General features: G+C 60.6%; 46 protein-coding genes and 4 pseudogenes (2 of these 50 running past the window's edge). 32 read left to right on the top strand and 18 right to left on the bottom strand.

Features of this window, described 5'->3' with window-relative positions:
- A pseudogene (locus AACY36_RS20575) lies at positions 1 to 740 on the bottom strand (type VI secretion system Vgr family protein) (it extends 1,236 nt beyond the left edge of the window).
- A gap of 204 nt (positions 741 to 944) precedes the next feature.
- Positions 945 to 2,429: a sodium/proline symporter PutP gene (gene putP / locus AACY36_RS20580; protein WP_339415593.1), complete on the bottom strand. Its 1,485-nt coding sequence runs from the start codon at positions 2,427 to 2,429 to the stop codon at positions 945 to 947.
- 461 nt (positions 2,430 to 2,890) lie between these two features.
- Between putP and putA the strand changes: the two genes are divergently transcribed.
- Complete coding sequence (gene putA / locus AACY36_RS20585) at positions 2,891 to 6,844, top strand: trifunctional transcriptional regulator/proline dehydrogenase/L-glutamate gamma-semialdehyde dehydrogenase (protein ID WP_339415592.1); 3,954 nt, start codon at positions 2,891 to 2,893, stop codon at positions 6,842 to 6,844.
- Positions 6,845 to 7,002: 158 nt separating this feature from the next.
- Entirely contained in the window at positions 7,003 to 8,805 is a 1,803-nt protein-coding gene (locus AACY36_RS20590) for an acyl-CoA dehydrogenase (RefSeq protein ID WP_339415591.1), read from the top strand.
- Here the strand turns inward: AACY36_RS20590 and AACY36_RS20595 are convergent.
- Positions 8,802 to 9,095, bottom strand: a complete 294-nt coding sequence (locus AACY36_RS20595; RefSeq protein ID WP_339415590.1) for a cell division protein ZapA — start codon at positions 9,093 to 9,095, stop codon at positions 8,802 to 8,804. The two genes, AACY36_RS20590 and AACY36_RS20595, sit on opposite strands and share 4 nt — an antisense overlap.
- Positions 9,092 to 9,322 (bottom strand): hypothetical protein, encoded by a 231-nt coding sequence (locus AACY36_RS20600; RefSeq protein ID WP_339415589.1) that lies wholly within the window; start codon positions 9,320 to 9,322, stop codon positions 9,092 to 9,094. Before AACY36_RS20600 ends, AACY36_RS20595 begins: the two co-directional genes overlap by 4 nt.
- Before the next feature lie 293 nt (positions 9,323 to 9,615).
- On the opposite strand from AACY36_RS20600, the pseudogene AACY36_RS28375 reads away from it, so the two are divergent.
- From AACY36_RS28375 to selO, 5 genes and pseudogenes are all read left to right on the top strand, one after another.
- Positions 9,616 to 10,371 (top strand): annotated as a pseudogene (locus AACY36_RS28375) (MCP four helix bundle domain-containing protein); the annotation flags it as partial.
- A complete protein-coding gene (locus AACY36_RS28380) occupies positions 10,363 to 11,226 on the top strand; it encodes a methyl-accepting chemotaxis protein (protein WP_370468024.1) in 864 nt (287 codons plus the stop codon). The pseudogene AACY36_RS28375 and the gene AACY36_RS28380, both read left to right, overlap by 9 nt.
- A gap of 232 nt (positions 11,227 to 11,458) precedes the next feature.
- Positions 11,459 to 13,201 (top strand): potassium/proton antiporter, encoded by a 1,743-nt coding sequence (locus AACY36_RS20610; protein WP_339427267.1) that lies wholly within the window; start codon positions 11,459 to 11,461, stop codon positions 13,199 to 13,201.
- Positions 13,202 to 13,253: 52 nt separating this feature from the next.
- The gene (gene mscK, locus AACY36_RS20615) at positions 13,254 to 16,637 is read left to right on the top strand and encodes a mechanosensitive channel MscK (RefSeq protein ID WP_339415586.1); all 3,384 of its coding nucleotides are present in this window, start codon (positions 13,254 to 13,256) and stop codon (positions 16,635 to 16,637) included.
- A 48-nt stretch (positions 16,638 to 16,685) separates the two neighbouring features.
- Positions 16,686 to 18,149, top strand: coding sequence for a protein adenylyltransferase SelO (gene selO, locus AACY36_RS20620; protein ID WP_339497525.1), 1,464 nt, complete (start codon positions 16,686 to 16,688; stop codon positions 18,147 to 18,149).
- A 5-nt stretch (positions 18,150 to 18,154) separates the two neighbouring features.
- Here the strand turns inward: selO and AACY36_RS20625 are convergent, their stop codons facing one another.
- Both AACY36_RS20625 and AACY36_RS20630 read right to left on the bottom strand, forming a co-directional pair.
- On the bottom strand, positions 18,155 to 18,556 hold the full coding sequence (locus AACY36_RS20625) for a helix-turn-helix domain-containing protein (protein WP_339427381.1): 402 nt from the start codon (positions 18,554 to 18,556) through the stop codon (positions 18,155 to 18,157).
- A pseudogene (locus tag AACY36_RS20630) lies at positions 18,553 to 18,848 on the bottom strand (type II toxin-antitoxin system HigB family toxin). The gene AACY36_RS20625 and the pseudogene AACY36_RS20630 overlap by 4 nt, the downstream one beginning before the upstream one ends.
- 235 nt (positions 18,849 to 19,083) lie before the next feature.
- On the opposite strand from AACY36_RS20630, the gene trxC reads away from it, so the two are divergent.
- Complete coding sequence (trxC, locus tag AACY36_RS20635) at positions 19,084 to 19,518, top strand: thioredoxin TrxC (RefSeq protein WP_339415583.1); 435 nt, start codon at positions 19,084 to 19,086, stop codon at positions 19,516 to 19,518.
- A 124-nt stretch (positions 19,519 to 19,642) separates the two neighbouring features.
- Here trxC and AACY36_RS20640 read toward each other — a convergent pair whose 3' ends face one another.
- Complete coding sequence (locus AACY36_RS20640; protein ID WP_049710378.1) at positions 19,643 to 20,413, bottom strand: ParA family protein; 771 nt, start codon at positions 20,411 to 20,413, stop codon at positions 19,643 to 19,645.
- 304 nt (positions 20,414 to 20,717) lie between these two features.
- Between AACY36_RS20640 and AACY36_RS20645 the strand changes: the two genes are divergently transcribed.
- Genes AACY36_RS20645 through AACY36_RS20740 form a run of 20 tightly spaced genes read left to right on the top strand, consistent with a single transcriptional unit; the run spans position 20,718 to position 38,062 of the window.
- Complete coding sequence (locus tag AACY36_RS20645) at positions 20,718 to 21,437, top strand: beta-ketoacyl synthase chain length factor (protein WP_339427270.1); 720 nt, start codon at positions 20,718 to 20,720, stop codon at positions 21,435 to 21,437.
- A complete protein-coding gene (locus AACY36_RS20650) occupies positions 21,413 to 22,225 on the top strand; it encodes a lysophospholipid acyltransferase family protein (protein WP_339427271.1) in 813 nt (270 codons plus the stop codon). The genes AACY36_RS20645 and AACY36_RS20650 overlap by 25 nt, the downstream gene beginning before the upstream one ends.
- A complete protein-coding gene (locus AACY36_RS20655) occupies positions 22,203 to 22,472 on the top strand; it encodes a phosphopantetheine-binding protein (protein WP_339427272.1) in 270 nt (89 codons plus the stop codon). The genes AACY36_RS20650 and AACY36_RS20655 overlap by 23 nt, the downstream gene beginning before the upstream one ends.
- 9 nt (positions 22,473 to 22,481) lie before the next feature.
- On the top strand, positions 22,482 to 22,736 hold the full coding sequence (locus AACY36_RS20660) for an acyl carrier protein (protein ID WP_003187949.1): 255 nt from the start codon (positions 22,482 to 22,484) through the stop codon (positions 22,734 to 22,736).
- On the top strand, positions 22,733 to 23,278 hold the full coding sequence (locus AACY36_RS20665) for a hypothetical protein (protein ID WP_339415578.1): 546 nt from the start codon (positions 22,733 to 22,735) through the stop codon (positions 23,276 to 23,278). The genes AACY36_RS20660 and AACY36_RS20665 overlap by 4 nt, the downstream gene beginning before the upstream one ends.
- Positions 23,275 to 24,945 carry an AMP-binding protein gene (locus AACY36_RS20670; protein ID WP_339415577.1) on the top strand — a complete coding sequence of 557 codons (1,671 nt, stop codon included), beginning with the start codon at positions 23,275 to 23,277 and terminating at the stop codon, positions 24,943 to 24,945. The genes AACY36_RS20665 and AACY36_RS20670 overlap by 4 nt, the downstream gene beginning before the upstream one ends.
- Positions 24,938 to 25,672 (top strand): glycosyltransferase family 2 protein, encoded by a 735-nt coding sequence (locus tag AACY36_RS20675; RefSeq protein WP_339497527.1) that lies wholly within the window; start codon positions 24,938 to 24,940, stop codon positions 25,670 to 25,672. Before AACY36_RS20670 ends, AACY36_RS20675 begins: the two co-directional genes overlap by 8 nt.
- Entirely contained in the window at positions 25,669 to 26,604 is a 936-nt protein-coding gene (locus AACY36_RS20680; protein ID WP_339415575.1) for an LpxL/LpxP family acyltransferase, read from the top strand. Before AACY36_RS20675 ends, AACY36_RS20680 begins: the two co-directional genes overlap by 4 nt.
- Complete coding sequence (locus AACY36_RS20685) at positions 26,588 to 28,129, top strand: HAL/PAL/TAL family ammonia-lyase (RefSeq protein WP_339427273.1); 1,542 nt, start codon at positions 26,588 to 26,590, stop codon at positions 28,127 to 28,129. Before AACY36_RS20680 ends, AACY36_RS20685 begins: the two co-directional genes overlap by 17 nt.
- Positions 28,122 to 28,550, top strand: a complete 429-nt coding sequence (locus AACY36_RS20690; RefSeq protein WP_339427274.1) for an acyl-CoA thioesterase — start codon at positions 28,122 to 28,124, stop codon at positions 28,548 to 28,550. The genes AACY36_RS20685 and AACY36_RS20690 overlap by 8 nt, the downstream gene beginning before the upstream one ends.
- Positions 28,544 to 29,227: an outer membrane lipoprotein carrier protein LolA gene (locus AACY36_RS20695; RefSeq protein ID WP_339415572.1), complete on the top strand. Its 684-nt coding sequence runs from the start codon at positions 28,544 to 28,546 to the stop codon at positions 29,225 to 29,227. Before AACY36_RS20690 ends, AACY36_RS20695 begins: the two co-directional genes overlap by 7 nt.
- A complete protein-coding gene (locus AACY36_RS20700; RefSeq protein ID WP_339497529.1) occupies positions 29,217 to 31,529 on the top strand; it encodes an MMPL family transporter in 2,313 nt (770 codons plus the stop codon). The genes AACY36_RS20695 and AACY36_RS20700 overlap by 11 nt, the downstream gene beginning before the upstream one ends.
- 33 nt (positions 31,530 to 31,562) lie before the next feature.
- Positions 31,563 to 32,810 (top strand): NAD(P)/FAD-dependent oxidoreductase, encoded by a 1,248-nt coding sequence (locus tag AACY36_RS20705; protein WP_339427276.1) that lies wholly within the window; start codon positions 31,563 to 31,565, stop codon positions 32,808 to 32,810.
- Positions 32,807 to 33,541, top strand: coding sequence for a class I SAM-dependent methyltransferase (locus tag AACY36_RS20710; RefSeq protein ID WP_339415569.1), 735 nt, complete (start codon positions 32,807 to 32,809; stop codon positions 33,539 to 33,541). The genes AACY36_RS20705 and AACY36_RS20710 overlap by 4 nt, the downstream gene beginning before the upstream one ends.
- Positions 33,538 to 34,020 (top strand): hypothetical protein, encoded by a 483-nt coding sequence (locus AACY36_RS20715; RefSeq protein WP_339497530.1) that lies wholly within the window; start codon positions 33,538 to 33,540, stop codon positions 34,018 to 34,020. The genes AACY36_RS20710 and AACY36_RS20715 overlap by 4 nt, the downstream gene beginning before the upstream one ends.
- Entirely contained in the window at positions 34,017 to 35,183 is a 1,167-nt protein-coding gene (locus tag AACY36_RS20720) for a beta-ketoacyl-[acyl-carrier-protein] synthase family protein (RefSeq protein ID WP_339497531.1), read from the top strand. Before AACY36_RS20715 ends, AACY36_RS20720 begins: the two co-directional genes overlap by 4 nt.
- Entirely contained in the window at positions 35,180 to 35,641 is a 462-nt protein-coding gene (locus AACY36_RS20725; protein ID WP_339415566.1) for a hotdog family protein, read from the top strand. The genes AACY36_RS20720 and AACY36_RS20725 overlap by 4 nt, the downstream gene beginning before the upstream one ends.
- On the top strand, positions 35,638 to 36,366 hold the full coding sequence (gene fabG, locus AACY36_RS20730; protein WP_339415565.1) for a 3-oxoacyl-ACP reductase FabG: 729 nt from the start codon (positions 35,638 to 35,640) through the stop codon (positions 36,364 to 36,366). The genes AACY36_RS20725 and fabG overlap by 4 nt, the downstream gene beginning before the upstream one ends.
- Positions 36,366 to 37,592: a beta-ketoacyl-ACP synthase gene (locus AACY36_RS20735; protein WP_339415564.1), complete on the top strand. Its 1,227-nt coding sequence runs from the start codon at positions 36,366 to 36,368 to the stop codon at positions 37,590 to 37,592. The genes fabG and AACY36_RS20735 overlap by 1 nt, the downstream gene beginning before the upstream one ends.
- A gap of 26 nt (positions 37,593 to 37,618) precedes the next feature.
- On the top strand, positions 37,619 to 38,062 hold the full coding sequence (locus AACY36_RS20740; protein ID WP_339415563.1) for a hypothetical protein: 444 nt from the start codon (positions 37,619 to 37,621) through the stop codon (positions 38,060 to 38,062).
- A gap of 157 nt (positions 38,063 to 38,219) precedes the next feature.
- Here AACY36_RS20740 and AACY36_RS20745 read toward each other — a convergent pair whose 3' ends face one another.
- On the bottom strand, positions 38,220 to 39,113 hold the full coding sequence (locus tag AACY36_RS20745) for a LysR family transcriptional regulator (RefSeq protein ID WP_339415562.1): 894 nt from the start codon (positions 39,111 to 39,113) through the stop codon (positions 38,220 to 38,222).
- Positions 39,114 to 39,237: 124 nt separating this feature from the next.
- Here AACY36_RS20745 and AACY36_RS20750 point away from each other — a divergent pair, with 124 nt between their 5' ends.
- The 3 genes from AACY36_RS20750 to AACY36_RS20760 all read left to right on the top strand — a co-directional run bounded on the left by AACY36_RS20750 (position 39,238) and on the right by AACY36_RS20760 (position 42,497).
- Entirely contained in the window at positions 39,238 to 40,515 is a 1,278-nt protein-coding gene (locus AACY36_RS20750; RefSeq protein ID WP_339427277.1) for an MFS transporter, read from the top strand.
- A gap of 75 nt (positions 40,516 to 40,590) precedes the next feature.
- Positions 40,591 to 41,859 carry an AAA family ATPase gene (locus tag AACY36_RS20755; protein ID WP_339427278.1) on the top strand — a complete coding sequence of 423 codons (1,269 nt, stop codon included), beginning with the start codon at positions 40,591 to 40,593 and terminating at the stop codon, positions 41,857 to 41,859.
- Entirely contained in the window at positions 41,856 to 42,497 is a 642-nt protein-coding gene (locus tag AACY36_RS20760) for a retron system putative HNH endonuclease (RefSeq protein WP_339427279.1), read from the top strand. Before AACY36_RS20755 ends, AACY36_RS20760 begins: the two co-directional genes overlap by 4 nt.
- A 48-nt stretch (positions 42,498 to 42,545) precedes the next feature.
- On the opposite strand, the gene hemE is transcribed toward AACY36_RS20760, so the two are convergent.
- The 10 genes and pseudogenes from hemE to pilM form a co-directional block, all read right to left on the bottom strand.
- Entirely contained in the window at positions 42,546 to 43,613 is a 1,068-nt protein-coding gene (gene hemE, locus AACY36_RS20765) for a uroporphyrinogen decarboxylase (RefSeq protein WP_339415560.1), read from the bottom strand.
- 143 nt (positions 43,614 to 43,756) lie between these two features.
- The gene (locus tag AACY36_RS20770; RefSeq protein WP_339415559.1) at positions 43,757 to 45,175 is read right to left on the bottom strand and encodes an FAD-dependent oxidoreductase; all 1,419 of its coding nucleotides are present in this window, start codon (positions 45,173 to 45,175) and stop codon (positions 43,757 to 43,759) included.
- Positions 45,176 to 45,207: 32 nt separating this feature from the next.
- Positions 45,208 to 49,653 (bottom strand): glutamate synthase large subunit, encoded by a 4,446-nt coding sequence (gene gltB / locus AACY36_RS20775; protein ID WP_339497532.1) that lies wholly within the window; start codon positions 49,651 to 49,653, stop codon positions 45,208 to 45,210.
- 348 nt (positions 49,654 to 50,001) lie between these two features.
- A complete protein-coding gene (locus AACY36_RS20780; RefSeq protein ID WP_339427280.1) occupies positions 50,002 to 51,555 on the bottom strand; it encodes an SPOR domain-containing protein in 1,554 nt (517 codons plus the stop codon).
- A gap of 9 nt (positions 51,556 to 51,564) precedes the next feature.
- A complete protein-coding gene (gene aroB / locus AACY36_RS20785) occupies positions 51,565 to 52,665 on the bottom strand; it encodes a 3-dehydroquinate synthase (protein ID WP_065875726.1) in 1,101 nt (366 codons plus the stop codon).
- 125 nt (positions 52,666 to 52,790) lie between these two features.
- A complete protein-coding gene (aroK, locus tag AACY36_RS20790) occupies positions 52,791 to 53,309 on the bottom strand; it encodes a shikimate kinase AroK (RefSeq protein ID WP_339497534.1) in 519 nt (172 codons plus the stop codon).
- Between the two features lie 4 nt (positions 53,310 to 53,313).
- A pseudogene (locus tag AACY36_RS20795) lies at positions 53,314 to 54,570 on the bottom strand (type IV pilus secretin PilQ); the annotation flags it as partial.
- Between the two features lie 138 nt (positions 54,571 to 54,708).
- Complete coding sequence (locus AACY36_RS20800; RefSeq protein ID WP_339415554.1) at positions 54,709 to 55,668, bottom strand: pilus assembly protein PilP; 960 nt, start codon at positions 55,666 to 55,668, stop codon at positions 54,709 to 54,711.
- Complete coding sequence (locus tag AACY36_RS20805; protein ID WP_339415553.1) at positions 55,665 to 56,219, bottom strand: PilN domain-containing protein; 555 nt, start codon at positions 56,217 to 56,219, stop codon at positions 55,665 to 55,667. Before AACY36_RS20805 ends, AACY36_RS20800 begins: the two co-directional genes overlap by 4 nt.
- On the bottom strand, positions 56,216 to 56,869 hold the full coding sequence (gene pilM / locus AACY36_RS20810; protein WP_339497535.1) for a type IV pilus biogenesis protein PilM: 654 nt from the start codon (positions 56,867 to 56,869) through the stop codon (positions 56,216 to 56,218). Before pilM ends, AACY36_RS20805 begins: the two co-directional genes overlap by 4 nt.
- Before the next feature lie 221 nt (positions 56,870 to 57,090).
- Here pilM and AACY36_RS20815 point away from each other — a divergent pair, with 221 nt between their 5' ends.
- On the top strand, positions 57,091 to 57,671 hold the beginning of the coding sequence (locus tag AACY36_RS20815) for a penicillin-binding protein 1A (protein ID WP_370467828.1). 1,879 nt of this gene lie beyond the right edge of the window; only the first 581 of its 2,460 coding nucleotides appear in the window; it begins with the start codon at positions 57,091 to 57,093; the stop codon falls past the right edge of the window.

Below are 57,671 nucleotides of genomic sequence, written 5' to 3' on the forward strand. Positions count from 1 at the left end.
TAACTGCTCGCCAGACACCGCGCTTTCCAGCGCCAGGCTGGGTTTGCGAAAGTCATAGTCGCGCAGGTTGATTGCCGTGGCGCGCGTCTGCACCTGCACCGTAAACCGCTTGATCGCCGGGGTGTCCGCGACCATCCCGGAACCGGGAGTGTAAGGAGTAGGCTGATCCGCCTGGACAAAAACCGTCTGGTCATCGCCAAATACCAGCACATGCGCCTCGGCCGAATGCTGGAAGTGATAGTGAATGCCCAACTCGGCACACAGCCGCTGAATGAAGGCCAGATCAGTTTCGCCAAACTGCACGCAATACTCGCGCTCGGGGTAGGTGCCGCTGAGCCGGCACTCGAAGCGGTCGCTCTGGATCCCCTGCCCCTCCAGCACCTGCGCAACAATCTGCGGTACTGTCTTGTGCTGGAAAATACGCTGGTGACTGCTGTGCGCCAGATAGGCGAGCTGCGGTACAAGCGTCATTTGATAACGCGTCAGTCGGCGCCCTGAATCACCTTGCGCCACTCGGTGAACCAGACCATGAACGCCATGGCCACGATCATCAAATCCGAGATACACCGGGTGATGCAGCAGACTTTCCAGGTCTAGATCGGGCTGCTCGGCGACCAGTTCGAGTTCAAAACGGTAGGGTTGGCTGATGGACTCACACCCATGAACTCGAACACCTTGAGTTCACTGGGCTCCCCATCGAGGGTCAGGGTGAAGGCACTTTGATTGGCAGGAGCGAACATCCGGTGTTTCTCTGCGAGGGATAGGTGGCAGATTCTGCACCACCGTTTCACCTTGCTGAACACACCCCAAACAAATCAGTAAAACCCTACATGCACGCGCCAGAGCTTTCTTCAGTCCGACGTAAAGCACTCACAAAAAAAGGCCCGCCATCCGTAGGACGCGGGCCTTTTTTTCATTTCGTAGGGCGCTTCACGCCCGTCGAATTACTTATTGAGGTTGTAGTCTTTTTCCGCCGCATCAAAGCGCTCAACCATGCCCGCAGTCGGTGCGCCCATCTTGCTCACGAAGTAAATCGCGAGGCTGGCGAAGATGAAGCCAGGGATGATTTCGTACAAACCCAGCAATTCGAATTGTTTCCACACGATCACGGTGATCGCGCCGACCAGGATACCGGCCAGTGCGCCGTCGCGGGTCATGCCTTTCCAGATTACCGAGATCAGCACCACAGGACCGAACGCAGCGCCGAAGCCAGCCCAGGCGTAGCTCACCAAGCCCAATACACGGTTTTCCGGGTTGGCAGCCATGCCGATGGCGATCAGGGCAACCAGCAGCACCATCAGGCGACCGACCCATACCAGCTCAATCTGGGAGGCGTTTTTGCGCAAGAAGGTTTTGTAGAAGTCTTCGGTCAGGGCGCTGGAACACACCAGCAATTGGCAGCTCAAGGTGCTCATCACGGCAGCCAGGATGGCCGACAGCAGCACACCGGCAACCCATGGGTTGAACATCAGCTTGGCCAGCTCAATGAACACACGTTCGTGGTTCTCGGTCACAGGACCTGCCACTTCCGGATGCGCCGAGAAGTAAGCGATGCCGAAGAAACCCACCGCCACGGTGCCGGCCAGGCACAGGATCATCCAGGTCATGGAGATGCGACGTGCCTTGGCAATTGACTTCACCGAATCCGCCGCCATGAAACGCGCAAGGATGTGCGGCTGGCCGAAGTAACCCAGGCCCCAGCCCATCAGCGAGACGATGCCGATGAAGGAGGTGTTTTTCAGCATGTTGAAGTTGTCAGGGTTCTTGGCTTCGATCGCCAGGAAGGCGGTGTCAACGCCCCCGGTGGCGAGCAGCACGATGATCGGCGTAAGAATAAGCGCGAAGATCATCAGCGTGGCTTGTATGGTATCGGTCCAGCTCACTGCCAGGAAACCACCGACGAAGGTGTAGGCAATGGTCGCTGCAGCACCGGCCCACAGCGCGGTCTCGTAGGACATGCCGAAGGTGCTTTCGAACAGGCGTGCACCGGCCACGATGCCGGAGGCGCAGTAAATGGTGAAGAACACCAGGATCACCACGGCGGAGATGATCCGCAGCAGGCCGCTTTTATCTTCGAAACGGCTGGAGAAGTAATCCGGCAGGGTCAGGGCGTCACCGTTGTGCTCGGTCTGGACCCGCAGGCGACCGGCGACGAACAGCCAGTTGAGGTAGGCACCGACGATCAAGCCGATGGCGATCCAGCTTTCCGACAGGCCGGACATGTAGATTGCGCCCGGCAGGCCCATCAACAACCAGCCGCTCATATCGGAAGCGCCGGCCGACAAGGCAGTCACCACGCTACCGAGGCTACGGCCGCCCAGGATGTAATCGGAAAGGTTGTTGGTGGAGCGATAGGCTATGAAGCCGATCAGTACCATTGCTGCGATATAGATCACGAATGTGATCAGGGTTGGATTACTAACGCTCATAAGAGTGACGCCCTGGCTTTGTTTTTATGTAGCGACGGTCTGTCAGACGACCACCCACTAAGAGTAGGTTAGACGTAGCTGCGTGCCGCGCATTTATGACTGACGTTTCCCCAGGAAAGCCGTCAGCCGATGAACCGACTCGCGGGAGTGGTTGCACCTTGGCCCCGAATGCTATTCAACAAACCAAATAAGGTGCAACCAGTTTCGCGAGAATAAGTTGCACCTTGATGCAAAAAGTGCAAAACACTCTGTTTTTGCTACTTTTCGGAGCAAGAACAGCCAATCTCAGAAGCAAACGCACCAAGACAGAGCCGATTCCGCCGGGGGCCATTTTATTTCATGTACCCGTGCGAAAATTTCATGCATAAAAAGGGTTGCACCCGGTTGCACCTCTGCATGCGCAAAGCTAATCTTGCCGCCAGCTGATGCCACTCGGTAGTGGCACCCATGAGGATAAAAAAATGGCTACGACCACCCTTGGGGTCAAACTTGACGACCCAACCCGCGAGCGCCTCAAGGCTGCCGCGACCTCCATTGATCGCACGCCGCACTGGCTGATCAAGCAGGCGATTTTCAATTACCTGGAGAAACTGGAGGGTGGTGCAACCCTGCCTGAGCTCAATGGCTTGAGCAGCAAGGACACAGACGACGCAGGCGAGGTCCAGAACGACCACGCCCACCAATGCTTCCTTGAGTTCGCCGAGAGCATTCTGCCGCAGTCCGTACTGCGCGCCTCGATCACCGCCGCTTACCGCCGCCCAGAGCCGGAAGTGGTGCCGATGCTGATCGAGCAGGCTCGCCTGCCAGCGCCTATGGCCGAGGCCACCAACAAGCTCGCCGCCTCGATTGCCGAGAAGCTGCGTAACCAGAAAAGTGCTGGCGGCCGTGCAGGGATTGTTCAGGGCCTGTTGCAGGAATTTTCCCTGTCTTCCCAGGAAGGCGTGGCGCTGATGTGCCTGGCCGAAGCGCTGCTGCGCATCCCGGACAAAGGCACCCGTGACGCACTGATCCGCGACAAGATCAGCACCGGCAACTGGCACCCGCACGTGGGCAACAGTCCATCGCTGTTCGTTAACGCCGCCACCTGGGGCCTGCTGCTGACCGGCAAATTGGTCGCCACGCATAATGAGGCAGGTTTGACCTCGTCCCTGAGCCGCATCATCGGCAAGAGCGGCGAACCGATGATCCGCAAGGGCGTCGACATGGCTATGCGCCTGATGGGCGAGCAGTTCGTCACCGGCGAAACCATCGCCGAAGCCCTGGCTAACGCGAGCAAATTCGAAGCCAAGGGTTTCCGTTATTCCTACGACATGCTCGGTGAAGCCGCGCTGACTGAGCACGACGCGCAGAAGTACCTGGCCTCGTACGAACAAGCCATTCACTCCATCGGCAAAGCCTCCCACGGCCGTGGGATTTATGAAGGCCCGGGCATCTCCATCAAGCTGTCGGCACTGCACCCGCGTTACAGCCGTGCTCAGTACGAACGCGTGATGGATGAGCTGTACCCGCGCCTGCTGTCCCTGACGCTGCTGGCCAAGCAATATGACATCGGCCTGAACATCGACGCCGAAGAAGCAGACCGCCTGGAGCTGTCGCTCGACCTGCTGGAACGCCTGTGCTTCGAGCCGCAACTGATCGGCTGGAACGGCATCGGTTTCGTGATCCAGGCCTACCAGAAGCGTTGCCCGTATGTGATCGACTACGTCATCGACCTGGCACGCCGCAGCCGCCATCGTCTGATGATCCGCCTGGTAAAAGGCGCGTACTGGGACAGCGAGATCAAGCGCGCCCAGGTTGAAGGCCTTGAAGGCTACCCGGTGTACACCCGCAAGGTTTACACCGACGTTTCCTACATTGCCTGCGCACGCAAGCTGCTGTCGGTGCCGGAAGTCATCTACCCGCAGTTCGCCACGCACAACGCCCACACACTGTCGGCTATCTACCACATTGCGGGTCAGAACTATTACCCCGGCCAGTACGAGTTCCAATGCCTGCACGGTATGGGCGAACCACTGTACGAGCAGGTTGTAGGCAAGGTGTCCGAGGGTAAGCTCAACCGTCCGTGCCGCGTGTACGCACCGGTGGGTACCCACGAAACACTGCTGGCTTACCTGGTGCGTCGCCTGCTGGAAAACGGCGCGAACACCTCGTTCGTCAACCGCATCGCCGACCAGTCCATCTCGATTCAGGAGCTGGTGGCCGATCCAGTGGCCAGCATCGAGCAAATGGCTACGCTGGAAGGCGGCTTCGGCCTGCCGCACCCGCGCATCCCTTTGCCGCGTGACCTGTATGGCAGCGACCGCGCCAACTCGGCCGGTATCGACCTGGCCAACGAACACCGCTTGGCCTCGCTGTCCTGCGCCCTGCTGGCGACCGCTCACAACAACTGGAAAGCGGCGCCCATGCTCGGTTGCGCCTCCAGCAATGAAGCAGCGGCACCGGTACTGAACCCGTCCGACCTGCGTGATGTGGTCGGCCATGTGCAGGAAGCCACTGTCGAAGACGTCGACAACGCTATCCAATGCGCCATCAATGCAGGCCCGATCTGGCAGGCCACCCCGCCCGCCGAACGTGCCGCGATCCTGGAACGCGCCGCCGACCTGATGGAAGGCGAGATCCAGCCACTGATGGGTCTGCTGGCCCGTGAAGCCGGCAAGACCTTCGCCAACGCGATCGCTGAAGTGCGCGAAGCCGTGGACTTCCTGCGTTACTACGCCGTGCAAGCGCGTAACGATTTCACCAACGACGCCCACCGCCCACTGGGCCCGGTGGTGTGCATCAGCCCGTGGAACTTCCCGTTGGCGATTTTCAGTGGTCAAGTCGCCGCGGCACTGGCTGCCGGCAACCCGGTACTGGCCAAGCCTGCCGAGCAAACGCCGCTGGTGGCCGCCCAAGCCGTGCGCATCCTGCTCGAAGCCGGTATTCCGGAAGGCGTGCTGCAATTGCTGCCGGGTCAAGGCGAGAGCGTGGGTGCGCGCCTGGTCGGTGATGATCGCGTCAAAGGCGTGATGTTCACCGGCTCCACTGAAGTCGCACGCCTGCTGCAACGCAATGTCGCCGGTCGCCTGGATGCCCAGGGCCGTCCGATTCCGCTGATCGCCGAAACTGGCGGCCAGAACGCGATGATCGTCGACTCCTCGGCGCTGACTGAACAAGTGGTCATCGACGTGGTGTCCTCGGCCTTCGACAGCGCCGGCCAACGCTGCTCGGCCCTGCGCGTACTGTGCCTGCAGGAAGATTCAGCAGAGCGTGTGATCGAAATGCTCAAGGGCGCCATGGCGGAATGCCGCTTGGGTAACCCGGAGCGTTTGTCCGTCGACATCGGCCCGGTGATCGACGCCGAAGCCAAGGCCGGCATCGAGAAACACATTCAGGCCATGCGCGACAAAGGCCGCAATGTGTATCAGGTGGCTATCGCTGATGGCGAAGAGATCAAGCGTGGCACCTTCGTGATGCCAACCCTGATTGAGCTGGAAAGCTTCGACGAACTGCAACGCGAGATCTTCGGCCCGGTGCTGCACGTGGTGCGCTACAAGCGCAAAGAGATCGACCAGCTCATCGGCCAGATCAACGCTTCTGGCTATGGCCTGACCCTGGGCGTGCACACGCGCATCGACGAGACCATCGCCAAGGTGATCGACAACGTCAATGCCGGTAACGTCTACGTGAACCGCAACATCGTCGGCGCCGTGGTCGGCGTGCAACCGTTCGGCGGCGAAGGCCTGTCGGGTACTGGCCCGAAAGCCGGTGGCCCGCTGTACCTGTACCGCCTGTTGTCGACGCGCCCTACGGATGCCATTGAGCAATCCTTCGTACGCGGCGACGCATTGGCCGCGCCGGACGTGCGCCTGCGCGATGCCATGAGCCAGCCGCTGACAGCCCTGAAAACCTGGGCCGACAGCAATAAGTTCAGCGACCTGAGCGCCCTGTGCAGCCAATTCGCCGCGCAATCGCAAAGCGGTATCACCCGCCAACTGGCCGGCCCGACCGGCGAGCGCAACAGCTACGCCATCCTGCCCCGCGAGCACGTACTGTGCCTGGCGGACGTGGAAGGCGACCTGTTGACTCAACTGGCGGCGGTATTGGCGGTGGGCGGTTCGGCGGTATGGCCAGAAACCGAGCTGACCAAGGCGTTGTTCTCACGCCTGCCTAAAGACATTCAGGCGAAGATCAAGCGCGTGGCCGACTGGACCAAGGATGAAGTAGTGTTTGACGCGGTTCTGCATCACGGTGATTCCGACCAGCTGCGAGCGGTGTGCCAGCAAGTGGCCCAGCGCGGTGGCGCAATTGTTGGGGTGCATGGTTTGTCGCAAGGCGAAACGGCGATTGCGCTGGAGCGTTTGGTGATTGAGCGTGCGTTGAGTGTTAACACGGCGGCGGCGGGTGGCAATGCCAGCCTGATGACTATCGGTTAAGCAGCAGCCGCCAGTTTAAGCTACAAGCTGCAAGTAAAAGCACGCCGCTCTTACTTGTAGCTTGAAGCTTGTGCCGCCCCATCACCCCCATCTATCTTCCTTCCCCGTTTTTATCAGCGCTCCTAGACTGCGGCATACTTTTCTACAGGTAATCCGCCATGTCCGAGACGCTGCTCAGTTCCCGCAATCTGGCTTTCGAGCTCTACGAAGTCCTCGATGCAGAGGGCCTGACCCAGCGCGAGCGGTTTGCCGAGCACAATCGCGAAACCTTCGATGCGGCCATCAGCACCGCGCGCAACATCGCCGAAAAGTATTTCGCCCCCCACAACCGCAAGAACGACGAGAACGAACCGCGCTACGAGAACGGCGCAGCCATCCTGATCCCGGAAGTCAAACCGGCGGTGGATGCCTTCCTTGAAGCCGGCTTCCTCAACGCGGCCCGCAGCTTCGAAGCAGGCGGCATGCAACTGCCCACCCTGCTGTCTCAAGCCTGTTTTGCGCACTTCCAGTCAGCGAACGCGGCGTCCACTTCCTACCCATTCCTGACCATGGGCGCCGCCAACCTGATCGAAAGTTTCGGCACCGACGATCAGAAACAACGCTTCCTGCAACCGATGATCGACGGCCGATTCTTCGGCACCATGGCCCTGACCGAACCCCATGCGGGCTCGTCGCTTTCGGATATTCGTACGCGCGCGGAGCCTTCGGCTGACGGCACCTATCGACTCAAGGGCAACAAGATCTTCATCTCCGGTGGCGACCACCCGCTGTCGGAAAACATCGTGCACATGGTGCTGGCCAAGCTGCCGGATGCGCCCGCTGGGGTGAAGGGCATTTCGTTGTTTATCGTGCCCAAGTTCCTGGTCAACGACGATGGCAGCCTGGGCGAGCGCAACGACGTGCTGCTGGCGGGGCTGTTCCACAAGATGGGCTGGCGCGGGACTACGTCAACCGCGCTCAACTTCGGCGATAACGGTAGTTGCGTCGGCTATCTGGTGGGCAAACCGCACCAGGGTCTGAGCTGCATGTTCCAGATGATGAACGAAGCGCGCATCGGCGTCGGCATGGGAGCGGTGATGCTCGGTTATGCCGGCTACCTCTACTCGCTGGAATACGCCCGCGAACGCCCGCAAGGTCGCCTGCCCGACAGCAAAGACCCCACAACGGCTCCGGTCTCGATCATTCAGCACGCAGACATCAAGCGCATGCTGCTGACCCAAAAATCCTACGTGGAAGGCGCCTTCGACCTTGGCCTCTACGCTGCACGGCTGTTCGACGACACCACCACCCTGGAAACCGAAGCTGAGCGCAAGCACGCCCACGAACTGCTGGACCTGCTCACGCCTATCGTCAAATCCTGGCCTTCGGAGTTCTGCCTCAAGGCCAACGAACTGGCAATCCAGATTCTCGGCGGCCATGGCTACACCCGCGAGTACCCGGTGGAACAGTACTACCGCGACAACCGCCTGAACCCGATCCACGAAGGCACGCACGGGATCCAGTCCCTGGATTTACTGGGGCGCAAGCTCGCGCAGAACGGCGGCGCGGGGTTGAAGCAACTCATACGACTGATTGCCGAAACCGGTGCACGGGCGCAGGAATACCCAAGCCTGACCGCACTAAGGGAACCGCTGGAACAGTTGGTCAACCGCCTGCAAAGCGTCACCATCGGCCTGCTGACGGATCTCGCCCAAGGCAAGGTCAACAGCAGCCTGGCAAACTCGGCGCTGTACTTGAAGGTGTTCGGGCATACGGTGATTGGCTGGCGCTGGCTGGAACAGGCGATTCGCGCCGAAGAAGGATTGGCCAAGGGCAATGCGGCGGATGTGGCCTTTTATAAAGGCAAGCTCCAGGCCGCCCGGTACTTCCTGACCTGGGAAGTACCGAGCTGCCATCATGAACTGGCAATTCTGGAGGCACGCGATGACACGTGCCTGGGCATGCAGGATGAGTGGTTCTAAGGCGTACCGATCGCCTTGGAAATCACATCGACCGTGGCGCTGACTTGCTCTTGGTAACGGTCGAGTTCCTGCTGGTGAGCCTGCTGCATTTCGATCTGCTCGGCGCACAGGTTCAGCGCCGCCAGCACCAGTAGTTTGTCACCGATCAGGGTCGGGTACTTTTTCTTGGTGGTGGTAAGGGACGCCTTGAGCAGGGTCACGGCGTGCATCAGGGTTTTGTCTTCCCCGGCCGGAGCCTTGATCGAGTAATCCTCTCCGAGAATCGAAACGACCTTTATCCCTTCACTCATGCGTTGACAGGCCCTGCGCTCACACGCTCAACCAGCGCCTGGATACGGGCGGCGGTAGCGCCGTGCTTTTCTTCCTGCTCCATCAGGTTCAGTTGCAGGCTGTCGTTCTCATCCTTGGCGCGGGCCAATTCCGCTTTGAGGGATTCGGTGGTGCCCAGCAGATCCTGATTTTGTTGTACCAAGTCGCTGACGAGTTGTTCCAATTGGCTGAGGGATGCTTCTAACATTTTGATTTCTCTGGCTTTTCAAAGGGCGGTGACGATAAAGAAAATTCACCTCGGATGCCAGGGTTATCCCTGGCGCGCAGCCCGATTTTTAAGGGCCGGGCCGCACTTTCGAGCCTTAGTGACTGCAATTACCCGATCTGGTTCCTGAATCGGCCAAGACCCTCGTCAGGTGCGACAAAAACGCACACGCCCCTTTAGACTTTAGTCGTAAGACCGATAGAGAGGCACACACCGTCTCATGGCCGCACGGATCGCGCGTTCCCCCAGGATTCCCCCCCATGTCGCTTCGTAATATGAATATCGCTCCGAGAGCCTTCCTCAGCTTCGCGTTTATCGGCGCGTTGATGCTGTTTCTCGGTATTTTCGCGTTGAATCAGATGAGCAAGATCCGTGGCGCCACCCAAGACATCACCCTGTCCAGCGTGCCGAGCATCCGCGCCCTCGATGAATTCACCCAACTCACCTTGCGCCTGCGGGTGCTGTCCTATCGCTTGCTGACCAACCGCGAGCCGGACGTTCAGCAAAAGACCCTGGAAGCCTTCGAACTGCGCAACCAGCAGATCCGCACCGCGCAGGGCATTTACGAAAAACTGATCGACAGCAGTGAAGAGCGCTCGATCTACGACGAGTACATGCGCCTGCTTGCCCAGTACCAACAGATTGAAGCGCGCATGAAGAGCCTGTCGCGCGCCAACCAGATCGAAGAGCTGCGCACCCTGCTCAACACTGAGCTGTTGAGCAACTCCGAGCAGGTCAACACCGTGCTCAACCGCCTGCTGGACTACAACAACAAGGCCGCCCTTAACACCAACCAACAGGCCGAAGACCATTACAACATGGCCTTCAACTGGGTGATTGGGCTGCTGATTATCGCCACGACACTGACGATGCTGTTCGCCTGGCTGCTGACCCGCAGCATCACCCTGCCCATTTCCCAGGCACTGGAAGCGGCGGAAGAAGTGGCCGAAGGCAACCTGACGCGCCCGATCAAAGTCGACGGCAACGACGAAGCCGGGCGCCTGCTGGCCGCCATGGCCAAGATGCAGGACAAACTGCGCGACACCCTGCAACGCATCGCCGGTTCCGCTACCCAACTCGCATCGGCTGCCGAAGAGCTGAACGCGGTCACCGACGAAAGCGCCCGCGGCCTGACTCAGCAAAACACCGAAATCGAACAAGCCGCCACTGCGGTGAATGAGATGACCAGCGCTGTCGAAGAAGTCGCACGCAATGCGGTGAGCACCTCCGAAGCTTCGCGCAACGCCACCACCTCTGCCGGTGATGGCCGTGATTTGGTGCAGGAAACCGTCAGCGCCATCGAACGCATGAGCGGCGACGTACAGGCCACCGCCACGCTGATCGGCGACCTGGCCAATGAGTCGCGCGATATCGGCAAGGTGCTCGACGTGATTCGCGGCCTGGCGGACCAGACCAACCTGCTGGCCCTTAACGCTGCGATTGAAGCGGCGCGCGCCGGTGAAGCCGGACGAGGCTTTGCGGTGGTTGCCGACGAAGTACGCGCACTCGCCCATCGCACCCAGCAGTCGACCAGCGAAATCGAGCGGATGATCGGCAGCATCCAGGCCGGTACAGAGCATGCGGTGGATTCGATGCGCAACAGCACGGAACGCGCTGAGTCGACCCTGAACATCGCCAAAGGCGCGGGGATGTCGCTGGACACGATCAATACCGCGATTGTCGAGATCAACGAGCGCAACCTGGTCATCGCCAGCGCGGCGGAAGAACAGGCACAAGTGGCGCGGGAAGTGGACCGTAACCTGGTGAACATTCGCGATCTGTCGGTGCAGTCGGCGACCGGTGCCAGCCAGACCAGCGCGGCGAGCAGTGAGCTCTCACGGTTGGCGGTGGACTTGAATGGGATGGTGGGGCGATTCCGCCTCTAACTGACTCGCCTCAGTCAAAATGGGGGAGCGGGCTTGCGCGCGAATGCAGTGGTTCAGTCAGCCTATCTTTAGCTGATGTACCGCATTCGCGAGCAAGCCCGCGCCCACATTAGATCTACATGAATCAGAAGAACCTTTTTGACAGCGCAGCAATTCAACAGGTTAGAATCGCTGGCACGCAGACTGCATGGTCAGTTTGCGCCCCGTCTTGTTTGCTCATGGAGTACTGCCTTTGAATGCGACGACCATCAACAGCCTGTTCTTGATCGGCGCGTTGCTGGTGAGTGCGAGCATTCTGGTGAGTTCTCTTTCGTCCCGCCTGGGGATTCCGATCCTGGTGATCATCCTGGCCGTGGGGATGCTGGCCGGCGTTGATGGCGGCGGCATCATTTTCGATAACTACCCGACCGCCTACCTGGTGGGCAACCTCGCCCTGGCGGTGATCCTGCTCGATGGCGGCTTGCGTACCCGGGTCGCAAGTTTCCGTGTGGCACTCTGGCCGGCGTTGTCACTGGCCACGGTGGGGGTGTTGATTACCACCGGCCTCACCGGTATGGCTGCGGCCTGGCTGTTTGACCTCAATATCATCCAGGGCCTGTTGATCGGTGCCATCGTCGGCTCCACGGACGCCGCAGCGGTATTCTCGCTGTTGGGCGGTAAAGGCCTCAACGAGCGGGTCTCCGCCAGCCTGGAAATTGAATCCGGCAGCAACGACCCGATGGCGGTGTTCCTCACTGTCACGTTGATCGACATGATTGCCAGTGGCCAGACCGGCCTGCACTGGAGCCTGCTGACGCACCTGCTCCGCGAGTTCGGCATCGGCGGTATCGTCGGCTTGGGCGGCGGCTGGCTGATGCTGCAGATGGTCAACCGGATCAGCCTGGCCAACGGCCTGTACCCGATCCTGGTGATCGCCGGCGGCCTGTTCGTCTTCGCCCTGACCAACGCCCTGCACGGCAGTGGCTTCCTCGCCGTTTACCTGTGTGGCCTGGTGATCGGCAACCGCCCGGTGCGCAGCCGTCACGGCATTTTGCATATGCTCGACGGCATGGCGTGGCTGGCTCAGATCGGCATGTTTTTGGTGCTGGGCCTATTGGTCACGCCCCACGAATTGCTGCCCATTGCCCTCCCGGCGCTGGGCCTTGCACTGTGGATGATCCTGTTTGCGCGGCCGCTGTCGGTGATGGTTGGCCTGCTGCCGTTCAAGGCGTTTCACGGCCGCGAAAAAGCCTTTATCGCCTGGGTCGGCCTGCGCGGTGCGGTCCCGATCATTCTGGCGGTGTTCCCGCTGATGGCCGGCCTGCCGCATGCGCAGCTGTACTTCAACCTGGCGTTCTTTATCGTGCTGGTCTCGCTGCTCGTGCAGGGCACAAGCCTGCCGTGGGTGGCCAAGCTGCTCAAGGTCACCGTACCGCCGGACCCGGCGCCGATCTCCCGTGCGGCCTTGGAAGTGCATGTCACCAGCGAGTGGGAGCTGTTCGTCTACCGCCTGGGCGCAGAAAAATGGTGCATTGGCGCCGCCCTGCGTGAGCTGAAAATGCCTGAGGGCACGCGGATCGCCGCCCTGTTCCGCGGTCAACAACTGCTCCATCCGTCGGGTAGTACGGTGCTGGAAGTCGATGATTTGCTCTGTGTGATCGGCCACGAACACAACCTGCCGGCCCTGGGCAAACTCTTCAGCCAGGCGCCGCAACGCGGTTTGGATTTGCGTTTCTTCGGCGACTTCGTACTGGAAGGCGACGCCCAGCTGGGCGCGGTTTCCGCCCTGTACGGCTTGAAGCTGGAGGGCATCGACCCGGACATGCCGCTGAGCCGCTTCATCACCCAGAAAGTCGGCGGTGCGCCAGTCGTAGGCGACCAGGTGGAGTGGAACAACACCATCTGGACCGTCGCTGTCATGGACGGGAACAAGATCGGCAAAGTCGGCGTCAGATTCCCCGAAGGAAGTCGCCCGGGTCCCGGACTCTTCCTCTAAACTGCGGGGCGACAGCTCGCCCCCATTTTTTCATTTCGCTCGACCGGTCTCTATGCCAACTCTGCGCACATTTCTCGCCACTGCCCTGCTGGGCTTGACCCTCTGTGTCGGTACCGTCCACGCGGCCGACCCGCCCAGCGCCGACGCCATCCAGCAAACCCTGGACAAACTGCCCGACCGTAAGCTGCCCGACGCCGATATGAAAGCGTTGCAGGCGATCCTGCAACAGACCCTGACGTACCTGGACAATAAGCAGGACTATGAGCAGCGCCTCATCGACCTCAAGCGCCAGCTGGAAGACGCCCCGCGCCAGACCACAGAGAACCAGCGCGAACTGACGCGGCTCAAGGCCACCAAGGTCGTCCCGGTCGCCCAACGCTACGCCACCCTGCCGGTACCGCAGCTCGAGCAATTGCTGGTGCAGCGCAGTACCCAGCAGGGCGACCTGCAAAAAGAGCTGGCCGACGCCAACAGCCTGTCCATCGCCGCCCAGACCCGGCCCGAGCGCGCCCAGACTGAAATCAGCAGCAGCCAGACGCGCATCCTGCAGATCAACTCGATCCTCAAGGCCGGCAAAGACAACGGCAAAACCCTCAATGCCGATCAGCGCAACCAGCTCAACGCTGAACTCGCCGCCCTGAACGCACTGATCCCCTTGCGCCGCCAGGAACTGGCAGGCAACAGCCAACTGCAAGACCTGGGCAACAGTCAGCACGACCTGATCCAGGAAAAAACCGCGCGCCTGGAGCAAGAAATCCAGGACCTGCAAACCCTGATCAACCAAAAGCGCCTGGCCCAATCCCAGCAGACCGTCACCCAGCAATCCATCGAAGCGCAAAAAGCTGGCGGCAGCAGCCTGCTGGCCACGGAAAGCGCGGCCAACCTCAAGCTCTCCGACTACCTGCTTAAAAGCACTGACCGCCTCAACGACCTGACCCAGAAAAACCTGCAAACCAAGCAGCAACTGGACACAGTCACCCAGAGCGATTCGGCCCTGGACGAGCAGATCAACGTGCTCAAGGGCAGCCTGCTGCTGTCCAAGATCCTCTACAAACAGAAACAGGCGCTGCCGCGCCTGACGGTAGACCGTGACCTGGCGGATGACATCGCCAACATTCGCTTGTATCAGTTTGAGGTCAACCAGCAGCGCGAGCTGATCAGCTCGCCCAGCGCCTATGTGGATAACTTGCTGGCTAACCAGGCGCCAGAAGATGTCACCCCGCAACTGCGCCGCACGTTGCTGGAACTGGCCATCACCCGCAGCGACCTGCTGGAGCGCCTGAGCCGAGAGCTGAGCTCGCTGCTGAATGAATCCATCACGTTGCAACTGAACCAGAAACAACTGCTCAGCACCGCCACCGCACTGCGGGCGACGCTGGATGAGCAGATGTTCTGGATCCCCAGCAACAAGCCGCTGGACACCGAGTGGCTGGAAACTGTCCCGGCGCACCTGAGCAAGCAAGTCGCCACCCTGCCCTGGGCCTCCAGCATCAGCGAATTGTATGACGGCCTGACCCAGCGCCCGCTGCTGTTCCTGCCACTGCTGCTGGTGATCGGTGCCCTGCTGTGGCGACGCAAAGCCCTGTATCAGCGCCTGAGCAAGGTCCACCTGGACATCGGCCACTTCAAGCGCGACAGCCAGTGGCACACGCCGCAGGCCATCCTGATCAATATCCTGCTGGCGATGCCGGTGGCGCTGGGCCTGGCGCTGTGCGGCTATGCACTGCAAATTGACGCCCGTGGGCAGAACGCCAACCTCGGCGCAGCGTTGCTGCAAATCGCCCAGGCCTGGCTGGTCTTCTACACCGCTTATCGCATCCTGGCGCCGGGTGGCGTGGCGCAATTGCACTTCCGCTGGGAAAAACCCCAAGTCGAATTCCTGCAAGGCTGGATACGCAAGCTCGGTCTGGTGGTGCTGGCGCTGGTGGCCGTCGTGGCGATCGCCGAGCACCAGCCGGCGGCGCTGGCGGACGATGTGCTGGGCATTGGCGTGGTGCTCACGTGCTATGCGCTGATGGCCTGGTTGCTGGGTCGCCTGCTGCTCAACAGCCCAACCCATGAAAAAGCCTCACTGTTTCGCAAGGCCATCGGCCTGCTGTTTACCGCCTTGCCCGTCGCCCTGTTTATCGCCGTGTGCTTTGGCTATTACTACACCGCGCTCAAGCTCAGCGACCGCTTGATCAACACCCTGTACCTGCTGATGTTCTGGCTGGTGATCGAGGCCACCTTTGTACGCGGCCTGGGCGTTGCGGCGCGGCGACTGGCCTATGCGCGGGCACTGGCTAAACGCCAGGCCGCCAAGGAAGCCGGTGAAGGCGAAGCGGTGATCGAAGAGCCGACCCTGGACATCGAGCAGGTCAACGAGCAGTCGATGCGACTGATCCGCCTGGCCTTGCTCGGCGGCTTTATCGCGGCGTTGTACTGGGTGTGGTCGGACCTGATCTCGGTATTTTCCTACCTGGACAACGTCACCCTGTACGAATACACCAGCGGCACGGGTGCGAATATCAGCATGGTGCCGATCAGCATCGGCGATTTCATCGGCGCGTTGATCATCATCGGCATTACCTTCGCACTGGCGCGCAACCTACCCGGTCTGCTCGAGGTGCTGGTACTGTCCAAACTGGAGCTGGCCCAAGGCAGCGCCTACGCGACGACCACGCTGTTGTCGTATGTGATTGCCGGCATCGGTTTTGTCTCCACCCTCTCCACCCTTGGCGTGAGCTGGGACAAGTTGCAATGGCTGGTGGCGGCGCTGTCCGTGGGGTTGGGCTTTGGTATGCAGGAGATCTTCGCCAACTTTATCTCCGGCATCATGATCCTGTTCGAACGCCCGGTGCGCATCGGCGACACCATCACCATCGGCAACCTGTCGGGCACGGTGAGCAAAATCCGCATCCGCGCCACGACGATCACCGACTTTGACCGCAAGGACATCATTGTCCCGAACAAAACCTTCATTACCGGGCAACTGATCAACTGGTCGCTGACCGATACCATCACCCGGGTCACCCTGAAGCTGGGCGTGGACTACGGCTCCGATCTGGACTTGGTGAAGGAGTTGTTGCTCAAGGCTGCCAGGGAAAACCCACGCGTGTTGAAGGAACCGGAACCGCTGGTGTACTTCCTCAACTTCGGTGAAAGCGCCCTCGACCACGAACTGCGCATGCACGTGCGCGACCTGGGCGACCGCAACCCCGTGCTGGATGAGGTCAACCGCTACATCAACCGTGAGTTCAAGAAACAGCACATCAACATCTCGTTCCGGCAGATGGAGGTATACCTCAAGAACATGCACGGCAAGGAATACAAATTGGTGCCTGCCGAAGACGAGCACAAGACCATGGCCGTGCCTGCCCCTGAGCAGGACGCCCCCGAGCCGCCACCCGGCAAAGTCGACGATGCGCCGGAGCCGCCGCCGAGCAAACTCGACTAACGGTGCTATCCCCAGCAGAATGCCAGGACATTCTGCTGGAGATGGCCGGTGAAAGCCCTCGACGAACTGACCTTCGACAACCGCTTCGCACGCCTGGGCGACGCGTTCTCAACCCACGTACTGCCTGAACCCCTCGACGCACCGCGTCTGGTAGTGGCGAGTAACGCTGCCATGGCATTGCTCGACCTCGACCCGGCCGTGGCCGAAACGCCGGTGTTTGCCGAGCTGTTTGGCGGGCACACGCTGTGGGCCGAAGCGGAGCCACGGGCGATGGTCTATTCCGGGCATCAGTTCGGTGGCTACACCCCGCAATTGGGCGATGGCCGTGGGTTGTTGCTGGGTGAGGTGTATAACGAGGCCGGCGAGCACTGGGACCTGCACCTCAAGGGTGCCGGTATGACGCCTTACTCACGCATGGGTGATGGGCGCGCCGTGTTGCGGTCTTCGATCCGCGAGTTTTTGGCCTCCGAAGCGCTGCATGCGCTGGGTATCCCCAGCAGTCGCGCACTGTGCGTGATCGGCTCCGATACCCCGGTGTGGCGTGAGAAGCAGGAACGCGGCGCGATGGTGCTGCGCATGGCGCCGAGCCATATCCGCTTCGGGCATTTCGAGTATTTCTATTACACCAAAAAGCCCGAACAGCAGGCGCTTTTGGCCGAACACGTATTGAACCTGCATTACCCCGAGTGCCGCGAACAACCAGAGCCTTACCTGGCCATGTTCCGCGAAATCGTCGAGCGCAACGCCGAATTGGTCGCCAAGTGGCAGGCGTATGGCTTTTGCCATGGCGTGATGAATACCGACAATATGTCGATCCTGGGCATCACCTTCGACTTCGGACCGTTTGCGTTTCTCGATGACTTTGATGCGCACTTCATCTGCAACCACTCCGACCATGAAGGACGTTACTCCTTCAGCAACCAAGTGCCGATTGGGCAGTGGAACCTCAGTGCATTGGCACAGGCGTTGACGCCGTTTATCAGCGTCGACGCCTTGAAAGAAACGCTTGGGCTGTATCTGCCGTTGTATCAGGCGAATTACCTGGATTTGATGCGTCGCCGCATGGGGCTGACCACCGCTGAAGACGATGACCAGAAGCTGGTGGAGCGCTTGTTGCAACTGATGCAGAACAGTGGCGTTGATTACACGCTGTTCTTCCGCCGCCTGGGAGATGAGTCGGCGGCGCTGGCCGTGGCACGACTGCGCGACGACTTCGTCGACCTCGCCGGGTTTGATGCCTGGGCTGAGCTGTACAAGGCCCGCGTTGCGCGGGATGGGGAATATAGCGAAGAGCAGCGCCGCAAGCGGATGCACGCGGTGAACCCGCTGTACATCCTGCGCAACTACCTCGCGCAGAACGCAATCACTGCGGCCGAGTCGGGCGATTACAGCGAGGTGCGGCGACTGCACGAGGTGCTGAGCAAGCCGTTTGGGGAGCAGCCTGGTATGGAGCAATACGCACAGCGGCCGCCAGATTGGGGCAAGCATTTGGAGATTAGTTGTTCGTCGTAAACGCCTCAGATAAAGGTTTCTACTGATACGCCGAAGCGTTCAGCCAGCCAACGAATTTGCCGTATGTTGAGTTGGCGCTTTCCGCTCAACACCTCAGAGACGACCGATTGGGCGCCGACGCCCGGCAGGTCGCTCTGAGTGAGATTGTGTTCGCGCATCATGTATCGCAGCACATCGGCGCCGCTGGCGACGGGCATTGGGCGATGATCATGATCGTAGGCTTCGATCCAGTCGCTGAGGATATCTACCAAGCTCATCAGCGGACTGTCCTCATTTTCGCCGATCAGGCTCAATAACTCGTCCAACCCACATACCAGAGCGTCGTAGTCTTCCTCGTTTTCTGGTTTGCGCATCACGGGTGAAACAAATTGCCAGTGTTCGGCAGCTACTCGCATAAGCGCGCTCATCTGTTGTTTTCCTTCCATTTATCTTTCTCATAGTCGCGGTGATCAAGCAGATGCTTGATGTAGATGCGCTGCGCCCGATACTCCACGCCAGCAATCAACCTCAAGTTGTTGCCTCCAATATCGAAAATGTGAAACTCCCCGACCTTATCCGTGGCAGGGAACATGGCTTTCATCGCCGCGAAATCTTTGGGGTAATTTCGCCTCATTACCCGATACCACTGATCCAACGCTGTTGCTGAACGTGGCCACTTTTCCTTCGCTTCCCAGATCCTTTCTCGCTGATCACTCGCATGCAACATCCTTATCGCATCTTGCTATGAAGGTTAAACCCGAATTCCGAATATCTCAATTTGCGATAATCGCAAACAGACCGATGGTTCAAAACAGAACAGGCTCTGACAGCCTAGACAGCTGCCCACATCAGCACGGGCAAAACTGTGAGTGGATGAGTCCCCCCTCTCCCCGCCTTGATAAACACCTCGCCCGACTCCAGATACAGTCCATTGGCCACATCGAAGGAGCCCACCATGTCCGAACCTCTTGTAATCCCCTGCCCTCATTGCAACGGCCTCAACCGCATCCCCGGCGAACGCCTGAGTGACGCGCCCAAATGCGGGCGCTGCAAGCAGCCGGTGTTGTTGAGCAAGCCTTTCGAGTTGAAGCAAGGCGACTACGCCAGCCAGATCAAGGGCGACCTGCCCTTGCTGGTGGATGTGTGGGCCGACTGGTGCGGGCCGTGCAAGTCATTCGCGCCGGTGTTTGAGCAGGCCGCTGGGCAGCTGGAGGGCAAGTGCCGGTTGGCAAAGCTCGACAGTGAGGCCAATCAGCAGTTGTCGGCGCAGTTGGGGATTCGTTCGATTCCCAGCTTGATTCTGTTCAAGAATGGCCGCGAAGTGGTGCGTCAGAGCGGGGCGTTTCCGTTGCCGCAGTTGATGAGTTGGTTGCGTAGCCAGGGCGTCTAAACACGGTCGAATGTGGGAGCTGGCTTGCCTGCGATGACGGTGTGTCAGGCATTCTCTCTATTGAATGCTCCGGCCTCATCGCGGGTAAGCCCGGCTCCCACAAGGTTCTACGTTGCCTTTCAGGTCACGCGTTTTCCAGCAGGTTATGCAATTCCACAAACTGCTGCGTCAGCTTATGCCGAGGGTCGAGATGGATCAGCGGCTTGTTCTCCTGATGCGACTCACGCATGCGCACGGAGCTGGTCAGGTACACCGGCAGCACCGGCAACCCTTCTGCAATCAACTCATCGAGCATCTGCTGCGGCAAGCTCGCACGCGCCTGGAACTGGTTGACCACGATACCTTCCACTTCCAGGCCTTCGTTGTGGTCTTCCTTCAATTCTTCGATTTCAGCCAGCAGGCCGTACAGTGCCTGGCGGGAGAAGCTGTCGCAATCAAACGGTATCAGCACGCGATCGGCAGCAATCAGCGCCGAAACCGCATAAAAATTCAGCGCCGGCGGCGTATCCAGGTAAATCCGGTCGTAGTCTTCGCTCAGTTCGTCCAACAGCTTTCGCAGCTTGTTGATCTTGTGCTTGGCTTCAAGCTTGGGCTGCAGGTCTGCCAATTCCGCAGTGGCGGTGATCACATGCAGGTTGTCGAAAGGGGTTTCGTAGATATCGACTTTGTTTTTCTTGGAGAACGGCCCGGAAGACAGGGTCTGCTTGAAAAAATCCGCGATACCCATGGGGATGTCGTCGCCGGTCAGCCCGGTGAGGTATTGGGTTGAGTTGGCTTGTGCATCGAGGTCCACCAACAGGGTTCGATAGCCTTCACTGGCGCTGACCGCCGCCAGGTTGCAGGCGATGCTGGACTTGCCAACGCCGCCTTTTTGATTGAACACCACGCGCCGCATGGAAAAACCTCCGTGTATCAATGAATGCAGGAGTGTAGAGGGCTTAAGCGAATGTTCGCTACCTCGTTCATCCATCCCCGACAAACGAACAGGAAGGGCCCGACAATCCAAATCGGCGTGGGGTAAAGGACAATCTGTAAATCATCCCAACCAAATTGTTATCAGCCGTGAACAATTTTTTACCAATATTTGCTAGAACCCCACGGCACCCGGATAATGCGCGCCATTCGGCTATTGCTCCCTGTCCCGGTATTCGGGGCCACAAGTCGCACATGGAAGCCCGCAGGGGCGGGATACTTTCTCAGTGATCACTTTCAACATCGCCCAATGGCGCGCCTGGGCCCCTGGCCTGGAAAGCACGGATGAATGGCGTGCCTGGTGCCAGGCCCCGGTGTCTCTGCCTGTCAGCGAAGCCTGCCCCGACGTCTCGTTCCTGCCAGCCATGCAACGCCGCCGGCTGAGCCGCCTGGCGCGCATGGCGTTCAGCGTAGGCTGGCCGCTGGCCGAGGGCTTGCAGGACTTGCCACTGGTGTTTGTTTCCCGGCATGGCGAGACCCCGCGCACCCTCGACATTCTCAGCGACCTGGCCAACGACCAGCCACTGTCGCCAACCCAGTTCAGCCTGTCGGTGCATAACGCGGTGATTGGCCTGTGGTCGATCCTGCGCAATGAAACCAGCGAAATGACCGCCCTCGCGGCCGCGGGCGATGGCCTGGAACACGGCATGCTCGAGGCCGCCGCGCTGCTCAACGAAGGCGCGCCGGCCGTTTTGCTGGTGACTACCGAAGAACTGCCGCCCGAGGCCTACGCCAGCTGGATCGTTGACGCACCCTTTCCTTACGCCCTCGGCCTGTTGCTGACACCGGGCGACGAGTGGCAGTTGGAACTCAGCACCCGCACTGTCCAACTCACTCAAACCCAGTGGCCCCATGCCCTGAACCTGCTGCGCACCCTGCTCACCGAACAGGTCGCCTGCCAACATGCCTGGAAGAACCGCGTATGGAACTGGCAACGCAAACCCTGAACGACAAACCGCGAGACGCCTACTATTGGCGTCTGTTCGCCACCGCTGCCAGTTTCGCGCTGTTTGGCTTCGGAGGGCTGTGCCTGCGGTTGCTGGTGTTTCCCCTGCTCAGTTGCCTGCCAGGCAGCGCAGCAAGCCACAGGCGCCGCGCCCGCCACACCATCAGCTGGCTGTTCTGGTTCTTTATTCGCTTGATGCAACGCGCCGGCGTGCTGACCTATAGCGTCGACGGCGCGGAAAAACTCGGGCGCCCGGGCCAGATGATCATCGCCAACCACCCGTCGCTGATCGATGTGGTGTTTCTGATCGGCCTGGTGCGCCAGGCCAATTGCGTGGTCAAGCAGAGCCTGTGGCAGAACCCCTTTACCCGCGGGCCAGTGCGCGACGCGGGCTACATCAGCAACGACGGCAGCGCTGAAATGCTCGATGCCGCCGCCGATGCCCTGCGCGCAGGCCAGACCCTGATCATTTTCCCCGAGGGCACCCGCACCACACCCGGCGCGGCGCCTGCCTTTCATCGCGGCGGCGCCGCCATTGCGCTGCGGGGTGCGACAATCATCACCCCCGTGGTGATCAAGGTCAGCCCCACGACGCTGACCAAGGCCGAACCCTGGTATCGCATCCCGAAATGCCGCGTGCACTTCAGTTTGCGGGTGGGTGCCGATATAGAACCACAGGCGTTCGCAACACTGGGCCCCGCGCCCCAAGCCTCACGCAAGCTCAACGATTACCTGCACGACTATTTTTTTAAGGAGCTCGCCGAAGATGAGCGACAGACACTGCCTTGAGCACGACATAAAGATGCTGATCATCGAGGCCCTGGGCCTTGAAGACATCAGCGTCGACGACATCGGTAGCGAGCAAACCCTGTTCGGCGAAGGCCTCGGCCTGGATTCGGTAGACGCCTTGGAACTGGGCCTGGCAATCCAGAAAAAGTACGGCATCAAGATCGATGCCGACGCCAAGGACACCCGCAATCACTTCACCAACGTGGCCAGCCTTGCGGCGTATGTCACGGACAGACAGGCAGCTTGAGACCGGACCATGCAAACTCGTGACGATATCTTCAACACCTTGCGCGATGCCTTGGTGGAACTGTTTGAACTGCCGCCGGAACGCGTCACCCTTGACGCCAACCTGTACCAGGACCTGGAAATCGACAGCATCGACGCCGTCGACTTGATCGACCATATCAAGCGCCAGACCGGCAAGAAGATCGCCGCCGAAGAATTCAAGGCGGTACGGACCGTGAACGACGTGGTTGAGGCGGTTTACCGTCTGGTCCAGCCGGCCGCATGAGCCGCCTGATCGGCCTTGGCCTGTTGCTGGCGGGGCTGCTGTACCCATTTGCGGTGTATTACGGCACCGAGCACTTTGCACCGTGGCAATTCGGCCTGCTGCTGGGCGGCCTGTGGCTGCTGCGTGGGCTGACCGGTGCCCGACGCCCCGGCAGCCGCTGGATGGCGTTGGCGATCATCGTGTTTTGTTTAGCGCTGGCCTGGTTCGATAACCCGCAACTGTTGCGCTGGTACCCGAGCCTGGTCAGCGCGTTCATGTTGTCGCTGTTCGGTTTGAGCCTGAAATACGGCCCACCGATGGTCGAGCGCCTGGCGCGCATGACCGATCCGGTGTTGCCGCCCCACGCCATTGTGTATACCCGCCAGGTTACCGTGGTGTGGAGCGTGTTTTTTCTGTGTAATGGCCTGCTCGCCACTGCCCTCACCCTGTGGGCGCCGCTGAGCTGGTGGACGTTGTACAACGGCTTGATCGCCTACGGGCTGATGGGGCTGTTGTTTGCCGTGGAATGGCTGGTACGACAAAGGGTTCGAGGCCGCGTATGAATGGGTTGAAACTTGAGCACTTGCTGCTTGAGCCGCTGCAACAGCGTTTGGTCACCACCGAGCCTGAGATGAGTCATGCACAGCTGTGGGAGCAGTCCCTGAGCCTGGCGGCGGGCCTGCAAGCGCGGGGTACCCAGCGCCTGGCCGTGTACCTGGAAGATGCCGGCCTGCTGGCAATTGCTCTGCTGGGCGCATGGCGGGCCGGGGTCAGCGTGCTACTGCCCGCCGATTTGCAACCTCAAACCCGCCAACGCTGGGACGAGTCCGTTGATGCCTGGCTGACCGAAGCGGCTGACCTGGACGCGCTGTTTCAAACACCACTGCGCCCAGCCGCCCTTGATCTGGACAGCTGCCAACTGAGCCTGTGCACCTCCGGCTCCAGTGGCGAACCCAAGCGCATCGACAAGACGCTGCGCCAGCTGGCTAACGAAGTTGAGGCGCTGGAAACCCTGTGGGGCCCGGACCTTAAAGACGCCTGCATCATCGGCAGCGTGGCCACTCAACATATCTACGGCTTGCTGTTCCGAGTGCTCTGGCCGCTGTGCGCCGGGCGCACCTTTGTGCGCAAGCAGTTGGCTTTCCCTGAAGACATGCAGCGCGCGAGCCGCGAGCACGGACAATTTGCCTGGGTCGCCAGCCCAGCACTGCTCAAGCGCATGGGCGATAACCTCGACTGGCCGGCACTGAGCCAGGTGTCGCGGGTGTTTTCGTCCGGCGGCGCGCTGCCAGTGGACGCTGCCGGCAGCCTTTACGACCGTTTGCAGCAGTGGCCCACGGAAATCCTCGGCAGCTCGGAAACCGGCGGCATCGCCTGGCGCCAGGGTGCGCAGCCTTGGCAGCCGTTTGCCGACGTGCAACTGAGTCAGGATGCAGACGGCGCGCTGCGCATCGCCTCAAAGTATCTGCCTGAAGGGCATATCGAACAGACCGCCGACGCCGCGCGCATTCACGCCGATGGCCGTTTCGAACTGCTGGGCCGCTTGGATCGCATCGTCAAACTGGAAGAAAAACGTATTTCCCTGCCCATGCTAGAACACGCACTGATGGCCCATCCGTGGGTCGCCGAAACCCGCCTGGGCGTGGTGCAGGAAAACCGCGCCTCCCTCGGCGCCCTGGTGGTGCTGAGCGACGAGGGCCTGCATGCCCTGCGCAATCAGGGCCGGCGCACGCTCACCCAAACCCTGCGCCAACACTTGAGCCAGCATTGCGAAGCGCTGGCTCTGCCGCGTCGCTGGCGTTTGCTGAGGCAGTTACCGCTGAACAGCCAAGGCAAGCTGCCCCAGGCCGACGTCGAGTCGCTGCTGTTGGCGCCGCGCCCCAAGGCGCCCGACGTACTGGAGAAAGTCGAAGCCAACGGCGAATGGACCGCACAACTAAGCGTCCCGCCGGACCTGGCCTATTTCAGCGGGCACTTCCCGGTCACGCCGGTGCTGCCGGGCGTGGTGCAGGTGGAATGGGCGTTCAACCTGGGCCAGCAACTGCTCGATTTGCCGCCGACCTTTGCCGGAATGGAAGTGCTCAAGTTCCAGCAACTGGTACGCCCCGGCGACGCGATTGAACTGCACCTGCGCTTCGACCGGGAGCGCGGCAAGTTGTACTTCGCCTACCGCAACGGCGTCGCCGCCTGCTCCAGCGGCCGGATTTTGCTGAAGGCCGCGCATGCATAACCCGTGCGCCCTGATCCCGGTCTACAACCACGAAGCCGCCGTGCCGGCCGTGGTCCACAGCCTGTTGAACAGCGGCCTGCCCTGCCTGTTGGTGGACGACGGCAGCAGCCCCACCTGCGCGGCAGTGCTGGCGCAACTTGCCACCCTGGATAACGTCACCCTGCTCACCCTGCCCAACAACCAGGGCAAAGGCGGCGCGGTGATGGCGGGCTTTCGCGAAGCCGCACGCCTGGGCTTCAGCCACACGCTGCAAGTGGACGCCGACGGCCAGCACGACCTGCGCGAAGTCGAGACGTTTGTCGACACCTCGCGCAGGCACCCCGATGCGATTATCTGCGGCTACCCCGAATACGACGACAGCGTGCCCAAGGGCCGTTTGTACGCGCGCTACCTGACCCACGTGTGGGTGTGGATCAACACCTTGTCGCTGCAGATTCGCGATTCGATGTGCGGCTTTCGCGTGTACCCACTGGCGCCGGTGCTGGCGCTGATGGACTCGGCCTACATTGGTACGCGCATGGACTTCGACTCGGACATCCTGGTGCGCCTGGCCTGGCGCAACCAGCCGATGCGCTGGCTGCCAACCCAGGTGCACTACCCCGCTGACGGCTTGTCGCACTTTCGTTTGTTACGCGACAACGTCCGTATCTCGGCCATGCACACCCGACTGTTCTTCGGCATGCTGATCCGTGCGCCGATGATCCTGTGGCGACGGTGGCAGGCATGAGCGATCGCAACAAACACTGGGCTGACCGTGATGAACGCGGCAGCTATTGGCTGATGAAGCTCACGGCCTTCGCCGCCAAGGTACTCGGCCGTCGGGTATTGAGCCCGCTGCTGTACGGGATCGTCCTGTACTTCTTCCTGTTCGGCCGCACGGCGCGCCAGAGCGCCTGGCAATACCAGCAGCGCCTGGCCGACTGGAGCGGGCGTGATGACCTGCGCCCCACCCACAGGAAAGTCTTCGGTCAGTTCATGGCGTTTGCGGACTCAATGCTCGATAAGCTCGACGTGTGGAACGGAAAATTGCGCCTGGAGCAGATCGACATTAACGACCCGGCGCAATTGCGCGGGCACCTGCGCGGTGAACGTGGGCAGATGCTGGTGGGTGCGCACCTGGGCAACCTCGAAGTGTGCCGCGCCCTCGCGGAGATCGGTGAAAAAGTCACCATGAACGTGCTGGTGCACACCAAGCACGCCGAACAATTCAACCGCCTGCTGGGCGAAGCCGGCGCGAGCCACTTGCGCCTGATCCAGGTCAGCGAGCTGGACCCGGCCACCATGCTGCTGCTCAGCCAGCGCCTGGACGACGGCGAGTGGCTGGCGATTGCCGGCGACCGCGTGCCGCTGCACGGTGGGCGCACGGTGCGCGTGGATTTCCTCGGCCATGACGCCGCCTTCCCCCAAGGCCCCTGGCTGCTGGCCGGCCTGCTCAAGTGCCCGGTGAACCTGCTGATGTGCCTCAAGCACAACAACCGCTATCGCCTGAGCATTGAACCTTTCGCCGAACGGGTCGAATGGAAACGCAACACCCGCGAGCAGGTCATAGCCCTGTGGACCGCGCGCTACGCTGCACGCCTGGGCCAGTTTTGCCTGGAAGCGCCCCAACAATGGTTCAACTTTTACCCTTTCTGGAAGACCGATGACGACGCATCTTGAGCCAGTAACCTTTGGCGAACGCGCTTTGCGCATCGAAGACGTGCTGGCCCTGGCCAATCGTCAGGCGCCCACCCAATTGCAAGACGATGCCGCGTATCGCCAGCGCATTGCCAAGGGCGCGCAGTTCCTCGACTCGCTGCTGGACAAGGAAGGCGTGATCTACGGCGTGACCACCGGCTACGGCGATTCGTGCGTGGTGGCGGTGCCGTTGCAGCACGTCGAGGCGCTGCCGCGTCACCTGTACACCTTTCACGGTTGCGGCCTGGGCAAGTTGCTCGACGCCCAAGCGACCCGCGCCGTGCTGGCCGCGCGTTTGCAGTCGCTGTGCCACGGCATGTCCGGTGTGCGCGTGGAACTGCTCGAGCGCCTGCATGCCTTCCTTGAACACGACGTGCTGCCGCTGATCCCGGAAGAAGGCTCGGTGGGCGCCAGCGGTGACCTGACGCCGCTGTCCTACGTGGCCGCGACCCTGTCCGGCGAGCGCGAAGTGATGTTCCGTGGCGAACGCCGCCAGGCTGCCGACGTGCACCGCGAGCTGGGCTGGGAACCACTGGTACTGCGGCCCAAGGAAGCGCTGGCGCTGATGAACGGCACCGCTGTGATGACCGGCCTGGCTTGCCTGGCCTTCGCCCGCGCCGACTACCTGCTGCAACTGGCCACGCGCATCACCGCACTGAACGTGGTGGCGCTGCAAGGCAACCCGGAACACTTCGACGAGCGCCTGTTCGCCGCCAAGCCGCACCCGGGGCAGATGCAAGTCGCCGCCTGGCTGCGCAAAGACCTGGCGATTGACGCACCGACCGCGCCGCTGCATCGCCTGCAAGACCGTTATTCGCTGCGCTGCGCACCCCACGTGCTCGGGGTGCTGGCCGACAGCCTGAACTGGCTGCGTTCGTTCATCGAGATCGAGCTGAACAGCGCCAACGACAACCCGATCATCGACGCTGAAGAAGAGCGCGTATTGCACGGCGGGCACTTCTACGGCGGGCATATCGCCTTCGCCATGGACAGCCTCAAGACCCTGGTGGCCAACGTCGCCGACCTGCTTGACCGCCAGCTCGCGCTGCTGGTGGACGTGCGTTACAACCACGGCCTGCCGAGCAACCTGTCCGGCGCCCCGGCTGACCGCGCGATGATCAACCATGGCTTCAAGGCCGTGCAGATCGGCACCAGCGCCTGGACCGCCGAAGCGCTGAAAAACACCATGCCTGCCAGCGTGTTCTCGCGCTCCACCGAGTGCCATAACCAAGACAAGGTGAGCATGGGCACCATCGCCGCACGCGATGCGATCCGCGTGCTGGAGCTGACCGAACAGGTCGCCGCCGCTACCTTGCTCGCCGCCAACCAAGGCGTTTGGCTGCGGGCCCAGGCTGAGGATGCACGCGCGCTGCCACCGGCATTGGCGGCGATGCACGAAGAACTCGCCAAAGATTTCCCGCCGGTCATCGAAGACCGTGCCCTGGAAGGTGAACTGCGCCTGTGCCTGCAACGCATCGCCGAGCAACACTGGAGGCTGCATGCGTAGCCCCGGCGTACTGCATTGCGACACCGAAATCCTGGTGCCGTTTTTTGACGTCGACACCATGAATGTCGTGTGGCACGGGCATTACGTGAAGTACCTGGAAGTGGCGCGCTGCGCGCTACTGGACCAGATCGGCCATAACTACACGGCGATGCTCGAGTCCGGCTACGCCTGGCCGGTGATCGACATGCAACTGCGTTACGTGCGCGGTGCTGTGTTCGGCCAGACCATTAACGTGCGCGCCAGCCTGGTGGAGTGGGAGAACCGCTTGAAGGTCAATTACCTGATCACCGACCTCGCCAGCGGCGAGCGTTTGACCCGTGCCAGCACCGTGCAAGTGGCCGTGGAAATCACGACCCGCGAGATGCAATTGGCCTCGCCAAAAGTATTCACAGACGCCATAGAAAGGGCCTTGAAATGCTGACCCCTGTGGGAGCGGGCTTGCCCGCGATGGACGTTAACGATAACGCGGGCCGCCTGACACTGCGCGGCGCTCTCAGGCTCTTCGCGAGCAAGCTTGCTCCCACAGGGGTTGCGCTGTTGCTGAGCTTTAATGCCCACGCCTTTGATCTGCAACAACTCAGCGATCAGCTTGCAAAACCCTCAGTGATCCACGGCAGCTTCACCCAGGAAAAACACCTGCGTGCCCTGCCCCAACCCTTGGTCAGCAAAGGCACCTTCGTCCTCGCCAAGGACCACGGCCTGCTGTGGCTGCTGAAAACCCCGCTGCAACAGGACTACCGCATCAGCGCACAAGGCATCGCCCGCCGCGACGCCAATGGCTGGCAACTGCTGCCAAACAAGAGTGCCGGCGCCGAGCAGAACCGTTTGTTCCTCGCCGTGCTCCAGGGCGACAGCAGCGGCTTGCAGCGTGACTTCGAATTGCAGTTGCACGGCGAGGCCAAGCAGTGGCAATTGACCCTGATTCCGCGCTCGCTGCTGCTCAAGCAAGTCTTCAACCGGATCAACATCGACGGTGGCGATCTTGTGCAAAAGATCGAATTGCTCGAAACCCAAGGCGACAGCACCGTGCTGCGCATGCAGGACAGCACTGCCAACCAGCCGTTGAGCGACGCGGAGCAACACGACTTTGCCCAGTGAGCGCCTGCTGCCGCGCCTTTTCCTGATCCTGCTGGTGGCGGTGCTTGCGCTGGCCGGCTGGCAGTGGCGCCACGGCGCGCCGTTGTCCGCCAACCTGATGGAGCTGGTGCCGGGCAACACGCCGGACGCCCTGGAGCAACAAGCCGAACAGCGCATGCAGGAACCGCTTAACCGCCAAATACTGGTGCTGGTGGGCCATGCCGACCGCCAACAAGCGGTCGCCGTGGCGCAACAATTGGGCGAGCGCTGGCAAGCCAGCGGGTTGTTTGAAAAAGTGCAGTGGAACCTGCAAGCCGACTTGCCGGCGCTACGCGAGCAATTGCTGCGCGGTCGCCTGGCGATGCTCTCGACCACGGACCGCGAGCAGCTGATCAACCAGCCCGACGCGTTTATCCAGCAACGCGTGCAAGCCCTGTTCGACCCCTTTACCGGGTTCAGCCTGGTGCCCAGCCAGGATGACTGGCTGGGGCTGACCGGGCGTATCCAGAACAGCCAACCGCAACAGGGCTCAGTGCAATTGGATATCGGCAGCGGCGCGTTGGTCGCCGACGCTGACGGCAAGCGTTGGGTGCTGCTGCGTGCGAGCACCACCGGCAATGCCTTTGACATGAACCTGCCGCTGCAAGTGGCGCAGTTGCTCCAGGCCAGCCGCGAGCAGGCAGGTCAGCAAGGCGCGCAACTGCTCGCCGCCAGTGGCTTGCTGTATGCGGCCAATGGTCAGCAGCAAGCCACGCGGGAAATCACCTGGGTCGGCGGCGGCGCTACCGTCGGCATCCTGTTACTGCTGTTGCTGGCGTTCCGACGCTGGCGCGTGTTGCTGGCTTTTGTGCCGGTGCTGGTGGGCATACTGTTTGGCGCGGTGGCCTGTGTGGCGCTGTTCGGGCACATGCATGTGATGACCTTAGTGCTCGGCTCCAGCCTGATCGGCGTGGCGGTGGATTACCCGCTGCACTACCTGTCGAAAAGCTGGAGCATGCGCCCATGGCGCAGCTGGCCGGCGTTGCGCCTGACCTTGCCCGGCCTGAGCCTGAGCCTGGCGACCAGTTGCATCGGTTACTTGGCGCTGGCGTGGACGCCGTTCCCGGCGTTGACACAGATCGCGGTGTTCTCCACCGCCGGGCTGGTGGGCGCTTATTTGTCCGCCGTGTGCCTGTTGCCGGCGCTGCTCAAGGGCGTCGAGCTGCGCCCGGCGCAATGGCCGCTGCGTATCGCCGAAGGCCTGTGGCGGCTGCGCGCCTCGCTGCTCAAGCGCGTGCCGAGCCCGGTCTTGCTGGCGCTGCTGGTGCTGTTTTGCGCCGGTGGCCTGTGGCAGTTGAACAGCAAAAACGATATCCGCCAGTGGATCGGCGCGCCGCCGCAATTGCTGGAAGAAGCACAGGCCGTCGCGCGGATTACCGGGTTCCAACCCACCAGCCAGTTTTTCCTGGTGCGGGCGCAGGATCAGCAGCAGTTGCTGGAGCGCCAGCGCGCACTCGCGCAGCGCCTGGATCAATTGGTAAACATGGATAAGCTCAAGGGCTATCTGGCGCTCAATCAACTGGTCAGCCTGCCCGCCGAGCAGCAACAAGTGCGCGACGCCTTGAATAAACTGCCGCAGCACTGGCAGCCATTGCTGGACCTTGGCGTACCGGCCAGCGCCCTGCAAGCTGAGGTGAGGCAACTGCAAGCGTTGCCTACGCAAGATATCGACGCCGCACTGGCAGGCCCATTGGCCGAGCCTTGGCGCACCCTGTGGCTGGGCCCGGTGGACGGCGGCGTGGCAGCAATGGTTAGCCTGCAAGGCTTGAACAACCCGGCGCTGCTGCGGGTGCAAGCAGTGGATTTACCCGGCGTGCAACGGGTGGACCGCCTGGGCGACTTGAACCGGGTGTTCGCCGACACGCAAATCAGCGCCGCCGAATTGAAATTGATGTCGTGCGTGCTGATCGTGCTCTTGCTGATCCTGCCCTTCGGGTTTGGCGGTGCCTTGCGCATTGTCGCCCTGCCGCTGCTGGCGGCCCTGTGCAGCCTGGCCAGCCTCGGTTGGCTGGGCCAGCCGCTGACGCTGTTCAGCCTGTTCGGCTTGCTGCTGGTCACGGCGATCAGCGTCGACTACGCGATCCTGATGCGCGAGCAAATCGGCGGTCCGGCGGTCAGCCTGCTAGGCACATTGCTGGCGGCTATGACAACCTGGTTGTCGTTTGGCCTGCTGGCCGTATCCAGTACACCGGCAGTGAGTAATTTCGGCTTATCGGTCAGCCTGGGCCTGGCCTTCAGCTTTATGCTGGCACCCTGGGCCGGGCAACAGAGGCACGCCTTATGAATGTGATTAATGCCAATGTGGCAAGGAGCCCTCGTGCCCACAGTTGAAATGGAACGTCGCCAGGTGGTGGTGATCGGTGCCGGTCCGTCCGGGGCCATCGCCGCTGCGCTGTTAAAGCGCAAAGGCCATGATGTATTGATCATCGAGCGCCAGCATTTTCCCCGCTTCTCGATTGGCGAAAGCCTGCTGTCCCACTGCATCGACTTTATCGAAGAAGCCGGCATGCTCGACGCCGTACAGGCGGCGGGTTTCCAAGTGAAAACCGGTGCCGCATTCGCCTGGGGCGAGCGCTACAGCGCGTTTGATTTCAGCGATACGTTCAGCAACGGCAAGCCCACCACCTTCCAGGTGCAGCGCGGCGAGTTCGACAAGTTGCTGGCGGATCAGGCAGCCGTTCAGGGCGTAGAGATCCGCTACGGCGAAACCATCGTCGGTGTGGATTTCAGCGGCGAGTGCCGCTACCTGCACGTACGTCGCGAAAACGGCAGCGAGTACCACCTCAAGGCCAAGTTCGTGCTCGACGCCAGTGGCTACGGCCGTGTGTTGCCGCGCCTGCTGGACCTAGACGTACCGTCGACTTTTCCGGTGCGCCAGGCCGTATTCACCCACGTTGAAGACCGCATCGAACACCCGGGCTTCGACCGTACCAAGATCCTCGTAACCACCCACCCGACCCAGCGCGATATCTGGTTCTGGACCATCCCGTTCAGCGACGGCCGCTGCTCGGTGGGCGTGGTCGCGGCCAAGAGACATTTCGACGGCCGCGACGGCGACCTCGATGCCTGCCTGCGGGGCTTTATCGATGAAACCCCGAGCCTGTCCGGCGTGCTGCAAAACGCTGTGTGGGATACGCCGGCGCGCACCATCGGCGGCTATTCGGCCAACGTCAAAACCCTTCACGGCCCAGGCTTTGCACTGCTGGGCAACGCGGCGGAATTCCTCGACCCGGTGTTTTCCTCCGGGGTAACCATCGCCATGCGTTCGGCGAGCATGGCCGCCGGCGTGCTGCACCGTCAGCTCAAAGGTGAAACCGTCAACTGGCAGACCGAGTTTGCAGAGCCGTTGAAGCGAGGTGTCGATACCTTCCGCTGCTACGTCGAAGGCTGGTACGCCGGGACCTTCCAGGATGTGATTTTCCATCCGGACAGCTCGCCGGAGATTCGTCGGATGATCAGCGCGATCCTCGCCGGCTACGCGTGGGATGAACGCAACCCGTTTGTCAGCGAGCCCAAGCGACGGTTGCGCATGTTGTCGGAGATTTGTGCGAGTGAACCGGTATGAGCAGCCAGTATTTAAGTAAGAACTACGTCGAGGAAACCAAATTTGGCCTCTGGTTCCTGCGCAGTCACACCTGGCAGCATCGCGTGTTACGCGTGGCGATCAACGACTTGCGCAGCCTGTTCACGGAGCCATTGCCTGAGGCGCCGGTACTGCTGGACGCCGGTTGCGGTCAGGGCAAATCCTTCACGCTGTTGCAGCAGGTATTTGCGCCTTCACGGTTGATCGGCCTGGACGCAGACCCCCACAGCCTGGAGTTGTGCCAGGTTGAGGCCACGCGCCAAGGGTTGAGCGTCGAGCTGATCGGCAGCGACTGCGCCACCCTCGACGTGCCAGACGCCAGCGTCGACATCCTGTTCTGTCACCAGACCTTCCACCATCTGGTTGAACAGCACCGCGCCCTCAAAGAGTTCTATCGTGTACTCAAGCCCGGCGGCTATCTGCTGTTTGCCGAGTCCACCGAAGCCTATATCGACACCTGGGTCATCCGTTGGCTGTTTCGCCACCCCATGCACGTGCAGAAAAGCGCCGAAGAGTACTTGCAGATGCTCCGCGAGCAGGGCTTCGAGTTTGGCCCGCAGAACGTCTCGTACCCGTATTTGTGGTGGAGCCGCTCCAGCGACTTCGGCCTGCTCGAGCGCTGGGGCCTGCGCCAGGCGCCGCCAGTGGGCCAGCGCGAAGAAACCCTGGTCAACTGCGTGGCACGCAAACCCCTGGCGAGTACTGCCCCATGATACGCATGCTGTTGATGGGCTGCCTGTTGCTGCTGAGTGCCTGCGCCAGCCAGCCACCGCTGCCCGAGAAAACGCCGGTCCTGGCCCTGCCGCTGCAGCTGCATGTGCAGCGCCTGGCCGACGGCCAGAGCCAGGACTGGCTGCTGGTGATCCAGCGCGAAGGCGCGGCGATTCGGTGGTCGATGATGGACCCGCTGGGCATCCCACTGGCCCGGCAAAAGCTGATCAATGGCGAGTGGCAGGCCGATGGCTTGCTGCCGCCCAATCCGCAGGCCAGGGAGCTGTTTGCCGCATTGCTGTTTGCGCTGACATCGGCAAATGACGTGCGCGCGCTTTACCCCAGCGCGCAGGCGATGGACCTGACGCGCACCCTGCCGGGGCATTGGCAGATCGTGTATCAATCGTCCGAGGTCTTCAGCGTGAACATGACGGGGAAGCCCTTGAGCTACCGCATCACGCCGCTCGGGGCTGCCCGATGACCGCCTACCTCAACGCCCTGGGCATAATCTGCGCCCTCGGCCGTGGCCAGGCCGAGGTCAGCCGCAGCCTGTTTGCCGGTGACTGCTCGGGCATGCGCGCCGAAAGCGGCTGGGTGCCGGAGCGCGTGCTGCCGGTGGCCGGTGTGCACGGCGAACTCGCCACCATCCCGCTAGAACTGGGCCAGCAGAGCAGCCGCAATAACCAGTTGCTGCTGGAAGCAGCGTTGCAGATCGAAGACGAGATCCGACAGGCGATCAATACCCACGGCACATCACGGGTGGGTATTGTGCTCGGCACCAGCACCTCGGGCATCGACGAAGCCAGTCGCGGGATTGCCCATTACCTGCGGGAAAACCAGTTCCCCGGCGACTACGACTACCAGCAACAGGAACTCAGCGCCCCGGCAAACTTCCTCGCGGACTGGCTGCAACTGAGTGGCCCGGCCTACGTGATCTCCACCGCCTGCACCTCCAGCGCCCGCGCGCTGATGAGTGCCCAGCGCCTGCTGGACCTGGGCGTGTGCGATGCAGTGATCTGCGGCGGCGTCGACAGTTTATGCAAGTTGACCCTCAATGGCTTTACCGCGCTGGATGCCGTGTCGAACGAGCGCTGCAACCCGTTTTCGGCGAACCGCAACGGCATCAATATCGGCGAAGCAGCGGTGTTGTTCCTGATGAGCAAGGAACCGGCGCCGATTGCCCTATTGGGCAGCGGCGCGAGTTGCGATGCGCACCATATTTCCGCGCCCGAACCCTCCGGCAAAGGTGCTCTGAAATCAATGTGCAAGGCGCTAACCAGCGCAAAGTTGCAGCCCGAACAGATCGGTTATCTGAACCTGCACGGCACCGCCACCCAGCATAACGACGCCATGGAAAGCCTGGCCGTCGCCAGCCTATTCCCGGAAGGCGTGCCCTGCTCGTCGACCAAACCCATGAGCGGGCATACCCTGGGCGCAGCCGGCGCCCTGGAAGCGGCGTTCTGCTGGTTGAGCCTGGTCCATAAGCGGGTGCCGCCGCATGTATGGGACGGCCAGCCCGACCCGGCACTGCCCGCCCTGCAGTGGGCGCAGGCCGCGCAAGCCCTGGAAAAACGCTGCCTGATGAGCAATTCGTTTGCCTTCGGCGGCAACAATGTCAGCCTGATTATCGGAGAGGCCCCATGATCGATTGGCCACTCGCCGAACTGCTGCCCCATGCCGGCGACATGATCCTGATCGACCAGGTGCTGTCGTTCGATGAAGAGCAGATTCACACCCGCGCGACCATCAAGCCCGGCGGCCTGTTCAACCGCCCGGACGGCAGCCTGCCGGCCTGGGTCGGCATCGAGTTGATGGCACAAAGCGTCGCCGCCTATGCCGGTTGCCGCGCCCGCCAGAAAGGCAAAGCGGTGGAACTGGGCTTCCTGCTCGGCACACGTAAGTTCGAGTGTAACGTGGAGCACTTCCCGGCAGACGCCGAGCTGACGATCCACGCCCTGCGCTCCCTGGAAGACGACAACGGCATGGGTGTGTTCGAATGCCACCTTACCGGCAGCGGTATCCAGGCCAGCGCCCGCTTGAATGTATTTCGACCGCCCCAGGCGGCCACCTATTTAGATGAATCGAAGGACGAAACGCCATGACTGAATCCGTACTGGTCACCGGCTCCAGCCGTGGCATCGGCCGCGCCATCGCACTGCGCCTGGCACAGGCCGGGCATGACATCGTGCTGCATTGCCGCAGTGGCCGTGCCGAAGCCTGCGCGGTACAGGCCGAGGTTGAAGCCCTGGGACGCCAGGCGCGGGTGCTGCAATTCGATGTGGCGGATCGCGCGACGTGCAAGGAAATCCTTGAAGCCGACGTAGAGCAACACGGCGCCTATTACGGCGTGGTGCTCAACGCCGGTCTGACCCGTGACGGTGCGTTTCCGGCGCTGTCGGAAGACGATTGGGATGTGGTGATGCGCACCAATCTCGACGGTTTCTACAACGTCCTGCACCCGGTGATGATGCCGATGATTCGTCGTCGCGCCGCCGGGCGCATTGTGTGCATCACCTCGGTTTCCGGGTTGATCGGCAACCGTGGCCAGGTTAACTACAGTGCCTCCAAAGCCGGGTTGATCGGTGCGGCCAAGGCCCTGGCCATCGAACTGGGCAAGCGTAAGATCACCGTCAACTGCGTCGCACCCGGCTTGATCGACACCGCGATGCTGGATGAAAACGTACCGGTGGAAGAGCTGATGAAGATGATCCCGGCGCAGCGCATGGGCACGCCTGAAGAGGTGGCCGGCGCAGTGAACTTCCTGATGTCGACCGAAGCCGGCTACATCACGCGCCAGGTCCTGGCGGTGAATGGAGGCTTGTGCTGATGAAACGCGTCGTAGTGACCGGTATGGCCGGCATGACCTCCCTGGGCGGTGATTGGGCGACCATTGCCGCCAACTTCCGCGCCAACCGCAGCGGCATCCGGCGCATGGACGAGTGGGACCGTTTTACTGAATTGAACACCCGCCTGGCCGGGCCAATCGACGATTTTGTCGTGCCCGCGCACTGGACGCGCAAGCAACTGCGCAGCATGGGCCGGGTGTCGCGCCTGGCGGTGTGGGCCGCGGAGCAGGCGTTGCAGGACGCCGGTTTGCTCGGCGATGAGTCGATCAAGGACGGGCGCATGGGCGTGGCCTGCGGCTCGTCCACCGGCAGCACCGACGAGATCAAGGCGTTCGGCAACATGCTGCTGAACTCGGTGGCCGAGGGACTGAATGCCAACTCCTACGTGCGCATGATGCCGCACACCACGGCGGCGAATATCAGCATCTTCTTTGGCCTCACCGGACGGCTGATTCCTACGTCAAGCGCCTGCACCAGCGGCAGCCAAGGCATCGGCTATGCCTATGAGGCGATCAAGTTCGGCCGCTTGCCATTGATGCTCGCCGGCGGCGCCGAAGAACTGTGCCCCACCGAAGCCATGGTGTTCGACGCGCTCTACGCCACCAGCCTGAAAAACGACGCGCCGCAAACCAGCCCACGCCCCTATGACAGCGGGCGCGATGGCCTGGTGATCGGCGAAGGCGGCGGGATGCTGGTGCTCGAAGAACTGGAACACGCCCTGGCGCGGGGTGCGCATATCCACGCCGAGCTGGTGGGCTTTGGCAGCAACGCCGACGGCCAGCACACCACGCGTCCGGAGCAGAAAACCATGCGCCGCGCGATGGAACTGGCCCTGGAAGATGCCGGGCTTGAGCCTTCCGCGATTGGCTACGTGAACGGTCATGGTACTGCCACCGACCAGGGCGACATCGCCGAGACGCAGGCCACCAGCAGCCTGTTCGGCGCCCGCATGCCCATCAGTTCACAGAAGAGCTTTCTCGGTCACACCCTGGGTGCGTGCGGCGCACTGGAGTCGTGGTTCAGCATCGAGATGATGAACCGCAACCAGTACGTACACACCTTCAACCTGGATTCAGTGGACCCGCAATGCGGCGAGCTGGATTACCTGCAAGGTGAATTCCGCGAGATGCACAACGATTACGTGATGAACAACAACTTTGCCTTTGGCGGCGTCAACACCTCGCTGATCTTCCGCCGCTGGTCCTGACTTTTTAATCGATTGGTGAATACGCAATGTCTTCCTTGCTACGCGCGACCCTGATCACCCTGGCCTTGCTGACCACCGCTGGCTGCACCAGCAAACCAGTGCTCAACACCCAGCACGACCTGCCGGCCACTGCCCAGGTCAGCGAAGAGAAAATGAAAACGGTGATCGTCAACGCCCTGCAAAAGCGCGAATGGACGGTACAACGCCTGAGCCCGCAATTGGTGCAGGCCGAGATCACCGTGCGTAACCAGTACTACGCCGCCATCGACATCCGCTACACCCGCAACAGCTACGCCATCACCTACCGCGACAGCCGCGAACTGGGCTACAAAGACGGCAAGATCCATCGCAACTACAACCGCTGGGTGAGCATGCTGGACCGCGACATCATGGCGGCGTTGCGCAGTAATGGCGTGAGTGAGTCTGGGAATGCGGCGCAGTTGTTTGAGCAGACGGGCACTTCGAAATAAAACTGGCGCTCGCTGCGCGCCAGAAACGACAAAGATCAAAGGTGGGAGTTGGCTTGCCTGTGATGCGGACGACTCGATGGATCAGGTATGCCGAGGGGATGCTATCGCAGGCAAGCCAGCTCCCACATCGATCTGCTTCGCTTTGAAGTACGCGTTCTTACTGAGCGGATTTACGCGTCAACAACTCCACAAACGCCGCTGCCATCGGCGTCTGCGCGCCTTTTCGCTGCACCAGCCACACCGCCGTCACCGCCTCCGGATCCAGCAGCGTGCGATACACCACCCCGTCGATCCGTATGCGCTGATAGGAGGCCGGCAACACCGACACGCCCAGCCCCGCCGCGACCAGGCCAATGATGGTCATCGCCTCCCCCGCTTCCTGGGCAAAGTGCGGGCTAAACCCGGCGTCACGGCACAGGCTGAGCAACTGCGCGTAGAGCCCACTGCCATAGCTACGCGGGAAAAACACGAACGGTTCTTCCGCCAGCTGCGCCAGGTGCAGACCATGCTCACTGCCAGCTACCAATGGATGGCCGGCGTTCATTACGGCCACCAGCGGTTCGCGCATCAGCTCGACCACACTCAATGAATCCGGCAACGGCAATGGCCGCATCAGCCCGACCTGAATAGACTCATCCACCAGCGACTCGGCCACCTCGGTGCTGCTCATCTCCTGCAGATTGAGGTGCACCGCCGGAAACGCCTGGCGAAACGCAAAGATCGCTTGGGGAATGCTGGAGTTAAACGGTGCCGATGACGTGAAGCCGATCTTCAATTCGCCCAGCTCACCCAACTGCGCCCGGCGCGCCACGTCCGCCGCTTTGTCGACCTGAGCCAGCACCAATCGCGCCTCATGCAGGAACAACCGTCCCGCCTCGCTCAGCTCGACCCGACGATTGGTACGCTCAAACAAACGTGCACCCACTTCCTGTTCCAGCGCCTGAATCTGCTGGCTCAGCGGCGGCTGCGAGATGCCTAGCACCTGCGCAGCCCGGCCAAAGTGCAGTTCTTCGGCGACGGCAATGAAGTACCGCAAGTGACGCAATTCCATACAGGCCTCATTAGGTCGTAAAAGCTATCAAACAGGTCGAACAATATATTGGAAAGAATCATTAGCCAGCTATATTCTTTTTTGCATGGCCGGTCCTGGCACGCTCTTCCTCCCCGAGGTCCCCGTGAATTCTGCTGTCGCTCCACTCGCTCAAGAAGTCCCGCCCACTGCCCTGGATGAGGTGGTGGCCCAGCTCAATGACGCGTACATCGAAAAAGGCACACCGATGTTCATGCGTACGGTACTCGCGCTGTTCTCCGGGGGGTTCGCCACCTTTGCCCTGCTGTATTGCGTGCAACCGATGATGCCGGCGCTGTCCCACGAGTTTTCCATCAATGCAGCGCAAAGCAGCCTGATCCTGTCCGTGTCCACTGCGATGCTCGCGCTGGGCCTGCTGATTACCGGGCCGATTTCCGACACCCTGGGACGTAAACCGGTGATGGTCGCCGCGCTGTTCTGCGCGGCGCTCGCGACGATTGCCAGTGGTTTGATGCCTTCCTGGGAGGGGATTTTATTCATGCGCGCGCTGGTGGGCCTGTCACTGAGCGGCCTGGCCGCCGTGGCCATGACCTACCTGAGCGAGGAAATCCACCCGCAGCACATCGGCCTGGCCATGGGCCTGTACATTGGTGGCAACGCGATTGGCGGCATGAGCGGGCGCCTGATCATCGGCGTGTTGATCGACTTCGTCAGTTGGCACACCGCAATGCTGATCATTGGCGCCCTGGCGCTGATCGCCGCCACGGTGTTCTGGAAAATCCTCCCCGAATCGCGCAACTTCCGCGCCAGCAGCCTCAAGCCGCGCAGCCTGGTGGACGGTTTTGTCATGCACTTCAAGGACGCGGGCCTGCCGTGGCTGTTCCTTGAAGCGTTCCTGCTGATGGGTGCGTTCGTGACGATGTTCAACTACATCGGCTATCGCCTGCTGGCCGATCCCTACGGCCTGAGCCAAGCCGTGGTCGGCCTGCTGTCGCTGGTCTACCTCTCGGGGATCTACAGCTCAGCGAAAATCGGCTCCCTGGCCGACCGCCTCGGCCGCCGTCGCGTATTGTGGGCCACCATCGTGCTGATGCTTGCGGGCATGACGCTGACCTTGTTCACACCGCTATGGCTGATTGTGCCGGGCATGCTGATCTTCACGTTCGGCTTCTTCGGCGCCCACTCGGTGGCCAGCAGCTGGATCGGCCGCCGCGCGGTGAAGGCCAAGGGGCAGGCGTCTTCGTTGTACCTGTTCTGCTACTACGCGGGATCGAGTGTGGCGGGGACGGCGGGTGGGTTCTTCTGGCACTATGCCGAATGGAACGGGATTGGGGCGTTTATCGTGGCGTTGTTGATTGGAGCGTTGCTGGTGGCGTTGAAATTGGCGAAGTTGCCGCCGTTGCAAGGTGCAAAAAGCACGTAACACCTGCGCCTCTAGCGGTTCTGCCGGGCCAAGGTACACTGACGGCATTCGTCAGCCTTGGTAAAGGAAAGCCAGATGCGCCTGGACCAGCTTCATATTCAGAATTTTCGTTGCTACGATGAGGCCACTTTTGACTTCCAACCCGGGTTTAATCTGGTCGTGGGGGTTAATGGGAGCGGCAAGACTTCGTTGCTGCAAGCGGTGGCGTCAAGCCTTTGCAACTTCTCAGGCGCCATGGGCAGACACGAGGCCCATATATCAGATCAAGATGTACGGTTTACCGTTCAGCAATTCAATGACCGTTTCAGGTATGAGCACATCTATCCACTGGTGTTGAGTGCTACAGGTTCTGCTTTTGGCCTCACCAATTGGAAGATTTCCAAGGATCGTAAAGACCAGTCACAAAGCCACAACTATGAAATTCATACGACCCTCTCAAAAAAAATCGATCACCTAGATTCAGAGCATATCTTCGATCTTCCACTGTTTACTTTCTACCGAGCTAACCGCCGATGGACATCGGCCCAAGTGTCTCCCGAACTTGCAGCGACACAGAAATCGTCAAGACTCGATGCGTATGTAGATTGGTTTGATGCAGCTGTAAATTTACAAAATTTTGAAAGTTGGTTCATAGGAAAAACTCTAGAACGCTTACAACGTATTTCCCGATCAGACTCTTCACGGGATTTTGACGATGAGCTTCATTGGGTAAATACAGCGCTAAAATTTGCATTACCTGACTCGAAAGGCATTGAGTACGACTTGGGGCTTCGTACGTTGCTAGTGCATGTCGACGAACAGATTAGTTTGCCTTTTAGCAGTTTAAGCGATGGGCAACGCGGCATGATCGCTCTGGTTTCAGATATTGCCAGACGTATGTGTCTCCTAAACCCTCACATGGGAAGTCGAGTTTTAGAAAACACCTATGGCATCGTTATTATTGATGAGCTCGATATCCACCTGCATCCCGGATGGCAGCGCAGTATTGTTTCAGCGCTGAAAAACGCATTCCCGAAGATCCAATTTATTGCTGCCAGTCACTCACCGCAAATAATCGGTGGTTTGAAGCCTGGTGAAATCATGCTCTTGAATAAAAGGGATGCCTCACACCCTCACGTTTCCTACGGACTTGACTCCAGCAGAGTTCTGGAGGAAATCATGGGAGTCTCCGAACGCGAACCAGAAATTGAAACGCTCCTCAGCGAACTCTTCAGTACCCTCGAAGACAATGACTTTAAAAAAGCCAAAGCTCAGCTTCAAGCACTCAAGGAAAAAGCTCCCGGCCTTCCCGAGTTCTTAAGAGCTGAGGCGTTTCTTAAGCGTAAGGAGATGATTGGTCGATGAAGCGAGTTATCAAAGGCACTGAACCTGCATCATTTACCGAGTGGAAGTCGATGGCGAATGAAGCGTGGTCTCCCACCTATTCAGAGCTACGACATCCACAGAAAAAAGAGCTACATGCCAGCCTGCTGACCGAACAAGGTTATGCCTGTTGTTATTGCGGAGACAAAATCACCCTGGACTCGAGCCATATTGAACACTTTCGCCCCCAGAAAAACCATAGTCATTTGGACTTGGAATACACCAATCTCCACGCATCCTGCCAAGGTGAAACGGAAACGCCCAAGCCGGCACATTGCGGCCATAGCAAGGGGAGTGACTTCTGCGAAGATTCTCATATATCTCCGCTAGAGGATAACTGCGAAAGCCGTTTCAGATTTACATTACTGGGTGAAATCAAAGGCAGTAATGACGATGTTTCTGCCGAAGCTATGATCGAACTGCTCGCACTTGACATTGAGTTCTTGAATAGCCGCCGCAAGGAAAAGCTGGAAGGTGTTTTCGATAACGACTTTCTAGCTGATTTCACGATTGAGGAGCTGGAGAAAATCATCCAGCGATCTCGTCAGCCCCTCAGCGGTCAACATGAAGCTTTCGATCATGTCGTTGCCCGCTACGCGGAGCAGCTACTCGGACATTAACCAACAAAAACGCCCGGCATAAACCGGGCGTTTTCTATTGTGCGACGATCACTCGTGGTATTGCGCCGACAACTCGTGCACCGCACGCAGGAAGGCACCGGCATGTTCCGGGTTCACTTCCGGCGTAATGCCATGACCGAGGTTGAATACATGCCCGGTGCCCTTGCCGTAGCTGGCGAGGATACGGCCGACTTCGGTGCGGATCGCTTCCGGCTTGGCGTACAGCACGGTCGGGTCCATGTTGCCTTGCAGCGCCACACGGTTGCCCACGCGCTGACGGGCTTCGCCAATGTCGCACGTCCAGTCCAGGCCGAGTGCGTCTGCACCTGCGTCAGCAATGCTTTCCAGCCATAGGCCGCCCCCTTTGGTGAACAGGATGACCGGAACCTTGCGGCCTTCGTGTTCGCGGATCAGGCCGCTGACGATTTTGCGCATGTAAGCCAAGGAGAACTCCTGGTAGGCCGCTGCCGACAGGTTGCCGCCCCAGGTGTCGAAGATCTGCACCGCTTGCGCGCCAGCCATGATCTGGCCGTTGAGGTAGCTGGTAACCGACTGTGCCAGCTTGTCCAGCAGCAAGTGCATGGCTTGCGGGTTGTCGTAAAGCATGGCCTTGGTCTTGCGGAAGTCTTTCGACGAACCGCCTTCGACCATGTAGGTGGCCAGGGTCCATGGGCTGCCGGAGAAGCCGATCAGCGGCACGCGGCCGTTGAGTTCACGGCGGATGGTGCTGACGGCGTCCATCACGTAGCCCAGGTCCTTGTGCGGGTCCGGGATCGGCAGGGCTTCGATGTCGGCCAACGTGCTGACGACTTTCTTGAAACGCGGGCCTTCGCCGGTTTCGAAGTACAGGCCTTGGCCCATGGCGTCAGGGATGGTGAGGATGTCGGAGAAGAGGATGGCCGCGTCCAGTTGCGGATAGCGGTCCAGTGGCTGCATTGTGACTTCGCAGGCGAACTCCGGGTTCATGCACAGGCTCATGAAGTCGCCGGCGTGGGCGCGACTGGCGCGGTATTCCGGCAGGTAGCGACCGGCCTGGCGCATCATCCACACGGGGGTGACGTCCACGGGTTGCTTGAGCAGGGCACGAAGGAAACGGTCGTTCTTCAGGGCAGTCATGTCGGCATCCGCAAAAAAAGTGCGGGCATTTTCTCAGAGCCAGAAGGAGAAAGACAGTGACTAGCGACAAGCTACAAGCGGCAAGTTAAAAGCGCATTTGCTTTCACTTGCCGCTTGCAGCTTGAAACTGGCAGCTAACATCGCTAGACGTTCAGGTAATCCAGAATCCCTTCGGCAGCGTTACGGCCTTCGAAGATCGCGGTCACTACTAGGTCAGAACCGCGCACCATATCGCCACCGGCAAAAATCTTCGGGTTGCTGGTCTGGTGCTTGTACTGGCCTTGTTCCGGGGCTACAACGCGACCCTGGCTGTCGGTCTGAATCTCGAACTGCTCGAACCACGGCGCCGGGCTTGGGCGGAAGCCGAAAGCGATGACAACGGCGTCAGCCGGGATGATCTCTTCAGAACCCGGGATCGGCTCAGGGCTGCGACGGCCACGGGCGTCCGGTTCGCCGAGACGGGTCTCGACCACCTTCACGCCTTCGACGCGGTCTTCACCGACGATAGCGATCGGCTGGCGGTTGTAGAGGAATTTCACGCCTTCTTCCTTGGCGTTCTTCACCTCTTTGCGCGAGCCGGGCATGTTGGCTTCGTCACGACGGTACGCACAGGTCACCGATTTGGCGCCCTGGCGGATCGACGTGCGGTTGCAGTCCATCGCGGTGTCACCACCGCCGAGCACCACAACCTTCTTGCCTTTCATGTCGACGAAATCTTCCGGCGACTTTTCAAAGCCCAGGTTGCGATTCACGTTGGCGATCAGGAAGTCCAAAGCGTCATGCACACCCGGCAGGTCCTCACCGGCAAAGCCGCCCTTCATGTAGGTGTAGGTGCCCATGCCCATGAACACGGCATCGTATTCGGCGAGCAACTGCTCGATGGTCACGTCTTTGCCGATCTCGGTGTTCAGGCGGAATTCAATGCCCATGCCGGTGAACACTTCACGCCGGTTGCTCAGTACGGTTTTTTCCAGCTTGAACTCGGGGATGCCAAAGGTCAGCAGGCCACCGATTTCCGGGTTCTTATCGAACACCACCGGGGTTACGCCACCCCGTACCAGCACGTCGGCGCAGCCCAGGCCAGCAGGCCCGGCACCGATGATCGCGACGCGCTTGCCGGTCGGCTTGACCTTGGACATGTCCGGGCGCCAGCCCATGGCGAACGCGGTGTCGGTGATGTACTTCTCGACCGAACCGATGGTTACCGCACCGAAGCCATCGTTGAGGGTGCACGCCCCTTCACACAGACGGTCTTGCGGGCACACCCGGCCGCACACTTCCGGCAGGGTATTGGTCTGGTGCGACAGCTCGGCGGCGGCGAGGATGTTGCCCTCGGCCACCAACTTGAGCCAGTTGGGAATGAAGTTGTGCACCGGGCACTTCCATTCGCAATACGGGTTACCGCAACCCAGGCAGCGGTGGGCCTGGTCGGCCGAGTGCTGGGGTTTGAAGGGTTCGTAGATTTCCACGAACTCTTTCTTGCGTTGACGCAACAGTTTCTTCTTCGGATCTTTGCGCCCGACATCGATGAACTGGAAGTCGTTATTCAGACGTTCAGCCATGTTAAAACCTCATCAAACTCTTCAGGCGCATGTCACTGCGGGTTGGCACGGATGCTGGAAAGCAACGATTTCAGGTTGGCCGCCTTGGGCTTGACCAGCCAGAAACGACGCAGGTAATCATCGAGGTTTTCGGCGAGGTTACGACCCCATTCGCTGCCGGTTTCCTCAACGTACTCGTCCAGCACGTGCTGCAAGTGGTTCCGATAGGATTCCATGGCTTCGCCGCTGATCCGCTGGATCTCGACCAACTCGTGGTTGACCTTGTCGACGAAGGTATTGTCCTGGTCGAGCACGTAGGCGAAACCGCCGGTCATGCCTGAACCGAAGTTGTAACCGGTCTTGCCCAATACGGCGACAAAGCCCCCGGTCATGTACTCGCAGCAGTGATCGCCAGTGCCTTCCACCACGGTGTGAGCACCGGAGTTACGCACGGCGAAACGCTCACCGGCGGTACCGGCGGCGAACAACTTGCCACCGGTGGCGCCGTACAAGCAGGTGTTGCCGATGATGGCACTGTCCTGGCTCTTGTAGACGCTGCCTTTAGGCGCAACGATCACCAGCTTGCCGCCGGTCATGCCCTTGCCCACGTAATCGTTGGCATCGCCTTCCAGGTACATGTGCAGACCACCGGCGTTCCACACGCCAAAGCTCTGGCCCGCAGTGCCGTTGAAGCGGAAGGTAATTGGCGCCTTCGCCATGCCTTGGTTGCCGTGCTTGCGCGCGATTTCGCCGGAGACGCGTGCGCCGATGGAACGGTCGCAGTTGCAGATATCCAGGGCAAATTCGCCACCGCTGGCGTCGTTGATCGAGGCGCCGGCCATTTCGACCATCTTCTCGGCCAACAGGCCTTTGTCGAAGGGTGGGTTGCGGTCCACTTGGCAAAACTGTGGCTTGTCTGCCGGGATGTGGTCGCTGCCCAACAACGGCGTCAGGTCCAGGTGCTGTTGCTTGGCGGTCTGGCCTTCGAGGATCTCCAGCAGATCGGTGCGCCCGATCAGCTCTTCCAACGAACGCACGCCCAGCTTGGCCAGCCACTCACGGGTTTCTTCGGCGACGTAGGTGAAGAAATTCACCACCATGTCGACGGTGCCGATGTAGTGATCCTTGCGCAGCTTCTCGTTCTGCGTCGCCACACCGGTGGCGCAGTTGTTCAGGTGGCAGATGCGCAGGTATTTGCAGCCCAGGGCAATCATTGGCGCAGTGCCGAAGCCGAAGCTTTCAGCGCCGAGGATTGCAGCCTTGATCACGTCGAGGCCGGTTTTCAGGCCGCCGTCGGTCTGCACACGGACTTTGCCGCGCAGGTCGTTGCCGCGCAGGGTCTGGTGAGTTTCAGCCAGGCCCAGTTCCCATGGCGCGCCGGCGTACTTGATGGAGGTCAGCGGGGATGCGCCGGTGCCGCCGTCGTAGCCGGAGATGGTGATCAGGTCGGCATAGGCCTTCGCGACACCCGCGGCAATGGTGCCCACACCGGCTTCCGCGACCAGTTTCACCGAGACCAGGGCCTGCGGATTGACTTGTTTCAGGTCGAAAATCAGCTGCGACAAATCTTCAATCGAGTAGATATCGTGGTGCGGTGGTGGCGAGATCAGCGTCACGCCCGGCACTGCGTAACGCAGCTTGGCGATCAAACCGTTGACCTTGCCGCCGGGCAGTTGGCCGCCTTCGCCAGGCTTGGCGCCTTGGGCGACTTTGATCTGCAGCACTTCGGCGTTGACCAAGTACTCCGGGGTTACACCGAAACGGCCCGTCGCCACCTGTTTGATTTTTGAGCTTTTTAGGGTGCCGTAGCGCGCCGGGTCTTCACCGCCTTCGCCGGAGTTGGAACGCGCACCCAGGCGGTTCATGGCTTCGGCCAGGGCTTCGTGGGCCTCAGGCGACAAAGCACCGAGGGAAATACCCGCGGAGTCGAAGCGCTTGAGGATCGATTCCAGCGGCTCGATTTCGCTGATGGCCAGCGGCGTGTCCAGGGTTTTCACTTTGAACAGGTCACGGATCATCGACACCGGGCGGTTATCCACCAACGCAGTGTATTGCTTGAACTTGGCGTAGTCGCCCTGCTGCACGGCGGCTTGCAGGGTGCTGACCACATCCGGGTTGTAGGCATGGTATTCGCCACCGTGCACGAACTTGAGCAGGCCGCCTTGTTGGATCGGCTTGCGCGCGCTCCAGGCTTCCGCGGCCAGGGCTTTCTGTTCGGCTTCGATGTCGACGAAACGCGCACCCTTGATGCGGCTTGGCACGCCACGGAAGCTCAAATCGCAGACTTCTTCGGACAGGCCGATGGCTTCGAACAACTGCGCGCCACGGTACGAAGTGACAGTGGAGATACCCATCTTCGACAGAATCTTCAACAGGCCCTTGGTGATGCCTTTACGGTAGTTCTTGAACACCTCGTAGAGGTCGCCCAGCACCTCACCGGTACGGATCAAATCACCGAGCACTTCGTACGCGAGGAACGGGTACACCGCCGAAGCGCCGAAGCCGATCAACACCGCAAAGTGGTGCGGGTCGCGGGCTGTGGCGGTTTCGACGAGGATGTTGGAGTCGCAACGCAGGCCTTTTTCGGTCAGGCGGTGGTGTACCGCACCGGTCGCCAGGGATGCGTGGATCGGCAGCTTGCCCGGCGCGATGTGACGGTCGGTCAGCACGATCTGGGTACGACCGGCGCGCACGGCTTCTTCGGCCTGGTCGGCGACATTGCGCACAGCGGCTTCAAGGCCGAGGCTCTCGTCGTAGTTCAGGTCGATGCTCTGGCGGTCGAAGCCTGGGCGTTCCAGAGTCATCAGCGAGCGCCACTTAGCCGGGGACACGACCGGCGAGCTGAGGATCACGCGGGAGGCATGCTCAGGCGATTCCTGGAAGATATTGCGCTCGGCACCGAGGCACACTTCCAGGGACATTACGATGGCTTCGCGCAGCGGGTCGATCGGCGGGTTGGTCACCTGGGCGAACTGCTGGCGGAAATAGTCGTACGGCGTACGCACACGCTGGGACAGCACGGCCATTGGCGTGTCATCGCCCATGGAGCCGACCGCCTCGTAGCCTTGCTCACCGAGCGGACGCAGCACCTGGTCGCGCTCTTCAAACGTGACCTGGTACATCTTCATGTACTGCTTGAGCTGGTCGACGTCGTAGAAAGCCGAACCGTGGTCGTTGTCTTCCATGGTCGCCTGGATGCGCAGGGCGTTCTTGCGCAGCCATTGCTTGTACGGGTGACGGGACTTCAAACGGTTGTCGATGGCGTCGGTGTCGAGGATCTGCCCTGTTTCGGTGTCCACGGCGAGGATCTGGCCAGGGCCTACGCGGCCTTTGGCGATGACGTCTTCCGGCTTGTAGTTCCACACGCCGATTTCCGACGCCAGGGTAATGAAACCGTTGGTGGTGGTGACCCAACGCGCCGGGCGCAGACCGTTACGGTCGAGCAGGCACACCGCGTAGCGGCCGTCGGTCATTACCACACCAGCCGGGCCATCCCACGGCTCCATGTGCATCGAGTTGTACTCATAGAACGCCCGCAGATCGGGGTCCATGGTCTCGACGTTCTGCCACGCAGGCGGAATGATCATGCGCACGCCACGGAACAGGTCGATGCCGCCGGTGACCATCAACTCGAGCATGTTGTCCATGCTGGAGGAGTCGGAACCCACACGGTTGACCAGCGGGCCGAGCTCTTCCAGGTCCATCAGGTCGTTGGCGAACTTGGTGCGACGGGCCACGGCCCAGTTGCGGTTGCCGGTGATGGTGTTGATCTCGCCGTTGTGGGCGAGGAAGCGGAATGGCTGGGCCAGCGGCCATTTCGGCAGGGTGTTGGTGGAGAAGCGCTGGTGGAACACGCAGATTGCGGTTTGCAGGCGCTCATCGCTCAGGTCTGGATAGAAGGCGGTGAGGTCCGCCGGCATCATCAGGCCTTTATAAATGATGGTCTTGTGCGAAAAGCTGCAGATGTAGTGCTCGGTATCGGCGGCGTTGGACACGGACGAACGACGACGCGAGGTGAACAGCTTGATCGCCATGTCCTGGTCGCTCAGGCCATCGCCAGCGATGAACACTTGTTCGATCTGCGGCAGGCGCTCAAGGGCCAGGCGGCCGAGCACGCTGGTGTCGATCGGCACTTTGCGCCAGCCAACGAGTTGCAGGCCCGCAGCGAGGATCTCGCGGTTCATGTTCTCGCGAGCGGCCTCGGCTTTAACCGGGTCCTGGTTGAAAAACACCATGCCCACGGCGTACTGCTTGGGCAGGTCGACCGCGAAATGCTGTTTGGCGATGGCACGCAGGAACTGGTCGGGCTTTTGAATGAGCAAGCCACAACCGTCACCGGTCTTGCCGTCGGCGTTGATCCCACCACGGTGGGTCATGCAGGTCAGGGCCTCAATGGCCGTTTGCAGAAGGGTATGACTGGGCTCGCCCTGCATATGGGCTATCAGGCCGAAACCACAGTTATCCTTGAATTCATCGGGTTGATACAGACCTGCTTTCATAGACACTTTCTCACCAGGCTGCCTCTTATACCGAGGCAAATTTCTTTTCAATTCAACCGGTTACCTTCCACGCCGAACGTACGCCGGCTTAGCGGGGGCAAAAGGGAGGTCATTGTACACACCGACACAGACGCTCACAAATTTAGCGACGAAATGTCGCAAATCTATGTCGCATTTATGAAAGGTTTAAAGCGATATGCTGTGCTAGTCAAAACTTTTTTAATTCTGACCGCTACGACTCAAAAGCTACGTGACGCAGACACCACAAAGCGCGCGGCCTTCAGGGCTGCACGCTGTTGTAGTTTTTTGAGGTGCCGGGAGGGCGGCCTGGGTAAGGCCGCCGGACCTTCAGCGAGTTGTTGCGAGTTCTTGTTGAACGCTGGCAACAGTGCGAGGCCAAGGTTTACCAGCCTGAACCTTCGCTGGCAAGGATTTGATCGCGGAATCTGCGGCAGCGCGGCTGGAGAAGCTGCCGTAGGTGATCACGTAGAGAGGCTTGCCGTTAAGCATTTTCTTGAAATAACGGTACTCGCCGCCCTGCTCTTTCACGAACGCCTGGGCATTGGCTTCCGAGCTGGTGCCAAGGATCTGCACCACGAAGTTGCCGGTTGGCTGGCTGGCGTACCAGCTGCTGCCAGCGGCGCCGGCTTTGGCGACAGTGGCGGCTGGTTTTTCAGCAGGCTTGGCAGCCGGAGCTGGCTTGGCGGCAGGTGCTGGCGCGACCGGCTTGGTCACTGGCGCAGGCTTGGCAGTGGCCACCGTAGGCGCAGGTGTTGGCGTGGCAGCCGGCTGGCCCGCTGGCACGCCCGCAGGTGGTGCGGTGGTGGTCACGGTCGGCGGCGTAGCGCTGGAACCTTCCACCGGCACACCGTCGTCACCTTCGGCAATGCCACCCGCTTCTTCAGCGAGCGGGCCGCGCATGACGGGCTGGCCGACCATCGGCAGGTTGGTCGGTTGGCCGGAGTTGGCAAACTCAACGTTTGGCGTGGGCTTACCCAGTGGCAACTGCGCCTGTTCGGTTGGCGCGCCGGCAGTGGTCGGTGCTTTGCTGCGACCCGGGATCAACCAGGCAGCCGCTACAGCGACCACGACAACGGCGGAAATCGCCAATACGTGCTTCTTAGGCATAGTGAACCCCATCTTTGGACGCTTGACCGCGGTGCGGCTGGCAATCATGGCTTCGATCATGGCATCGCGGGCAACCTGATTGATGTTGCCAGGCCAGCCGTCGGAGCTTTCGTGAATATCAGAGATCTGCGCAGCGGAGAAAAGTTCGATACCCGCCCCGGCGCCCTCCAGGCGTTGAGCCAGGTATTCGCGAGTTTCTTCCTCTTCGTACGGCTGCAGCTCGATGACGTGGAACAGCTCCTGATCACCACTGATCTGCTCGAGGTCGGCGATCAACGACGACTCGCCAAACAGGAACACGTGCGGGCGACCTTCCGGCGTGCCCGCCGCCAGCGCCAACAGCGCTTCCAGAGCCGATTCGTCGAGCTGCTCGGCGTCATCCACCAGCAGGTAGACTTCCTGGCCGGTCAGACCGAGCTGCACAACCTGCTTGAGGATCGCGTTCGGCTCGGCTGTGGCCACGTCCAGCGCCTGGGCAACCTGGCGCAACACGCCGGCCGCATCACCGGCACCACGGGCTGACACCACCACACTCTGTACCGACTGCTTGTTGGTGCTAGCCACCAGGGCCTGGCGCAGCAGCGTCTTGCCGCTGCCCAACGGGCCGGTCACGACCAGCAGCAGTTGGCTGTAGCGCGCCAGGTGATGCAACTGACCAAGCACCGGTTTGCGCTGGGCCGGGAAAAATTTGAAACCAGGCACCCGTGGAGCAAAGGGGTCGTGGCTTAACTGGTAGTGGCCGAGGAACGCCTCGTCGGCATGCAAACTAGTCATCGGGTCTGATTAACCTTTCAGCTGAGCCAGGGCACGGTAATCCGCTCCCAGCGTGGCTTGTAAAATCTCTTTTGGATAATCGTCGGTCACTACCGCTTCGCCCATGTGGCGTAGCAGCACCAGTCGCAGTCGACCGTCGATCACTTTCTTGTCTATCGCCATATGTTCGAGGAAGTCCGCCTCAGTCATCTCCTCAGGCGGGATGACCGGCAAACCGGCGCGCTGGAACAGGTGGATACCGCGATCACGCTCCTGGGCGCTGATCCAGCCCAAGCGTTGCGACATCTCCAACGCCATCACCGTGCCAGCAGCCACGGCCTCGCCATGTAGCCACACACCATAGCCCATGTGCGTTTCGATCGCATGGCCGAAGGTATGGCCCAGATTTAACGTGGCCCGCACACCGGACTCCCGTTCGTCGGCATTCACCACCAGCGCCTTGGCGGCGCAGGAACGGGAAATCGCTTCGGTCAGTGCCACCTGGTCGAGGTTGCGCAATGCGTCTACATGCTCTTCCAGCCAGGTCAGGAATGGCTCGTCGCAGATCAACCCATACTTGATGACTTCCGCCAGGCCAGCCGACAATTCGCGCGGTGGCAGGGTGTTGAGTGTCGCGGTGTCGATCAGCACGGCTTGAGGCTGATAGAACGCGCCCACCATGTTCTTGCCCAGCGGGTGGTTGATACCGGTCTTGCCGCCCACCGACGAATCGACTTGGGACAACAGAGTGGTCGGCACCTGGATAAAGTCCACGCCACGCTGGTAACAGGCGGCTGCGAAGCCGGCCATATCACCGATCACGCCGCCGCCCAAAGCAATCACCGTGGTGCGGCGGTCATGGCGTGCGGTCAGCAAGCCATCAAAGATCAGTTGCAGGGTTTCCCAGTTCTTGTGGGCTTCGCCGTCGGGCAAGATCACAGAAATAACCGAGTACGCCGACAGGCTGCGGCTCAAACGCTCAAGATACAGCGGCGCGACCGTTTCGTTGGAGATGATCGCCACTTGCCGCCCGGCAATGTGCGGTGCGAGCAACTCGGGCTGGTCCAGCAGACCTTCGCCAATATGGATCGGGTAGCTGCGCTCGCCTAGATCGACCTTAAGTGTCTGCATGTGTCCCCGCGTTAGAGATGTATTGACGACCGGCAACGTCAAGATCTGACATCACCTGATGGCTCTACGCCACACCCCGCAGGGTGATAGCGCGCCGCCGAGAATAGCGCATTTCGGGCCCAGCTTTAACGGGGTGGCAGCCGTTGCAGACGCTCGAGAATGTCGAGGACCACCATCCGAGGGGGCCGCTCATCGGTTTCCACCACCAGATCGGCGATCTCCCGGTACAGCGGATCGCGCAGCATGAGCAGGTCCCGCAGGGTTTTTTCCGGGTTGGCCGTACGCAGCAATGGTCGATTGCGATCGCGGGCGGTGCGGACCACCTGCTGCTCGACTGACGCATGCAGATAGACCACCCGACCACCGGCATGCAGCGCGCGGCGGTTTTCGTCGCGCATCACCGCGCCACCGCCAGTCGCCAACACCACGCCATCGCAGCCACACAGCTCGGCGATCATCGCCTGCTCGCGGTCACGAAAGCCCAGCTCGCCTTCCTTATCGAAGATCCATGGGATATTGGCACCCGTGCGCAATTCAATTTCCTTGTCGGAATCTTTGAATGGCAGGCGCAGCTCTTTGGCCAGCAAACGGCCGATGGTGCTTTTTCCAGCTCCCATCGGTCCTACAAGAATCAAATTTCGCACAGAATCAACGACTCACAGCAATCGCCTGGTTATTCATAATACGCGGAGTCAGGAATACCAGCAGCTCGGATTTTTTCTCCGCCAGCACATCGCGCCGGAAAAGGCGGCCAAGATACGGCACATCGCCCAAAAATGGCACTTTATCTACCACTTTGCTTTGGGTATTGGAGAAGACCCCGCCGATAACAATGGTCTCGCCATCCTTCACTAACACCTTGGCATTGACCTCGTTTTTCTTGATCGGCGGCACGTCGTTGAGTTTGTTCAAGTAATCGGGCTCATCCTTGGTGACCTTGACCTCCATGATTACGCGGTCGTCGGGGGTGATTTGCGGGGTGACCTCCAGCGACAGCGACGCCTCCTTGAACGACACTGAAGTGGCGCCACTGGAACTGGATTCCTGATAAGGAATCTCGGTGCCCTTGAGGATGCGCGCGGTTTCCTTGTCGGAGGTGACCACTTTGGGTTGCGAAACGATTTCTCCGTTGCCGGTTTTCTCCATGGCGGTGAGTTCCAGGTCCAGCAGCAGGTTATCGGTGATAAAGGCGATGCCCAGGCCCGAGGTGCCGGTCAGCGAACCCAAATCGACAAAGGGTGAGCTGGGTGGGTTCTCAGGCGGTTCCGCACCTTCAGACTGAGGCTTGGGGATACCTCCCGCGCCCCAGTTTCCGCGATTCAGCCGGCCACCCCAGCGCGCGCCCAGGCTTTTGTCGTAATCGACATTGGCCTCGACAATCCGCGCTTCAATCATTACCTGGCGCACCGGAATATCCAGCTGAGCCACGATCCGCCGCAGCTCCTCCATCCGTTCCCCGGTCTGGTAGGCAATGATGTTGTTGGTACGATCATCGACCGCCACCGAGCCACGCTCATCGGTGACGCCCTCAAGGCCCGTGACTGATTGGAACAGCTTGGCCAGGTCCGCCGCCTTGGCGTAGTTGACTTGCAACAGCTCACGGCGCAACGGCGCCAGTTCGGCCATTTGCTTGCGCGACTCAAGGGTCAGCAGCTCACGCGCGGCCAACTCCTCGGCAGGCGCCACCAGTAATACACCGGACTTTACCCGCTTATCCAACCCCTTGGCTTGCAGCACCAGGTCCAGCGCGTGGTCCCAGTGCACATCCTTGAGGCGCAGGGTGATCGAGCCCTGCACATCGTCGCTCGCTACCAGGTTGAGGCCCGCCACATCGGCAATTTGCTGCAACGCGGTACGTAACTCGATGCTCTGGAAGTTAAGGTTCAGCTTGTCGCCTGTGTAGGCGCTTGACATGGCGCTGCCGGGAGGCGGCAACTGGATCAAATCCACGCGACTGGGCACAGCACTAGCCATCGGTGCCGTGAACGCTATCCATAGCGCCACACCGACGGACGAAAAAGTCCTTTTCATTGTTTGATTCCGTTATGAGTTGAGGTTTAACACCAGCGTTCGGGGACGCTCGATCCAGGCGCCCTGACCATCAGGAAACAGCTCGACCAGTTCTATGTAACCTTCGTGGATGGCAGTGATACGCCCATGGTCCGGCCCCAAGTAGTCACCGACCGCCAGGCGGTGCACGTTGGATGCCGCACGCAGCAGGGCGAAAGCTCGCACCCCAAGGGACAGCGTGCCGACCATTTCAAACTGTTCCATAGGTAGACTTTCCAGTACACCACGTGGCCGGGCGAGGTCTGGCGCGCGGGCTGGCCGACCAGACACGTGGTCTACCTGAATGGCAAGCAATTGAAAAGGATCGCGCAGCCCCAATGAGTCGTAGACAAACGGCTGCCCTTGCCCGCCTCGCCCACCGCCCTGGGCATGCCAGTAAGTCTTGGCCAGCAGGTCAAGGCGTAAAAGCTTGCCATCACGCCTAAAGGCCACATCGTGCACCGTGGCGATGCGCGACAGGCCACCCAGGCCACTCAGGAACATCGCGAGGTCGTGATAAGCGCCCGCGACACCGATCTGCACAGGTTGTTCGTGATAGAACGGACGCGACAACTCATCCAACGGGGTGACGCTCTCAACCAGCAAACCATTGGCCAGTGCCAGACGCGCAACGTCTTCCAGCAAGCCGGGCATTTCTGACTCGCTCGGCAATGCCTGCAAAAGCTCATCGACCTTCGCCTGCATCAACTGAAGCTGTTGCGTGCGCGCCTCAAGGCTGGCAGCCAGGACAGTTTTTTGTGCGACTTGCTGCTGCAGGGCCACTTCCCGCGCCTCAACTTGATGTAACCGCGCCCGCGAAGGACTCAGGTACGTCAGGTCACCCACCACAAATACCAGACCCGTCAGCGCACAGCCCAACAGGGCCTTGCCGGGTAAGGGCCATTTTGCAGCGTTGTGAGTGAGTGCAGAAAGATTGAGCCTCAGCAGGCTCAAGGTTGAGCCTCGGTGGACTCTCCCTGACGGACCATCAGCTGGAACTCATTGTTGCCGCGCGCGCCATCCGTCCGCACATGTTGCAGCCGCGTCGAATGGGCGCCTTGCGCGGCCTCCAGGCGGCGCATCAACCGGGCGATGTCCTGGCTGGATTCAGCGCTGCCGCTGATACTTACCGTATCGCCCTTCGCCAGCACTTCATGCAGGTGTACACCGTCAGGCACCGCACGCGCCAACTGATCCAACAGCTGAGCACCATTCGAGCGGGCATCGTGCAGGTCTTGCACGACCTTCATGCGCTGCGCCAGTTGCTGGCTTTGCTCCTGCAGGTCATCGATGGTCTTGATGCGCGAATCCAGGCCGGTGATTTCCTTGCCCAGATGGTCATTGCGAGTCACCTGACGATCAATGGCTTGGTCGATCACCTGATCCGCCAGCCACACAGTCCCCAGCGCCGCACAAGCGAACGCCAGCAAACACGCCAGCAAATTCTTGCGACGCCGCTCTGCCAGCGACTGGCGCCAAGGCAGTAGGTTGATTCGTGTCTTCAAGCGAAACTCCTCAGGGCCAACCCGCAAGCAATTCCCATCCCTTGGGCATCCAGGGCCCATTGTGCACTATCCACTCGATGGCTCGGCGTGAAGCTTGCGAAATCCTGACTGCAAGCGCGCGCCAATGCAAACGCGTCGACATCGACCACCTTCGGCACCAGCCCCGCCAGGGCCAAAACTGCCTCGCGGGCTTCCACCTGATCCTTGAGGCATGCAGCGAGCAGTACCTCGACACGGCCTGGGTCAAGTGCAGTCGGCCCGCGCACCTGAAAGTCGATGGCCACCTCATCCAATGGATAAGGAATGTACTGGTCTGCCTCCATCTGGATCATCCAGGTCATCTCATCGTCTGTGAGCCCCGCTTCCATTTCGATCATCCGCGTGATCACCGAAGGCCCGGCCACAGAGGCGGCAGCACCACGGGCCGACGTCGATAACCGCGACAACGCACTGCGCAAGGTGCGCCCTACACCTTCGAGATCGAGGAATGTGCCGTCGACCACCGTGTGCGCAGGCAATGCCTGTGTAACATAGCCTTGAACGTTGAACCCCGAAACTGAGCGACCCAGCTCGATCAGCCGGATGCTCGTGTCATTGATGTCAACACCTAGCAAGGTGTCGGCTTTTCGCGTGAAAAATCCCTTTCTCATAAAACTCCCTAAAACTTTGTCTGTCATACCGCCTGATTGCCGTTGTGCACTCTGCATTCGGTCGACTTGTTGAACCGGCGCGAATGACGCCCCAAGTCGAAAAATGCTTTAATGCCCATCGCTTTTTCCCGCTATTTATCTGCAGCTCGGGTCGATCCATCGTTTGCCATGCATGCCCCGACGCCTAACTCATTCTTTTCTCTGGAAATCCAAAAGCCTTGATTCGTCTGCTGAAGTTTTTCGGGTACTCCATTGTCGCCATCGTTTGCGGGCTGCTGCTCGTGCTCAGCGGGGCCTACCTCTACCTTAGTCCGGGTTTACCCTCCGTAGAGGCCCTTAGAAGCATCCAGTTGCAGATTCCTTTGCGGGTCTACAGCAGCGATGAAAAACTGATCGCGGAGTTCGGCGAAATGCGCCGCACACCGATTCGTTTTGCCGATATTCCACCCAATTTCATCAACGCCCTGCTGTCGGCCGAAGACGATAACTTTGCCAACCACTATGGCGTCGACCCAAGCAGCCTGCTGCGTGCGGCGACACAATTGGTAAAAAGCGGACACATTCAGTCCGGCGGCAGCACCATCACCATGCAAGTGGCGAAGAACTTCTTCCTCACCAGCGAGCGCAGCTTTTCGCGCAAGGCCACGGAGATCCTCTTGGCACTGCAGATTGAGCGCCAGTTGACCAAGGACGAGATCCTCGAGCTGTACGTCAACAAAATCTACCTGGGCAACCGTGCCTATGGGATTGAGGCGGCTTCGCAGGTCTACTACGGCAAGTCAATTCGTGATGCCAGCCTGGC

The sequence above is a fragment of the Pseudomonas sp. EA_15y_Pfl1_P101 genome, assembly GCF_963970835.1.
GTDB classification, from domain to species: Bacteria; Pseudomonadota; Gammaproteobacteria; order Pseudomonadales; family Pseudomonadaceae; genus Aquipseudomonas; species Aquipseudomonas tritici.

What these genes read in the sequence shown, in the direction of transcription:
- putP (WP_339415593.1), bottom strand. Translation starts at nt 2,429, where the DNA reads ATGAGCGTTAGTAATCCAACCCTGATCACATTCGTGATCTATATCGCA.
- putA (WP_339415592.1), top strand. Translation starts at nt 2,891, where the DNA reads ATGGCTACGACCACCCTTGGGGTCAAACTTGACGACCCAACCCGCGAG.
- AACY36_RS20590 (WP_339415591.1), top strand. Translation starts at nt 7,003, where the DNA reads ATGTCCGAGACGCTGCTCAGTTCCCGCAATCTGGCTTTCGAGCTCTAC.
- AACY36_RS20595 (WP_339415590.1), bottom strand. Translation starts at nt 9,095, where the DNA reads ATGAGTGAAGGGATAAAGGTCGTTTCGATTCTCGGAGAGGATTACTCG.
- AACY36_RS20600 (WP_339415589.1), bottom strand. Translation starts at nt 9,322, where the DNA reads ATGTTAGAAGCATCCCTCAGCCAATTGGAACAACTCGTCAGCGACTTG.
- AACY36_RS28380 (WP_370468024.1), top strand. Translation starts at nt 10,363, where the DNA reads ATGCAGGACAAACTGCGCGACACCCTGCAACGCATCGCCGGTTCCGCT.
- mscK (WP_339415586.1), top strand. Translation starts at nt 13,254, where the DNA reads ATGCCAACTCTGCGCACATTTCTCGCCACTGCCCTGCTGGGCTTGACC.
- AACY36_RS20625 (WP_339427381.1), bottom strand. Translation starts at nt 18,556, where the DNA reads ATGAGCGCGCTTATGCGAGTAGCTGCCGAACACTGGCAATTTGTTTCA.
- trxC (WP_339415583.1), top strand. Translation starts at nt 19,084, where the DNA reads ATGTCCGAACCTCTTGTAATCCCCTGCCCTCATTGCAACGGCCTCAAC.
- AACY36_RS20640 (WP_049710378.1), bottom strand. Translation starts at nt 20,413, where the DNA reads ATGCGGCGCGTGGTGTTCAATCAAAAAGGCGGCGTTGGCAAGTCCAGC.
- AACY36_RS20650 (WP_339427271.1), top strand. Translation starts at nt 21,413, where the DNA reads ATGGAACTGGCAACGCAAACCCTGAACGACAAACCGCGAGACGCCTAC.
- AACY36_RS20655 (WP_339427272.1), top strand. Translation starts at nt 22,203, where the DNA reads ATGAGCGACAGACACTGCCTTGAGCACGACATAAAGATGCTGATCATC.
- AACY36_RS20660 (WP_003187949.1), top strand. Translation starts at nt 22,482, where the DNA reads ATGCAAACTCGTGACGATATCTTCAACACCTTGCGCGATGCCTTGGTG.
- AACY36_RS20665 (WP_339415578.1), top strand. Translation starts at nt 22,733, where the DNA reads ATGAGCCGCCTGATCGGCCTTGGCCTGTTGCTGGCGGGGCTGCTGTAC.
- AACY36_RS20670 (WP_339415577.1), top strand. Translation starts at nt 23,275, where the DNA reads ATGAATGGGTTGAAACTTGAGCACTTGCTGCTTGAGCCGCTGCAACAG.
- AACY36_RS20675 (WP_339497527.1), top strand. Translation starts at nt 24,938, where the DNA reads ATGCATAACCCGTGCGCCCTGATCCCGGTCTACAACCACGAAGCCGCC.
- AACY36_RS20680 (WP_339415575.1), top strand. Translation starts at nt 25,669, where the DNA reads ATGAGCGATCGCAACAAACACTGGGCTGACCGTGATGAACGCGGCAGC.
- AACY36_RS20685 (WP_339427273.1), top strand. Translation starts at nt 26,588, where the DNA reads ATGACGACGCATCTTGAGCCAGTAACCTTTGGCGAACGCGCTTTGCGC.
- AACY36_RS20690 (WP_339427274.1), top strand. Translation starts at nt 28,122, where the DNA reads ATGCGTAGCCCCGGCGTACTGCATTGCGACACCGAAATCCTGGTGCCG.
- AACY36_RS20695 (WP_339415572.1), top strand. Translation starts at nt 28,544, where the DNA reads ATGCTGACCCCTGTGGGAGCGGGCTTGCCCGCGATGGACGTTAACGAT.
- AACY36_RS20710 (WP_339415569.1), top strand. Translation starts at nt 32,807, where the DNA reads ATGAGCAGCCAGTATTTAAGTAAGAACTACGTCGAGGAAACCAAATTT.
- AACY36_RS20715 (WP_339497530.1), top strand. Translation starts at nt 33,538, where the DNA reads ATGATACGCATGCTGTTGATGGGCTGCCTGTTGCTGCTGAGTGCCTGC.
- AACY36_RS20720 (WP_339497531.1), top strand. Translation starts at nt 34,017, where the DNA reads ATGACCGCCTACCTCAACGCCCTGGGCATAATCTGCGCCCTCGGCCGT.
- AACY36_RS20725 (WP_339415566.1), top strand. Translation starts at nt 35,180, where the DNA reads ATGATCGATTGGCCACTCGCCGAACTGCTGCCCCATGCCGGCGACATG.
- fabG (WP_339415565.1), top strand. Translation starts at nt 35,638, where the DNA reads ATGACTGAATCCGTACTGGTCACCGGCTCCAGCCGTGGCATCGGCCGC.
- AACY36_RS20735 (WP_339415564.1), top strand. Translation starts at nt 36,366, where the DNA reads ATGAAACGCGTCGTAGTGACCGGTATGGCCGGCATGACCTCCCTGGGC.
- AACY36_RS20740 (WP_339415563.1), top strand. Translation starts at nt 37,619, where the DNA reads ATGTCTTCCTTGCTACGCGCGACCCTGATCACCCTGGCCTTGCTGACC.
- AACY36_RS20745 (WP_339415562.1), bottom strand. Translation starts at nt 39,113, where the DNA reads ATGGAATTGCGTCACTTGCGGTACTTCATTGCCGTCGCCGAAGAACTG.
- AACY36_RS20755 (WP_339427278.1), top strand. Translation starts at nt 40,591, where the DNA reads ATGCGCCTGGACCAGCTTCATATTCAGAATTTTCGTTGCTACGATGAG.
- AACY36_RS20760 (WP_339427279.1), top strand. Translation starts at nt 41,856, where the DNA reads ATGAAGCGAGTTATCAAAGGCACTGAACCTGCATCATTTACCGAGTGG.
- hemE (WP_339415560.1), bottom strand. Translation starts at nt 43,613, where the DNA reads ATGACTGCCCTGAAGAACGACCGTTTCCTTCGTGCCCTGCTCAAGCAA.
- AACY36_RS20770 (WP_339415559.1), bottom strand. Translation starts at nt 45,175, where the DNA reads ATGGCTGAACGTCTGAATAACGACTTCCAGTTCATCGATGTCGGGCGC.
- gltB (WP_339497532.1), bottom strand. Translation starts at nt 49,653, where the DNA reads ATGAAAGCAGGTCTGTATCAACCCGATGAATTCAAGGATAACTGTGGT.
- AACY36_RS20780 (WP_339427280.1), bottom strand. Translation starts at nt 51,555, where the DNA reads ATGACTAGTTTGCATGCCGACGAGGCGTTCCTCGGCCACTACCAGTTA.
- aroB (WP_065875726.1), bottom strand. Translation starts at nt 52,665, where the DNA reads ATGCAGACACTTAAGGTCGATCTAGGCGAGCGCAGCTACCCGATCCAT.
- pilM (WP_339497535.1), bottom strand. Translation starts at nt 56,869, where the DNA reads ATGAGAAAGGGATTTTTCACGCGAAAAGCCGACACCTTGCTAGGTGTT.